At 40.6% G+C, this 57,671-nt stretch carries 45 protein-coding genes (2 of these 45 cut by a window edge); 6 read left to right on the top strand and 39 right to left on the bottom strand.

Annotation, left to right across the window (positions count from 1 at the left end; translation table 11 throughout):
* The 4 genes in view from uvsE to AC1D7X_RS18190 are tightly spaced (at most 43 nt apart) and all read right to left on the bottom strand, a layout consistent with a single transcriptional unit that may run on beyond the window.
* A protein-coding gene (gene uvsE / locus AC1D7X_RS18205) for a UV DNA damage repair endonuclease UvsE (protein WP_495458085.1) crosses the window boundary here: on the bottom strand, positions 1-460 show its start. It extends 542 nt beyond the left edge of the window; the window shows 460 of its 1,002 coding nt (coding positions 1-460); it begins with the start codon at positions 458-460; its stop codon lies beyond the left edge, outside the window.
* Complete coding sequence (locus AC1D7X_RS18200) at positions 457-777, bottom strand: hypothetical protein (RefSeq protein WP_495458086.1); 321 nt, start codon at positions 775-777, stop codon at positions 457-459. Before AC1D7X_RS18200 ends, uvsE begins: the two co-directional genes overlap by 4 nt.
* Positions 778-819: 42 nt before the next feature.
* Positions 820-1,917 (bottom strand): D-alanine--D-alanine ligase, encoded by a 1,098-nt coding sequence (locus tag AC1D7X_RS18195; protein WP_495458087.1) that lies wholly within the window; start codon positions 1,915-1,917, stop codon positions 820-822.
* A gap of 43 nt (positions 1,918-1,960) precedes the next feature.
* Positions 1,961-2,965: an amidase domain-containing protein gene (locus tag AC1D7X_RS18190; protein ID WP_495458088.1), complete on the bottom strand. Its 1,005-nt coding sequence runs from the start codon at positions 2,963-2,965 to the stop codon at positions 1,961-1,963.
* A 318-nt stretch (positions 2,966-3,283) separates the two neighbouring features.
* On the opposite strand from AC1D7X_RS18190, the gene acnA reads away from it, so the two are divergent.
* The 5 genes from acnA to AC1D7X_RS18165 all read left to right on the top strand — a co-directional run bounded on the left by acnA (position 3,284) and on the right by AC1D7X_RS18165 (position 9,644).
* Entirely contained in the window at positions 3,284-5,998 is a 2,715-nt protein-coding gene (gene acnA / locus AC1D7X_RS18185) for an aconitate hydratase AcnA (RefSeq protein WP_495475843.1), read from the top strand.
* Between the two features lie 183 nt (positions 5,999-6,181).
* Entirely contained in the window at positions 6,182-6,328 is a 147-nt protein-coding gene (locus tag AC1D7X_RS18180; RefSeq protein ID WP_495458090.1) for a hypothetical protein, read from the top strand.
* A 163-nt stretch (positions 6,329-6,491) separates the two neighbouring features.
* Positions 6,492-6,887 (top strand): GntR family transcriptional regulator, encoded by a 396-nt coding sequence (locus tag AC1D7X_RS18175; RefSeq protein ID WP_495475842.1) that lies wholly within the window; start codon positions 6,492-6,494, stop codon positions 6,885-6,887.
* A complete protein-coding gene (locus tag AC1D7X_RS18170; RefSeq protein WP_495458092.1) occupies positions 6,887-7,987 on the top strand; it encodes a DUF1648 domain-containing protein in 1,101 nt (366 codons plus the stop codon). The genes AC1D7X_RS18175 and AC1D7X_RS18170 overlap by 1 nt, the downstream gene beginning before the upstream one ends.
* 34 nt (positions 7,988-8,021) lie before the next feature.
* Positions 8,022-9,644 (top strand): alpha/beta hydrolase family protein, encoded by a 1,623-nt coding sequence (locus tag AC1D7X_RS18165; protein ID WP_495458093.1) that lies wholly within the window; start codon positions 8,022-8,024, stop codon positions 9,642-9,644.
* Positions 9,645-9,730: 86 nt separating this feature from the next.
* Here the strand turns inward: AC1D7X_RS18165 and AC1D7X_RS18160 are convergent, their stop codons facing one another.
* From AC1D7X_RS18160 to xylA, 3 genes are all read right to left on the bottom strand, one after another.
* Entirely contained in the window at positions 9,731-10,870 is a 1,140-nt protein-coding gene (locus AC1D7X_RS18160) for a transglutaminase domain-containing protein (protein ID WP_495458094.1), read from the bottom strand.
* Between the two features lie 254 nt (positions 10,871-11,124).
* Positions 11,125-12,618 carry a xylulokinase gene (xylB, locus tag AC1D7X_RS18155; protein WP_495458095.1) on the bottom strand — a complete coding sequence of 498 codons (1,494 nt, stop codon included), beginning with the start codon at positions 12,616-12,618 and terminating at the stop codon, positions 11,125-11,127.
* Between the two features lie 98 nt (positions 12,619-12,716).
* Complete coding sequence (xylA, locus tag AC1D7X_RS18150) at positions 12,717-14,030, bottom strand: xylose isomerase (protein ID WP_495475841.1); 1,314 nt, start codon at positions 14,028-14,030, stop codon at positions 12,717-12,719.
* A 132-nt stretch (positions 14,031-14,162) separates the two neighbouring features.
* On the opposite strand from xylA, the gene AC1D7X_RS18145 reads away from it, so the two are divergent.
* Positions 14,163-15,323, top strand: a complete 1,161-nt coding sequence (locus AC1D7X_RS18145; RefSeq protein WP_495458097.1) for an ROK family protein — start codon at positions 14,163-14,165, stop codon at positions 15,321-15,323.
* Between the two features lie 556 nt (positions 15,324-15,879).
* Here the strand turns inward: AC1D7X_RS18145 and AC1D7X_RS18140 are convergent.
* From AC1D7X_RS18140 to AC1D7X_RS17985, 32 genes are all read right to left on the bottom strand, one after another.
* Positions 15,880-17,073 (bottom strand): transposase, encoded by a 1,194-nt coding sequence (locus AC1D7X_RS18140; RefSeq protein ID WP_495475840.1) that lies wholly within the window; start codon positions 17,071-17,073, stop codon positions 15,880-15,882.
* Positions 17,074-17,264: 191 nt separating this feature from the next.
* Positions 17,265-18,206, bottom strand: coding sequence for a thioredoxin-disulfide reductase (gene trxB / locus AC1D7X_RS18135; RefSeq protein ID WP_495458154.1), 942 nt, complete (start codon positions 18,204-18,206; stop codon positions 17,265-17,267).
* Between the two features lie 123 nt (positions 18,207-18,329).
* Positions 18,330-20,285 carry a heavy metal translocating P-type ATPase gene (locus tag AC1D7X_RS18130; protein ID WP_495458098.1) on the bottom strand — a complete coding sequence of 652 codons (1,956 nt, stop codon included), beginning with the start codon at positions 20,283-20,285 and terminating at the stop codon, positions 18,330-18,332.
* Between the two features lie 274 nt (positions 20,286-20,559).
* Positions 20,560-21,765 (bottom strand): aldolase/citrate lyase/malate synthase family protein, encoded by a 1,206-nt coding sequence (locus AC1D7X_RS18125; protein WP_495458099.1) that lies wholly within the window; start codon positions 21,763-21,765, stop codon positions 20,560-20,562.
* Between the two features lie 199 nt (positions 21,766-21,964).
* Complete coding sequence (locus AC1D7X_RS18120; RefSeq protein WP_495458100.1) at positions 21,965-23,257, bottom strand: homocysteine synthase; 1,293 nt, start codon at positions 23,255-23,257, stop codon at positions 21,965-21,967.
* A 229-nt stretch (positions 23,258-23,486) separates the two neighbouring features.
* Positions 23,487-24,239, bottom strand: coding sequence for a 2-dehydro-3-deoxy-D-gluconate 5-dehydrogenase KduD (gene kduD / locus AC1D7X_RS18115; RefSeq protein WP_495458101.1), 753 nt, complete (start codon positions 24,237-24,239; stop codon positions 23,487-23,489).
* A 6-nt stretch (positions 24,240-24,245) separates the two neighbouring features.
* Positions 24,246-25,013, bottom strand: coding sequence for a DeoR/GlpR family DNA-binding transcription regulator (locus AC1D7X_RS18110; RefSeq protein WP_495475839.1), 768 nt, complete (start codon positions 25,011-25,013; stop codon positions 24,246-24,248).
* Between the two features lie 26 nt (positions 25,014-25,039).
* Positions 25,040-25,876, bottom strand: coding sequence for a 5-dehydro-4-deoxy-D-glucuronate isomerase (gene kduI / locus AC1D7X_RS18105; protein WP_495458155.1), 837 nt, complete (start codon positions 25,874-25,876; stop codon positions 25,040-25,042).
* Positions 25,877-26,081: 205 nt separating this feature from the next.
* Positions 26,082-26,735, bottom strand: a complete 654-nt coding sequence (gene deoC / locus AC1D7X_RS18100) for a deoxyribose-phosphate aldolase (RefSeq protein ID WP_495475856.1) — start codon at positions 26,733-26,735, stop codon at positions 26,082-26,084.
* Between the two features lie 168 nt (positions 26,736-26,903).
* Positions 26,904-29,282 (bottom strand): glycoside hydrolase family 95 protein, encoded by a 2,379-nt coding sequence (locus AC1D7X_RS18095; RefSeq protein ID WP_495475838.1) that lies wholly within the window; start codon positions 29,280-29,282, stop codon positions 26,904-26,906.
* 256 nt (positions 29,283-29,538) lie between these two features.
* The gene (locus AC1D7X_RS18090; RefSeq protein WP_495458104.1) at positions 29,539-31,272 is read right to left on the bottom strand and encodes an ABC transporter substrate-binding protein; all 1,734 of its coding nucleotides are present in this window, start codon (positions 31,270-31,272) and stop codon (positions 29,539-29,541) included.
* A gap of 339 nt (positions 31,273-31,611) precedes the next feature.
* The gene (locus AC1D7X_RS18085; RefSeq protein WP_495458105.1) at positions 31,612-33,330 is read right to left on the bottom strand and encodes an ABC transporter substrate-binding protein; all 1,719 of its coding nucleotides are present in this window, start codon (positions 33,328-33,330) and stop codon (positions 31,612-31,614) included.
* Positions 33,331-33,602: 272 nt separating this feature from the next.
* Entirely contained in the window at positions 33,603-35,186 is a 1,584-nt protein-coding gene (locus AC1D7X_RS18080) for a response regulator (protein WP_495458106.1), read from the bottom strand.
* Positions 35,187-35,205: 19 nt separating this feature from the next.
* On the bottom strand, positions 35,206-36,555 hold the full coding sequence (locus AC1D7X_RS18075; RefSeq protein WP_495475837.1) for an ABC transporter substrate-binding protein: 1,350 nt from the start codon (positions 36,553-36,555) through the stop codon (positions 35,206-35,208).
* A gap of 29 nt (positions 36,556-36,584) precedes the next feature.
* Positions 36,585-38,315, bottom strand: coding sequence for a sensor histidine kinase (locus AC1D7X_RS18070; RefSeq protein ID WP_495458108.1), 1,731 nt, complete (start codon positions 38,313-38,315; stop codon positions 36,585-36,587).
* Between the two features lie 84 nt (positions 38,316-38,399).
* On the bottom strand, positions 38,400-39,263 hold the full coding sequence (locus AC1D7X_RS18065) for a carbohydrate ABC transporter permease (RefSeq protein ID WP_495458109.1): 864 nt from the start codon (positions 39,261-39,263) through the stop codon (positions 38,400-38,402).
* The gene (locus AC1D7X_RS18060; protein WP_495458110.1) at positions 39,260-40,210 is read right to left on the bottom strand and encodes a carbohydrate ABC transporter permease; all 951 of its coding nucleotides are present in this window, start codon (positions 40,208-40,210) and stop codon (positions 39,260-39,262) included. The genes AC1D7X_RS18065 and AC1D7X_RS18060 overlap by 4 nt, the downstream gene beginning before the upstream one ends.
* Before the next feature lie 115 nt (positions 40,211-40,325).
* On the bottom strand, positions 40,326-41,678 hold the full coding sequence (locus tag AC1D7X_RS18055; protein ID WP_495475836.1) for an ABC transporter substrate-binding protein: 1,353 nt from the start codon (positions 41,676-41,678) through the stop codon (positions 40,326-40,328).
* A gap of 228 nt (positions 41,679-41,906) precedes the next feature.
* Positions 41,907-43,586, bottom strand: coding sequence for an ABC transporter substrate-binding protein (locus tag AC1D7X_RS18050; RefSeq protein WP_495458112.1), 1,680 nt, complete (start codon positions 43,584-43,586; stop codon positions 41,907-41,909).
* A gap of 175 nt (positions 43,587-43,761) precedes the next feature.
* Positions 43,762-44,658 (bottom strand): carbohydrate ABC transporter permease, encoded by an 897-nt coding sequence (locus AC1D7X_RS18045; RefSeq protein ID WP_495458113.1) that lies wholly within the window; start codon positions 44,656-44,658, stop codon positions 43,762-43,764.
* 15 nt (positions 44,659-44,673) lie between these two features.
* Positions 44,674-45,654 (bottom strand): ABC transporter permease, encoded by a 981-nt coding sequence (locus AC1D7X_RS18040; protein ID WP_495458114.1) that lies wholly within the window; start codon positions 45,652-45,654, stop codon positions 44,674-44,676.
* A gap of 217 nt (positions 45,655-45,871) precedes the next feature.
* On the bottom strand, positions 45,872-47,416 hold the full coding sequence (locus tag AC1D7X_RS18035; protein WP_495458157.1) for a response regulator: 1,545 nt from the start codon (positions 47,414-47,416) through the stop codon (positions 45,872-45,874).
* 1 nt (position 47,417) lies between these two features.
* The gene (locus AC1D7X_RS18030) at positions 47,418-49,205 is read right to left on the bottom strand and encodes a cache domain-containing sensor histidine kinase (protein ID WP_495458158.1); all 1,788 of its coding nucleotides are present in this window, start codon (positions 49,203-49,205) and stop codon (positions 47,418-47,420) included.
* A gap of 118 nt (positions 49,206-49,323) precedes the next feature.
* A complete protein-coding gene (locus tag AC1D7X_RS18025; protein ID WP_495458115.1) occupies positions 49,324-49,641 on the bottom strand; it encodes a thioredoxin family protein in 318 nt (105 codons plus the stop codon).
* A 240-nt stretch (positions 49,642-49,881) separates the two neighbouring features.
* The gene (locus tag AC1D7X_RS18020) at positions 49,882-50,814 is read right to left on the bottom strand and encodes a manganese-dependent inorganic pyrophosphatase (RefSeq protein WP_495475835.1); all 933 of its coding nucleotides are present in this window, start codon (positions 50,812-50,814) and stop codon (positions 49,882-49,884) included.
* 121 nt (positions 50,815-50,935) lie between these two features.
* The gene (locus AC1D7X_RS18015; RefSeq protein ID WP_495475834.1) at positions 50,936-52,153 is read right to left on the bottom strand and encodes an SLC45 family MFS transporter; all 1,218 of its coding nucleotides are present in this window, start codon (positions 52,151-52,153) and stop codon (positions 50,936-50,938) included.
* Between the two features lie 4 nt (positions 52,154-52,157).
* Entirely contained in the window at positions 52,158-52,895 is a 738-nt protein-coding gene (locus AC1D7X_RS18010) for a glycerophosphodiester phosphodiesterase (protein ID WP_495475833.1), read from the bottom strand.
* A 231-nt stretch (positions 52,896-53,126) separates the two neighbouring features.
* Positions 53,127-54,284, bottom strand: a complete 1,158-nt coding sequence (locus AC1D7X_RS18005; protein WP_495458119.1) for a cation:proton antiporter — start codon at positions 54,282-54,284, stop codon at positions 53,127-53,129.
* 271 nt (positions 54,285-54,555) lie between these two features.
* Entirely contained in the window at positions 54,556-54,984 is a 429-nt protein-coding gene (locus AC1D7X_RS18000; protein ID WP_495458120.1) for an RbsD/FucU family protein, read from the bottom strand.
* Positions 54,985-55,009: 25 nt separating this feature from the next.
* A complete protein-coding gene (locus AC1D7X_RS17995; RefSeq protein ID WP_495475832.1) occupies positions 55,010-56,509 on the bottom strand; it encodes a rhamnulokinase in 1,500 nt (499 codons plus the stop codon).
* 37 nt (positions 56,510-56,546) lie between these two features.
* Positions 56,547-57,206 carry a class II aldolase/adducin family protein gene (locus AC1D7X_RS17990; protein ID WP_495458122.1) on the bottom strand — a complete coding sequence of 220 codons (660 nt, stop codon included), beginning with the start codon at positions 57,204-57,206 and terminating at the stop codon, positions 56,547-56,549.
* Between the two features lie 23 nt (positions 57,207-57,229).
* Positions 57,230-57,671 carry the 3' portion of an L-fucose isomerase gene (locus AC1D7X_RS17985; RefSeq protein WP_495475831.1) on the bottom strand. Its footprint extends 1,346 nt past the window's final position, so the window shows 442 of its 1,788 coding nt (coding positions 1,347-1,788); the start codon falls outside the window, past its right edge; the stop codon is at positions 57,230-57,232.

Raw genomic sequence — 57,671 nt, 5'->3', positions numbered from 1 at the left:
TATTGTTCTTAGCCGTAGCATTCAGACCCATCGCTGTAAGCATAGACACATGATGATGGAGATCACGAACCGAGCTGATTAACACCTCAGGACGAGGCGTACTTAACACGGTGAAATGATCAGGATGAAAGGAGACTCTCATTCCATGTTTGTTAATGTAGTCTCCTACTTCAAGAAATGAATCCTTCAGTGCGATCATAGGGTTCCAATCTGCAAGATCCCCATGTGTTGCTAATGGAATCAACTTTGAAGAGAATCGATATACCTTAATGTCATGTCCAATACAATGCTTCAGAAGCCGCAACGTATTGTGCAGATTCTCCTGAGCAATTCGCTCCAGCTTCCGAAGCGCCGCTTCCCGATCAGATATCTTATTGAAACTCGCCATCGTCATCGTCTTGGAAGGAGATGCATTCTGCACCACCTTAGACATCGCTACATAACCGAAACGAACAATCATGCCTCTTGTTCGCAGAAGAACATCTCATACGCTAAATTAGTCTGAATTCGAGATTCATCATCATTTAGTTTACGAATGAACTCCATCTCCACTTCTGTCACTTCGTCTCCCTGAAAGTTAATTTCAGCGATACATCCGACAATTTTGACGATTGCAATAGCCACATTATTCGGTGTGTACGCAATGACCTTCTGTCCTGTTGGATAGACGCGAAAGCCTTTCTTAACCATTTTTCCACGTCCATATTCTAACAATTCATAGAGTTCCTGTTCATTCTTGAACTTACATACTGAATTAAATTCCGTCTGAAAACCCATACCGAATTCCTCTTTTCTTCAACTCAAGATAAGAAGATTGGACTACAGATCGTTATTGTAATCCAACTCCTGCTTGCTGGCGTAACGTTCTAATGCCAATTCAATCATACGATCTAGCAACGCAGCATAACTTAAGCCTGTCTCGCGCCACAATAGTGGATACATACTGTAAGGAGTAAATCCAGGCATTGTATTTAATTCGTTAATGAATATAGCTTGATCTGATTTACGTACGAAGAAATCTGCACGGCTAATTCCACTGCCTTCAATCGCTTGGAATGCAATAATAGCAGCTTCACGAATGCGATCGGCCATTTCTGAATCTAATGGTGCAGGAATCAACATTTGTGACTGACCATCTGTATATTTTGCAGCATAGTCATAATACTCACTAGTGGATACGATCTCACCAGGAACGGAGGCCATAGGTTCATCATTCCCAAGTACGCTAACTTCCACTTCTCTAGCATCGACAAATTCTTCAACAATAACCTTAATATCATAACGGAAGGCATATTCCACGGCAGCTGTAAGCTCTTCACGGTCTTTCGCCTTCGAAATTCCTACGCTAGATCCTAGATTAGCTGGTTTAACAAAACATGGATAACCTAAATGATCCTCTACACCTAAGATCAGGTTATAGCTATCGCGCTTCCATTGACTACGTGTAAAATAACGATAACCACATTGTGGCAACCCTGCTTCCGCAAATAACTTCTTCATAACGACTTTATCCATCCCTGCAGCTGAAGCCAATACTCCAGCACCAACATAAGGCATGTTAGCCATTTCAAATAATCCCTGAATCGTACCATCTTCACCAAACGTACCATGAAGTAGTGGGAACATCAGATCCAATGTTGTAGAAGATTCATCACCAGCGTATAACCGACTGAACAGTACACTTAACGCTGCTTGTGTTCCTTCTGAATGATTCTCAAGTTTAAGATCTTCAATCCGTTCAAAAGGAGACCGTCGTACTTCCCCTTTCCGCCAATCACCTTGCTTCGTAATATACAATGGAACAATTTCATATTTATTGTAATCAAAGGCATTCATGACCGCGAATGCTGTTTGTAATGAAACTTCATGTTCTCCCGATTTACCGCCGTATACAAGACCTACTGTAGATTTACTCATGCCTAACCTCTTTCTTTCATATATAATTTAATTCTTTTGATCCCTAAAACACATCAGAGATGTGCAAAAACTGATACTTTGTATTCTCCTGCCATGCGTAGGAATCTTTATAATCCCAATAACGATGCCGACTACTTACCGTATTAGCATTGACTAACGGCATTCCACCCGCATCATAGGCTGTCACAATGGTACTATGCTCGTAGTTGCCATTACCATCCCAATCGTAAACAATCACATCACCTAGCATCAGTTGCTCGGGCCGGTCAACGACTTCCGCTCTCAAACCCCACGTACTAGTTCTAAGCATCTGTTCTAGGCTATTGGACACCGCCCAACTATAACTCCACCATTCCTTACCATTAATAAATCCTTTGTACCACCATCCTGTAGCTCTGTTACCAGTATAGTGGATTGGAGCCCCCCCTGCAAAGAGACATTGCGAGATATAGTTCGTGCAATTGACAGCAAAAGCTGTGAATTCTGGATTCTCCGTGTCCCACCATTGATTTGCATAAGCTACAGCCTCTTCTCGACGATACTTCGTCGAACGCCGTCCCGCTCCACCACCCAATACATGAGCATTTAGATAGGGACCTGTTCCTCCGCCATACATATCTTCTGTACTATTAGATGGCACAGCATGTTGTAGGGTGGGATGCCGTTCTACAGTCAGCTGTTCCACGGACACAATTACCCATTCCTCACCATCTCGAATAAAGGTAAGCCGTTGACGTTGAATCGTGTCTTCCCGATGAGTCATTCCACCCTTAGTATAAAAGAGTGAGGAATGCAATTGGATATCTACAACCACTTCTTGTGGTGTTTCTTGAATCGTTCGTAGTAGCGTGGCCCTTGTCTCGCTCCGTAACGGCTGAGCATCTCGTGACACATACCATTCATTAAGCCTTCTTGTGCGTTCCGATCTCTCCATTAAAAAGTGAAGATCCGTTACAATTTGATTCCTTGTCTCTCCGTGATCATCGATCTGACATTGATTATATTGGTTGACGTAAGTAAAAAGGACTTGCTTCCATTCCTGCTCCATAAGAACATTTCTCCCCTTCTGCAAATGGTATACACCTATATATTTCAATATATGAGCGTAATCCTTGCACTATCCATTTATTCTCATGGAATAGGGTCATGATGAATCTTCCTAAGGCTGAATTCATCTCCGGATACATGCTTGCCAAATACGTTATGAACGTGGTCGTGTGCTCCAAATTAGGACTCAAATAAAGTCAAAAACTTCTTTACTACCTTCAATGTAAACGGTATACTTAAATTAAACATTAAATTATGAAATTATGTTTCATCTAGTGAAACAATGGCAGTATTCTCAACAATAAGGAGGAAATTGTGTATGTCAGGAAAAGATCAATTCTCTACCGCTCGTAATCTAGAAGTTGGTGGTAAGAACTATCGTTACTACAGCCTACAATCTTTAGAAGATCAAGGTATTGGAAGTATTTCAACACTACCTTACTCCATTAAAGTACTTTTAGAGGCTGCTGTTCGTCAGTTCGATGGACGGGCAATAACAGAAGAACACATTAAACAACTAGCCGACTGGAATAAGGGTCGTGACGAGAACAAAGAAATTCCGTTTATTCCAGCACGGATCGTACTGCAAGACTTCACTGGTGTACCCGTAGTTGTTGATCTAGCCGCAATGCGTGATACCGTGAAAAAGGCCGGTGGTGATCCTAAGAAGATTAACCCCCTAGTGCCTGTCGATCTTGTCATAGACCACTCTGTAATGGTTGATGCATTCGGCACAGCGGATGCGCTTGAGTATAATATGGAAGTTGAATTTGAACGGAATGAAGAACGCTATCGCTTCTTACGTTGGGCTCAAACAGCATTCAATAACTTCCGTGCTGTTCCTCCTGCAACCGGAATCGTACACCAAGTCAATCTTGAGTACCTCGCCTCTGTTGCAGCAACGAAGACGATTGATGGAGAGACTGTTGTTTATCCTGACTCCTTAGTAGGAACGGATTCCCACACTACCATGATTAACGGACTTGGTGTTGTTGGTTGGGGCGTAGGTGGAATTGAAGCAGAAGCTGGAATGCTTGGACAACCGCTTTACTTCATCATGCCTGATGTTGTTGGATTCAAGCTCACAGGTAGCCTAACAGAAGGCGCAACCGCGACAGACTTAGCTCTAACCGTAACTCAAATTTTGCGTAAAAAGGGTGTTGTTGGTAAATTCGTCGAGTTCTACGGCCCAGGCTTAGCAAACATTAGCCTAGCTGATCGTGCTACTGTGGCTAATATGGCTCCTGAATATGGCGCTACTATTGGTTACTTCCCAGTAGATGATGAGACGTTGACATACCTACGTAATACAGGACGTTCTGATGAACAGGTTGCGCTAGTAGAAGCTTACTACAAGGCACAACATATGTTCCGCACGGTAGATACTGTCGATCCTGAATTTACAGATGTGATTGAACTCGATTTGGCTTCTATCGTACCTAGCTTAGCTGGTCCGAAACGTCCTCAGGATCGTATTGAATTGACTCATATGAAGGATGCCTTCAATGACATCATGCGGACACCTGTTGATAAAGGTGGTTATGGTCTTAGTGATAGCAAAATTGAGGAGACTGTAAAGATTCAACATTCCGACGGTTCAGTTAGTGAACTTGGAACAGGTGCTGTCGTTATTGCTGCTATTACTAGCTGTACGAACACTTCCAACCCAAGTGTAATGCTAGGGGCTGGGCTTCTTGCGAAGAAGGCAGTAGAACGCGGATTAAAAAAACCAGGTTATGTGAAGAGCAGTCTAACACCAGGTTCCCTTGTCGTAACCGAATATCTGAAGAAAGCAGGACTACTAGAATCACTTGAGGCTCTTGGGTTCTACCTTGCGGGATATGGATGTGCAACATGTATTGGTAACTCAGGTCCACTACCTGATGAAGTAAGCCAAGCGATTGCAGATAACGATCTGACGGTGGCTGCCGTATTATCAGGTAACCGTAACTTTGAGGGTCGTGTTCATGCTCAGGTTAAGGCTAACTATCTTGCTTCCCCACCATTAGTTGTAGCCTATGCTCTTGCAGGAACGGTTAATATTGACCTGAACAATGATCCGTTGGGTTATGATCAGAATAATCAACCTGTCTATCTGAAAGATATCTGGCCAACTTCTGCAGAGATTAAAGAAGCTATTGGCATGTCCCTTACACCAGAAATGTTCCGTCAGAAGTACGAGAATGTATTTACAGCGAATGAACGTTGGAATGCCATTCCTGTACCCGAAGGTGAACTCTATGAATGGGATGATAAATCCACTTACATTCAGAACCCACCATTCTTCGAGAATCTTGGAACGGATCTAACCGATATTGAAGATATTCGTTCTGCTCGTGTATTAGCCCTTCTCAGTGATTCGGTCACAACAGACCATATTTCACCAGCGGGTAGCATTTCACCTTCTAGCCCTGCAGGTCTTTATTTGAAAGAACACGGCGTGGAACGCAAAGATTTCAACTCCTACGGCTCCCGACGTGGTAACCACGAAGTTATGATGCGTGGAACCTTCGCCAACATTCGTATTCGTAACCAAGTCGCTCCAGGAACGGAAGGCGGCGTAACTACGAATCTATTAACTGACGAAGTGATGTCCATTTATGATGCTTCTATGGATTATCAAGACCATAAACAGAATCTGATCGTCATTGCAGGTAAAGAGTATGGAACAGGTAGCTCGCGTGACTGGGCTGCAAAAGGGACTACTCTTCTCGGTGTCAAAGCAGTCATTGCAGAGAGCTATGAACGTATCCACCGTAGTAACCTTGTTGGTATGGGCGTTCTGCCTTTACAATTCCAAGATGGTACTGGCTGGACTAGTCTCGGACTTAATGGTCGTGAAACATTTGATATCGTCGGTGTTAACAATGACATTAAACCAGGTCAAGAACTTACGGTCACTGCAACTCGTGAAGACGGTACACAATTTGACTTCACCGTTACAGCACGTTTAGACAGTATGGTTGATGTTGATTATTATCATAATGGTGGTATTCTACAGACGGTACTCCGCCAAATGATTAAGAACGGGTAAAGCATGAAATAATACGTCATTTATAAAATATTCAGAAGTCCCATGAAGATATTCTTTCTGCATGGGGCTTTTTTCTAACTTTATTTAAAATAATAAATAGTTGTTTAATCCATGTCTGGGTCGGGTATAAAAGGATATAGCGTGAATCACGCTTAATCATGAACACATAGGAGGTATCGTCTTATGCTGAACATTAATTACATTATCCCGTACCACTCTCAATATCATCGTCCACAAATCACAAGTCCTTCGAAGAAGGATAGCTCTGACGACTCCTCCAAAAAAACCTTTCAAGATATTCTTATCGAGAAAATGGGGAAAACCAAATAATTTTAACTCATCAACTACATAGAACTTACTTATAAAGAGCGCCACTGGACATATCCAGTGGCGCTCTTTTGCCTAATTCATAATTTCACTATTCACAAACTATGTTCCATCTGTTATATTTGTTGTATAACAGATATAAATATCAAACAAGGAGAGGAACTTATTGATTATTCAACTTGATATGCAATCCGATGTTCCAATCTATACGCAACTGATAAATCAAATTATCGAGGGAATTGCTAGCGGCGATCTTCAACTGGGTGAGGCCCTCCCTTCTGTTCGTGGTCTAGCATCCGATATTGGAGTCAACCTGCATACGGTTAACAAGGCATATACGTTACTGAAACAGGAAGGATTCATTCAAATCCATCGGCAAAAAGGTGTCGTTGTGCAACCCGATGGCATGCCTGGGGTGACTCCCAAGTATGAATTCAAACAACATGACCAATTAAAACCCATCATTGCCGAAGCCATATGTCGCGGAATGACAAAGGAACAACTCCTCCACATTACCGAACATATTCACGATGAAATTCTGAACATAAAGGAGAATGACTAATGGATTGGCTCTCTACCCTTATTCTGATACTTATGTTTGTGCCCGTCTCGCTACTGCTCATTTGTACGCCATATCTCACTCGTGACACCGTTAGCTTTGGTGTATCTGTCAGCGAAGAGATGTACTATAGTGAGCCCCTACGATCGTTACGTAAAAAGTATGTCTGGATGAATTCTCTCATCTATACGGTGGTACTCTTATTATGTATCATCACCTCAGCCATAAGTGATGCTGTGCATCAAGAGGATATCATCGGAATCTGCGTCGGAATCATTGTCGTTAGTTCCCTAATTATTAATTATTTGTTTTACTTAAAGATGAAGAAATACAAATCCGAACACCCGATTACCCCATCACCTAGATCCTCCATCCTCGCTGTGGATACAGGATTTAGACGCAATAAACTAATCTTCTCAAACAAGTGGTTCATCATTCATTTCATAATAACCATTGTTAGTGCATTTCTAGCGTTAAAATACTATGATCAATTCCCTGACACCATAGCTATGAAGTTCGATTTTCAAGGTCATGTGACAAATAGTGTAGCTAAATCCTACTCAAGCGTACTCGGCCTTAACTTAATGCAATTTGTGATGACATGCTTATTCATGTTCTTGAACTGGGCAATTCTTAAGAGCAAACAACAGATCAGCTCTAGTAATCCAGAGAAGTCGATTAAGCAGAACACACTATTCCGTCGCAGATCATCATTGTTAATGCTGATTATAGGACTGCTTATAGTACTGTTATTTTCATTCATCCAGTTGAACATGCTATTCGAGTTAAATACAGAAATGGTCGGGCTTGTCAGTACCATCCTAATAGCTATCATTATTATAGGAACCATGGTTTTTGCATTCACCACGGGTCAGGGCGGTAGCCGTATCGGTAGAACACCAACAAGTTCACATACAGCACCCATCAATGATGATTCTCACTGGAAACTCGGTGGCATTTATTTCAACCCTCAAGATCCATCCATCTGGATTGAGAAACGGATGGGGATTGGTTGGACTGTCAATTTTGCTAGACCCATGGCTTGGGTGTTCTTGCTCGCTATTCCAGCTGTTAGCATCATTGTCTCTCTTTTCGTTAGCTAGGTTTAGCTTGAAATTTATACAAAGGAGAATGATTATGAAGAAATTCAAAGTCGTACGAACCGTAACAGCTGCTTCTATCGCCTTAAGTCTCGCTATACCTATGACAGTCGCCTCAGCTATGTCCGAACCAATTGATACAACCGCACCTGTTCGTGAGACAGCAAAATCCCTTGGCGCCATGGTGAAATGGGATCAAGTATCCCACAAGGTAACCATCACGAAGGGAACTACAACGTTGGTTCTTGCTATAGGTGATTCACAGGCTACCGTAAATGGGAAATCTGTCGCCTTAGCTGAGCCCGTCCAAATAGTTTCGAACCAAGCCATGATACCCGTGGAATTCATGAATCTCATCTTTGCCGGAACAGAATCCACTCCCCATGAATCAGTATCGATGGATACCGCAGATCTGTTCTTGGATCAGTTACAAGTCGGAAATGGAGCCAAAGCATACGAATATATGAGCCCTGCATTGAAACAAGTCTTACCTTCTCAGATTCTAGATGTTCTATGGGGCAATTACGAACAAGTCTATGGCAAATCTGTTGGCGGAGAACCTATTAAGACAGAGAAAACGAATGCCATTCATCGAAATGTGACTTATAGCATCAAGACAAACACAATTCCCTTCAATATTACATTACGCCTGAATCAAGAAGGACAGATCGACGATATGAATATAGCCGTAACGTCGGCTTCAACTTATCAGAAGCCATCCTATGACAATCCGGCAACTTACACCGAACAAGAAGTCGTCGTGGGAAAGGGTACACTTGCGCTACCTGGTACCCTCACTATGCCAGTTGGTGAAGGACCATTCCCGGCAGTTGTATTAGTACACGGCTCTGGACCCAACGATCGTGATTCCTCTATAGGTGGTGCTAAGCCTCTACATGATCTTGCCGTCGGCCTCGCCGCAAAGGGCATTGCTGTTCTTCGATACGATAAGGTGACATATGAACATACCTTTAAAGTAGCCACCAATTCGAAGTTCACATTGAAGAATGAGACTGTTGATGATGCTATCTCAGCTGTAGAACTATTGCATTCAAATCCTAAAATATCCTCTTCTCACATTTATGTCGCGGGTCATAGCCAAGGTGGATACGCTATGCCACTCATTGTCGCAGCTGATATAGATGGCGATATCGCTGGCACTATTCTTTTATCCGGACCAAGTTCCAAATTTGTTGATGTACTAGAGGAACAACTGAAAGAAGTGATTCATCGAATCAAGGAATTAGGTCAAGATCCTGCACCTTATGAAGCGCAAGCTGCACAGTGGTCAGCCATTACGGCCATCGTGAAAGACCCTCAATATTCAGTTGACCATCTTCCAGAGGCATTTCCAATTCAACCGGCTTATTGGTGGTTCGAACAAAGAGATTACAAGCCAACCGACCTTGCCAAGAAGCAAACGGGTCCCATGCTTGTACTACAAGGAGTGAATGACTGGCAAGTACCTATCGCTGAATTTAATGCTTGGAAGAGCGAGTTGAAGCACAGGCAGGATGTGGAATACAAATCATATCCTAACGTGACACACCTTCTAAATGAATATAGTGGAATTTCTACTGGCGAGGAGTATGCTCAACCTTCTAACGTCGCTCCGATTATTATTGAAGATATCGCCACTTGGATTCACAAACATAAATAAACATCTCAATATATATATATATAATATAAAAAAATAGAGAAGGGCAGCATCCTGCCCTTCTCTATTCGTGTCCAGATAACTTTCAACTACTTCCAAGTAACAAACACTTTCAAATCTCCCGTCTCTTCAAAAGGACTATGATTATATGAGATTCCCTTGATATTTAACGTATATAAATATTGAAGAGCCTCCATCAACGTGGCTTCATCGCCATGGAACCTGAATATAATTGATCGATTACCTTGTGCAATGGTTTCCTTAACTTTTGCTTTTAATTGAGTAGAAGATGCTACAATTTCACCTTTATCATACAGTTGATACTGAAGATCCTTCACTAACTTCTTATAAAAGCTTGTCTTGCTTCCACCTTGCTGAACAAGTGTAGATAATGTGTTGCGATATAACGTCACCGCTGCTGGATACGGCTTGGTCCATGTATGATCTTTACGCATCTGTTTATCATTTCTTAAATAATATTCTATGCCTACTCCATTTTTCTGATCAGGAACCGGATCGTCCCATGTAGTATCCAAGTGATACCACGCACCTGATATAAGAACTAAGTTCCATGCATGAAGTTGACTTACTCGACTTCCCGCAGGTGTAGCAGTACCCTCTACAATTTTATTCTGTATTCCGGCTTCCTTCAGCATCTTGTAAGTCAACAGGGAGTATCCCTGACATACAGCACTTCCCGTACTGAGACCTTCATATGCCGTATATTTCTGTAGCGTTGTGTCATATTGCAGATGAATGACGATCCAGTCATGGATCGCTTTGACCTTCTCGTGATCATTCATTCCCGGAGTGATAATTTCATTCAGCACAGTCTTTACACGTTTCTCTACATATGCCGTTTGTTGGGCACTCTCGCGATAACTAAGTTTAACTGTTACATCCGCTGCACTCGGGCTACCTTTATAAGAATATCCATAACTTGCAATCGTATAATTGATATATGGATCGCTCTCCATTGCTTGGTCCAAAGCTTGTTTTAATTGTGTTTTGAGCGATTTAGTCTTGCCCTTATATACAAACGTTACATTCACTTGATGACTATTCATAGCTGACAGTAATACTTGTTGGATGTCACTCACGGATTTCACAACCACAGTAGCCTTTGAAGCAGCAAAAGCATGCTCAAAATCCACAGTAGGTGGAACTGCAACCGCCATTAAAGTTCCGATCAACAGTACTTTTACAAATTGATAGCGGTTTTTTCTCATGATTACCCTGCCCTTCTCTAGCTAATTCCCACAAATATTGTATCACATCCTTATTGTATAAGTGCAATGTGCGTGCGGTGCTAACCATTCGACTACCCAACAGTAACAGAATCCCTAACCCTCAATAACCAAATATATGCTTAGAATATATAAAAATACCTCTAAGCCTCTTCCTTATCTCATTACAAAAAAATCCGTTACTCTCTCCTATATGAAGAGAACAACGGATCATTTAGCATGACTATTTAAATTTATTAACGGAAAGCAACAAGTTTATCATTCAAATCACGTGTTTGTCCGTATACTTCCTGGTATAGACTGAACAATTTCTCATATACTGCTACCGCTTCTGGATTCGGTTCATACGATTTAGCTGTACGTAAGAAATGTGATGCACATGCTTGTAGGGATGGGAACCATCCACTTCCGTATGCTGCAAGCATTGCTGCTCCCATTGCAGGTCCCTGCTCACTTTCCAACTTCAGAATCGTGGCATTGAAGATATCCGCTTGCATCTGCAACCAATTCTCATTCTTCGTTCCTCCACCAATGGAGATGACCTCAGATATCGTCTTACCTGATTCCCGTAGGATTTCAATCGATTCCTTCAGCGAGAACGTAATACCTTCCATAACAGAACGAGCGAAATGCGCACGACCATGTCCTGCATCGATTCCAATAAAGCTACCACGAATGTTAGCATCTGGATGCGGAGTACGTTCACCAACAATATATGGCGTAAAGAGTAGACCACCGCTACCTACAGGAATCTGATCGATTCCTTCAAGCATTTGATCGAACGAGAGGTCTGCAGCGAACTTTTCTTTGAACCACTGTAGACTGTATCCTCCTGCTAGCGTAACACCCATAATGTAGAAAGCATCCTTCTCACCATGATTGAAGAAATGCACTTTTCCTTCGAAGTCTAGATTCTTACGTTCTTCATAAGAAAGAATAACACCTGAAGTACCAATACTGCACATTGTTTGTCCTTCACTTAGAATACCCGCACCGATCGCGCCGCAGGCATTATCTGCACCACCTGCAAATACCTTCGTAGAAGGAAGTAAGCCAGATTTCGCTGCGATATCAGGAAGTAATGTTCCCACTTCGTCGAAAGATTCAACTAATTTTGGACATAGAGATACTGGCAAGTCGAATGCGCTCGCAATCTTTTCACTCCAATTCTTACCCGCTACATCAAGTAGTAGTGTTCCTGCTGCATCTGAATAATCCATGGCATAATCGCCAGTTAAACGATAACGCACATAATCCTTAGGCAGTAAGAATAATGCTGCTTGCTTAAGCAGTTCAGGTTCATTCTCTTGTACCCATAGGATTTTAGGTAATGTGAATCCTTCTAACGCACGATTACGTGCGATTTGTAGAAGATCTGCACCTAACGTCTTCTCAATCTTACGACACTGTGGCGTCGTACGTGTATCATTCCATAGGATCGCATTGCGAAGTACTTTCCCGGCTTGATCCACTAACACTAACCCATGCATTTGTCCGGAGAAGCTTAGTCCTTCGACTTCCGAAGGCTTAACACCGGAATCTTTCATCATTTTGTGTAAAGCAATCAACGTTTTCTCTACCCATTCTTCAGGATCCTGTTCACTATACCCTGGTTTCGGTTGAAGCAGTGGATACGCTTCCGTTGCTTCGAACACTACGCGACCTTCTTTGTCTACTAGCACCGTCTTTACTGCACTAGTACCTAAGTCCACCCCAATAACGTAACTCATCATAATCCTCCTAGTTAAAAATAATAAAAAAAAGAAGACCGCCGCCTTCCCGTGGGAAAGGAGCGGCGGCCCTTAAACCTTTATAAATAGATTACTATTTATGCATAGATGTATTGATTCAATGTTGCTTTAAGTTGCTCTTGACGACCTGAGATGTTCTTACGTGGATTCTCATTGTTAAGGGCGTAGTCAGCAAGTGATGATAATGTAGCTTTACCATTCACAACATCTGCTCCGATACCTTCGCTGAAACTGCTATAACGAGTTTCGATGAAGCTATCAAATACGCGATCTTCGATCAATTTAGCAGCAACTCTCAAACCTTTAGCATAAGTATCCATTCCTGCAATGTGTGCCAAGAACAAATCTTCAGGCTCGAAGGAAGCACGACGTACTTTAGCATCAAAGTTTACGCCACCACGGCCAATTCCGCCATTCTTAAGAACTTCATACATTGTAAGTGTTGCATCGTAGATATCTGTAGGGAATTCATCCGTATCCCATCCAAGAAGCATATCTCCTTGGTTAGCATCCAATGAACCAAGCATACCGTTAATACGAGCTACACGAATCTCATGATCAAATGTATGTCCAGCTAGTGTAGCATGGTTAGCTTCAAGGTTAAGTTTGAAGTGTTTGTCCAAACCGTATTTTTGCAAGAATGCAATAGAAGTAGCTGCATCATAGTCATATTGATGTTTAGTAGGTTCTTTTGGTTTAGGCTCGATCAAGAATTGCGCATCGAAGCCAATTTCCTTAGCATAATCTACAGCCATGTGGAACATGCGACCTAAGTTGTCTTGTTCCAATTGTAGATCTGTATTAAGAAGAGTTTCGTAACCTTCACGACCGCCCCAGAACACATAGTTCTCAGCGCCAAGACGTTTACCAACTTCAAGACCCTTCTTGATTTGTGCTGCAGCGTGAGCATATACATCAGCATTGTTTGTTGATGCTGCACCATGCATGAAGCGTGGGTTAGTGAACATGTTCGCTGTGTTCCACAACAATTTCTTACCTGTTGCTTTCATTTGATCTTCAATCAATCCAACGATAACATCAATGTTAGTTTGGAATTCACGAAGGTTGTTACCTTCAGGAGCAATATCAATATCATGGAAGCAGAAGAACGGTAAGTTCATTTTTTCCATAAATTCAAAGCCAGCTTCAACGCGAGCTTTCGCTAGATCCATACCTGTATATTTATCCCAAGGACGAACAGCAGTGTTAGCACCAAATGGGTCTGAACCGCCAGCAGTCAATGTATGCCAATAAGCCATACCGAAACGGAAATGTTCTTCCATTGTTTTACCTGCAATTACTTCTTCTGGGTTATAATTTTTAAATGCAAAAGGGTTAGTCGATCCGTTGCCTTCATAAGCAATTTTTCCAACTTGTTCAAAATAGGCCATGATAAAATGTCCTCCTCATATTTGTAAAGTAATCGCTATCACCGTTATCCTATCACATATGTTATACTTTGTCTATTGGATAAACAAAGTTTAAAATCCTATACTGTTTTAGAAGGGATGTGTACATTTCACATGAAAATCACCGGTGATCAAGCGCTGGTTAAAAAAATAAATAAGTCGATAGTACTCGATACCATTCGTCGTCATAATCCACTGTCTCGTATACAGATCTCTGAAAAAACAGGTCTTAATAAAGCGACGGTGTCGAACCTTGTGCTTGAATTGTTAGAGAGTCATTTGGTTCAAGAAATAGGTCCTGGAGAATCTAGCGGTGGACGTAAACCACTTATGTTACTTTTCCATCGGAATGCAGGCCATGCCATAGGTATGGAACTAAGTGTCACCCATTTGAAAGGGGTATTAACGGATCTCGAAGATCACGTGCTCGCCGAATATAGTGTTGAATTGAAGCATCACGATATTCCTTTTGTATTCGATGAAATGAAGACAGCCATTCAGACTCTTATGCAACAAGCCCCCTCTTCTCCTCATGGTATTGTCGGCATAGGCCTAGGTGTGCCAGGAATGGTCGATGAAGCAGGAACGATCCTATTTGCACCCAATCTTGGTTGGGAGAAGGTTCCGTTGAAAGACATGCTGGAGGAAACTTTCGGTATTCCTGTAACTGTCGATAATGAAGCGAATGCGGGAGCAGAAGGTGAACTCCACTACGGTACCTCTGTTGGCGTCCGTCATCTCATCTACATCAGTGCAGGCATGGGGATCGGTTCTGGTATTATTGTTGATGGCGAACTATATAAAGGAGCTTGGGGTTACGCTGGTGAGACAGGGCACATGACCATTGAAGCCAACGGTCGCAAATGTTCTTGTGGAAACCAAGGTTGCTGGGAGTTATATGCATCAGAGAAAACTTATGCAGAACTAGACAGACAGTTACCTGCACATTCAACTCATGATTTGCTTCGATATGCTCAGCAAGAGGATCCTGACACGTTAGATTTATTCAAGGAAATTGGACGTTATCTAGGCATCGGTATCACCAATATCGTCAATAGCTTTAATCCTGAGCTTATTATCATCGGTGGCCCACTCACGGAAGCTAAAGAATGGATCGAATCTTCCCTACAAGCCGTTGTTGCTGAGAGAACATTGCCTTATCATCGACGTCAATTACAGATCCAGTTCTCGGCACTTGGCAGTCGTTCTGCCATGCTTGGCGCATCCTATGCAGCGGTTTCACTGTTCCTAGGTCGTATTCGAGTTTCAGTATAATCAGGTAAAGGAATGATCTTACATAATTCTCATTTTCGCCTTCTTTTATAACGCCATGAGCTTGAAATTTCGTTATAATAGAATTGAAGATTGTGATTTTAGTCATATCATTTATGAAATGGAGAGAGGTTCCTTGACCTACGTTGATACTTCTAACATCTCGGCACAAATGTTCATTACTGTCTTGTTATTTTTGGTCGTGATAGCTCCGTTGTTCAGCCTAGCCATCTTGCGATTTTTTCAATCCAAGCGTAGGTCCGGCTTTAGGCTCATTCTAGCAGGGGCACTTGCTTATGTTGTGTTCCAAGCCAGTATGCTGATATTTTTTTGACGTTACATCCTACATATTTACGACTTCATTGCACATTCATGAATGGAGTTAAAGTCAATCATAGTGAGGATTCTCCTTCGTTCAATCAACAACGATATGTAAACGAGCATTTTGCATAATTCATTTTTCAAGGGAGAGACAAGGTTAGACCTCATACTAATTGAGTTTTTGAGAGAGTGCAGGCGTAAATGGACAGACGGGCAGAATTTTCGGAAGGTTGAAAATTTAAGCGGCGTTTGTGACTCGTTGTCTCGATACAGCCAGCGCAGAAGCAAGAAGCACAATCGCATTCAAATATTGGTGAGTCGTGACTTTTTGAATGCCCCAAACATGCAATTGGTCTGCGGTTAAATAGGTCTTCATTCGAGAGTTACAGCGTTCTACACTGGTTCGCTTGTTGTAGAGTTCCTTCCAGCCCCGACTTTCTCGGTGCGGAATCGCATAGCGGCGAAGGTCTTGCTGAGTGTCGACCTTGACCACCATCCCATAATTGGAAGTGGAACAAGCCGCCATACCCAAAGGGCACTCAACTTTACCCGTGGCATGCGGACAACGGAATTTCAAACGTTCGTTCTCCTGGCCCCAATACGTCATCGCAAACCCCATCGAACAGCAAGGTGTTCCTTTGGTTGTCATGCCAGCAGGCGGTTCTTTTTCATTCCGTGGATTCATTGGAATAATCGCTTGGGCCTTCACATTTCGAGCAGCCTCGTAGTTCTTCACTTGATCATAACCCGCATCCAACATGAAAAATCGGGTCTTGAATCGGTCGACGGTTTGCTTCATGAGTGGGGGTCCCTCGTCCCCATCGTTCACATGTGCGGGTGTAACTTTTAGGGCAATCGGAAGTTCACTCTTGGTATCGACGGCCAGATGCAACTTGTAGCCAAACCACTTCACTTTATTTCCAAAGGTGTCGAGCTTCACTCCCCAGTTGGCATTGCCTGTAAGTTCGCTTTTACGTTTCGGTTCTTTTTTCTCATAGGCGTGGATGGCGGCGCTGTCGATGGCAACATGGGTCCCGTCAATGAGTTCAGCTTCCTGGCACTGAGAGACGAGATCCTCAAACAACCGCTGTGCTATACCTTTTTGGGTCAAATCGGCAAACACACGACTCAAGGTTGCAATGGAGGGCGCGGATCGATCCAGTCGTAACCCACACTGGTAACGGAAACGAAGGTCAAATTCGAGTCTGCGTTGCAAACCGGTGAACGTGTCGATGTTCTCCAAAGGGGCAGCGAGCAACGCGCGGAGAATTCCTTCGCGGCAGTGGCCATCCGCTCCTCGGGGTGAAGGATTTCTCAATTTTTTCGCGTAAGGACGAAGGTCGAGTGCACTGAAAAAGATAGGTAGTCGTTCTTTAGAATCGATTTTTTGCAGTTCCTCAAAGGAAAATAGACTTTCTTGGAGAATATACATAGTGACTTCACTCCCTTGGGTTTTCTTGTTTGGTCACTTGAAAACTTCTCCAAGTTGGGGTGAAGTCCTTTTTTGTGCTCAAAAATCCTTTGTGCACCAAGGGCTTAGATTAATGCAAAATGCTCAAACAAAAAGGCTTCACCCTCCTCTTAACGGAAGGTGAAGCTTTTTGATGGTTACAGATCGTTATATTAAATTTTAACCTCGCTAAATTCAAGGCTCTCAATATACTTTTCACAATCCATCGCTGCCATACAGCCACTACCCGCAGCCGTAATCGCTTGTCTATATCGGGTATCTTGTACGTCACCACAAGCGAATACCCCAGGGATGTTCGTCTCCGATGTTCCTGGTGTCACCACAATATATCCATTCGAATCTGTCGTAATTTTTCCACCAAGGAATGCTGTGTTCGGATGATGACCAATCGCTACAAACACACCACTTGCTTCAATCAGTTCTTCTTCACCTGTCTGATTGTTCAACACTTTAAGACCATTAACGCCTCTGTCATTCGCAGTTACCTCAATAGGAGTACGATTCAAATTCCACTCCACTTTATCGTTCGCACGAACACGATCCTGCATAATTTTTGATGCACGTAATTCCTCACGACGGTTAACAAGAGTCACTTTGGAAGCAAATCTAGTAAGGAAGTTGGCTTCCTCAAGTGCAGAATCGCCGCCACCGATCACAATGATCTCTTTACCACGGAAAAAGAATCCGTCACATGTGGCACATGTACTTACACCACGTCCGATATTATCTTGTTCACCAGGAATGCCCAAGTATTTCGCTGTTGCTCCTGTAGAAAGAATTAGCGTTTCAGTAACCAATTCTCCCATTCCTTCTACATTCAGCTTAAATGGGCGTCCTTCTAGTTCTACACTATTAACCCAACCAGTTTTGAACTCTGCACCGAAACGTTCGGCTTGTTTACGCATATTATCCATCAATTCAGGCCCCATAATTCCATCAGGGAATCCTGGGAAGTTCTCAATTTCAGTCGTTGTTGTTAATTGTCCACCTGGTTGTGGCCCTTCAATCACAAGTGGTTTCATATTGGCACGAGCCAAGTAAATCGCTGCTGTTAATCCTGCTGGACCTGTTCCAACAATAATAGATTTGTACATCATAAGTTCCCCCAATTTCAATTATAATGTGGAATATATTTCATATCATACTAATTATAATTATTATCATCTAGTAACTATTATGGTTGGACCCAAGCAATTTGTCAACATATTTGTTACAGATCATCTCAGAAGCCGTAATCCATTTAAAATGACTAATATCGTGCTTCCTTCATGTCCAACTACGCCAAACGGTAGAGCGATGTCCCCTACGAAGTTACTGGTAATAAGAAGTAAGATGACACTGATTGCGAACACCATATTTTGTTTAATGACTCTTTGCGCTCGCCGTGCAAGCTTAATCGTACTTGCGATCTCCTCGATATTATCGTTCATAAGAACAACATCCGCTACCTCTAGCGCCGTACCACTTCCGTTCATCCCCATCCCGATACCCACCGTTGCAGTAGCCAATGCTGGAGCATCATTCACTCCGTCACCCACCATAACTACATGCCCATATTTCTCTCTTAATTCTTTAACATGAGCTACTTTCTCTTCGGGCTGAAGATCTGAATAGATCCAATCCACACCAATCTGTTCACCAATGACCTGCGCTGTATCATGATGATCACCTGTAAGCATAGCAACTCGAATCCCAAGTGCTTGTAAAGACTTTACGGCAAGTACCGCCTGTGGTCGTATCGTATCCTGCAATGCTATTAGCCCTACCACTTGATCGCCTTTCATCATAACGGACACCGTTTTCCCTTGAGAAATGAGACGACTTCTCTGATCCAGCCAAATTGGGTTCGATGCATCCATCGAATGATCTAGAATATCACTTTTACCGATTTTCCATAACGTACCTTCGACCATTGCTGACATTCCCCAACCTGTCAAAGATTGAACATCATCCACAGGTTTCAAGATGAGTCCCTCTGCCTTACGTACAATAGCTTTAGCTAATGGATGTTCTGATAACTGCTCAACAGAGGCACATATGCTAAGTAATTCATCACGGTCATAACGATCATCTATGATGAAATCTGTCACCTGCGGTGTTCCCATCGTAAGTGTTCCCGTCTTATCAAAAGCCACAACGGATGTTAATGCCATGTTCTCCACATGAGCGCCACCTTTAAAAAGTACCCCTTTACGTGCACGATTCGATATAGCTGATAACATAGCCGGCATAATAGATGAGACTAATGCACACGGCGAAGCTACGACAAGGAAAACCATCGCCTTGTAAAAAGCACTACCCCACGTCCATCCAAATAGAAGAGGTAATACGGTAATGACAGCTAACGTTACGGTGACAACAATACGCGCATAGATCGATTCGAATCGTTTAATGAAGCGCTGTGACTGGGGTACTTCACTTTCTGCTTCCTCGACGAGTCGGATGATCTTGGCAAATACCGTAGATTCAGCAGATTGTGTAACTTCAACATATAATACCCCTTCCCCATTAAGCGTACCGGCGTACACGATATCCCCCGTTGTTCGATCTACAGGAATAGCTTCTCCTGTAATAGAGGCTTGATTAACCGAAGAAGATCCACGTTGCACACAACCATCAGCTGGAATTAATTCCCCTGGCTTAACGAGAAATAAATCCCCAATCTGAAGTTGGTCAATCGTAACCTTAATCATCTCACCATTCTCAATACGTAGAGCAGTCTCAGGCTTCAGAGCCATCAGTGACGAAATATCTTTCTTGCTTCGTTCCATAGTATAGGTCTCTAATGCACCACTTAGAGCAAATATGAAGATTAGCAGTGCACCCTCATTCCAGTATCCAATACTAGCCGCACCCATCGCTGCGACGATCATAAGTAGGTTAACATCAAGGTCACGTTCTTGAACCAACGTGTGAACACCTTCCCGTGCTTTAGTCCATCCTCCTAATGTATAGGCCGTAACATACAGTAGAATCGATAGGTATTCAGCCCAATGTCCAACAGACCAAGCGATTAACGTAAGAACTCCACTTCCTAATGCAGCAAGCATCTCCTCATTGCGAAGCATACTACGCAGATCAAATTTCCCCCTCTTATGAGGATTCGGCTGATTAGCCGTTTTTTTGATAGCAGGCGTTGATATTTTCACTAAAGCTTTCTGAGTATTTTCCATTGTAATCACCTTCCACTTGAGAATGAATTGCATTATTACTTCCCTAAAAATGACACATGCTGCTCCGGGTATCCGGAGCAGCATGGTAAATGATAATGATAATCATTTCTTGCACTTGTACAATTATTTTTCCTATAGGCAACTTTATGCTTTTATTATATTCCTTTGTTAGTACCAAGTAAATGGGCAATGTACCCCTTACACGAAAAAAAACCTGAAGATGATCAGTGTGTCTCAGACACTACTCTCATCTTCAGGTTCTTACTCATGCTATCTATAAATGAAAGCCTACCGATGCTTTCTCCATCAATTCCAATTGTGCTGCAGCAATACGAATAGTAGGTACCTCCTGAGGCGCACAGCTTATCTCATCGATCCCTAAAGTATAAATAACAGGGAGATCCGTACTCGTTACATGCCCTACAGCTCTAATATGAATACTTGGATGGATTTGTCGAATATGATGAAACACACCCATATTCACTACATCCCCAGATGATGTCACATCACTTTCATCCCATTCCACAACCAACAAGTGTGTACATCTAGCAAGGTCACCCGCAACGGACGATTGTATATTACGAGGAACTAAAGCTCCCACTCGATATTTAATCGAACGGCTCATATGTCCTAGTGTCTGTTCCGCGACCTGTTCAATCCAATGAACAGTATCTGCAAATTGCTCTGCACTTGCTGGACGATTCACTAATAGATCGACAGTACACTCCGTTCCTTGTTCCACACAACCTCGCATTGCCCGAAATAAAGCTTCTAGCATAATATCTTGAATTCCATCAGGGGGATAAGAACAATGAACATTGCTGGAGGATGGCATCAAGCTCACCGTAGCAGGTGCACCCTGAAGTCCATAAAAGATCGATTCCCACAGTTCTTGAAGTAGACAGAGTAATCGCCGTTGCAAGGTGACCGAGATTTCCTCAGCCCCAATCAGGTCACTAGGAATAATATCCTTTAGATATTCTACCTTCAACAACTCTTCACAACGAACTAATCCTAAACCATAAGCTCCCATAAGCTTTCCGATCCACACATCTTCAGGAGTCGTTCCTCCTGCGAATATCCGCATGCTTCTCACTTGGTCACTCCATAAAAGTAACTTCTTGGGGGGAGTCAATTCATGATTCATCCGATTCGAATATAAGCTATCTCCAACCACATCACGAATACATTCTGCATTTATGCTCAATAGCGCCTCTTCACGAGAAAATGTCCCCATTTCAACAAGTTCAACAAGTGACAACATTTCTGATAATGAATTTGCTTTGATAGCCAGTTGATGTTCACTACAGACACTGTACAGGTCCTTTTCACTTTGGAATACATTTTCTTGTGAAGAACTCTGTTCATCCATATCCACGGCTTGCTCGAGACCACTAAATGAGTATAACGCTTTCATACAGATGGTACCTGAACAACCCTTAGTCCCACTGCAAGGATAGTGATCCTCTTTCTGGTTCATAAATGCTTGCCACCCTCTTTTCTCAACGAAATAACGATCATACATAAGCGTATTAAGCTACCCGAAGAAATATACAGTTATCTCCATTTATTGTATAAAAAAAGTGCTCCTTTCCCCCATTAAGGAAAAAGAAGCACCTCTATCGAAATAATCTAATCTATATTTAAATAGGATGAACTAAAGAGCGCACTCGGCCCACTTATATTTGACTAGCTTGAATGGCTTGTTCCAAATCACTTAGAATGTCATTAATATGTTCCGTTCCAATAGAAACTCGAATCATCTCTGGTCTAACCCCAGCTGCCACTTGTTCCTTCTCCGACAGTTGTTGATGTGTTGTACTAGCTGGGTGTATGATCAGTGACTTAGAATCTCCCACATTAGCTAGATGTGAGAATAACTTCACACTCTCAATCAACTTCCGACCCGCTTCTGTACCACCCTGAATCCCAAATGTAAGAATTGCACCTTGGCCTTTAGGTAAGTATTTCTTGGATAGCTCATATGTCGGATGAGTTGGGAGTCCCGCGTAGCTGACCCATTCTACATCAGCATGATTCTCTAAATATTGAGCCACTTTAAGCGCATTCTCACTATGTCGTTCCATACGTAGATGTAACGTTTCTAATCCTTGTAAGAGCAACCATGAGTTAAATGGAGAAATAGCGGACCCCATATCTCTCAATAATTGAACACGAGCTTTTATAATATACGCTAAAGGACCTACAGCCTCGGTATACACAACACCATTATAACTTGGATCTGGTTCCGTAAGTCCAGGGAATCTACCACTAGCTTTCCAATCGAATTTACCAGCATCAACAATGACACCACCAATAGATGTACCATGTCCACCGATGAATTTCGTTGCAGAATGGACAACAATATCTGCTCCATACTCAATAGGCCGAAGTAAGTACGGACTTGGGAACGTATTATCTACAATAAGAGGAAGGCCATGTTCATGAGCTATGTGCGCAACCGCTTCTACATCCAAGATATTTCCTTGCGGATTACCAATGGTCTCGGCATAAAGCGCTTTGGTCTTATCCGTAATCGCTGCACGGAAATTCTCTGGATGGTTAGAATCTACAAAATGAACCTTAATCCCTAATTTCGCTAACGTATTAGCAAAAAGATTATAAGTTCCACCATATAGACTAGACGAAGCTACAATTTCATCACCAGCACCTGCGATGTTAAGAATCGAGAATGTGATGGCTGCTTGACCTGAAGCCGTAGCTAACGCCCCTGCTCCTCCTTCTAGGGCAGTCATACGCTGCTCGAACACGTCCGAAGTGGGGTTCATAATACGACTATAAATATTGCCGAACTCTTTAAGCGCGAATAGATTAGCAGCGTGTTCGCTGTCACGGAACCCATAAGAGGTTGTCTGATACAGCGGAACTGCGCGCGATAATGTCGTAGGGTCAATCTCTTGGCCTGCATGAACAGCCAAAGTCTCAAACGATAATCGTTGTTCTTCGGACATGGTGAATCCTCCCTTATAATAAATAGATATGATGATACCATTCATATAGAATACTTCCACATTTTCTCATAAATAAATAGATTTGAAAAGACTAATTCATACTTAACACATCTGAAAAGTAAATTACCTATCCACTAAAAAAATCCCTCACGAACCTAAAGGTTGTAAAGGATTTTACACATTATGATTGTATCCAAGTAGTACACCCTAACAATAAGTATTTAGGGAATTAGCGAGCCATCCATCCGCCATCCACACAAATAACATGACCATTCATGTAATCAGATGCTTGAGAAGCGAGGAATACAGCAGGCCCCTTAAGATCTGCTGGCGTACCCCAACGTGATGCTGGAATACGTGCAAGAATGTCATTTGAACGTCCTTCGTCGGCACGTAAGGCAGCTGTATTATCTGTAGCCATATAACCAGGAGCAATTGCATTAATCTGAATACCTTTGGAAGCCCATTCGTTTGCGAAAGATTTAGTTATACCTGTCACCGCATGTTTACTCGCCGTATATCCGGGAACATTAATTCCACCTTGATAAGACAACATTGAAGCTACGTTAATGATTTTACCACTACCTCGTTCAATCATATGGCGTCCAGCCATCTGACATAGAAAGAATACGGTATTCAAGTTGAGGCTTATCACATCATGCCAATCTTTAGCTGGATGATCCACTGCGGGTACACGTCGAATAATCCCTGCATTGTTTACCAGAATATCTACTCTTCCAAAGAAGCCTAATGCCTCATTAAATACATTCTCTAATATAGATTCATCACTGAGATCAGCCTTAATTTGAAAAGCTTTACGACCCAACGCTTCAACCGCCTTCACGGTCTCATCACTTCCAGAATACGAAATCGAGACGATATCCGCCCCTGCTTCTGCCAACCCTAGGGCTATCCCCTGACCAAGACCAGAAGAACCTCCAGTAACTACTGCTACTTTTCCACTCAGATCGAATAATTCCATTGTGGTCTATTCCTCCACCGATTTATAGTCTAATATAATGTTAGATTTCTTAAATAATTCAGCCATCTCTTCTGAGAGACCCGCATCCGTAATAATGACATCCATTTCTGCACATGTGGCAAAAGTCCGCAAAGCGAATTGTCCAAATTTGTGATGATCTATCACACCGAATACTTGTTGAGCCGTTTGAATTATCGCTTTCTTCACAGGAACTAAATCCCCCGTAAAAATGGATAATCCAAACTCCGGATGCACAGCTGTTGCCGAGATAAATGCCTTATGAATATTCAATTCTGATATTATTCTCGGAGCATCATCGCTAACTAAGACATTGCGTACGCGTGACCCGCCAGGTACGACAAGTAAGATCTTATCTTTCTTCGTTAATTCATTAATAATGAACAAATCATTCGTAATAACAGTCATCGGCTGATTATCCAGGCGTTTAGCTATTTCCAGTGTTGTACTACCACCATCAAGAGCAATGATATCACCTGGCATAATATGTTCGATTGCACGCTTGGCAATTTGGACTTTCTCTAGACTATGCTTATCTGTCACACCTTTACTTGTTAGAATGCCGTATTGATCATCTTGGGCTAATCTTGCTCCCCCATGGATTCTTACCAACAGACCCATGCTTTCTAACTTATCAAGATCTTCACGTACTGTTTTACCGGTCACTTGTAATAACTCACTAAGTTCGATTACTGTCACTTCTTGACCCGAAATTAGGGCCTCCATAATTTTCTCATGCCGTTTCAAGGGACTCATATAACTTCATCGCTTTCTACAATAGATTAACGTAGGTCTTGCATGGCGATCGCATCCATATCACTGAACGTCTGGTTTTCTCCAGCCATTCCCCATATAAATGTATAATTACACGTACCCACCCCACTATGAATGGACCAACTTGGAGAGATAATCGCCTGCTCATTACGTACAACGAGATGACGTGTTTCATCCGCTTGACCCATCATATGGAACACTACGCCATCCTCTGGTAGATTGAAATATAAATATATTTCAGAACGACGATTGTGTGTGTGACTTGGCATGGTATTCCACATGTTGCCTGGATCTAGTTCCGTTAATCCCATGACAAGTTGACAGCTATGAATACCATCCTGATGAATATATTTATAGATCGTACGTTCATTTGACGACGTGATACTTCCCAAATGGGCTGGCGTGGCTTCTGCTTGAGTTAATTTCTTCGTTGGGTATGACTTATGTGCAGGGGCAGAATTGAAATAGAAGCGAGCTGATGGCGCTCCTCCCCCATTATTTTTAAATACTACTTTTTTCACACCTAGTCCAATATATAGACATTCCTTCGTATCTACTTCATAATCCGTGCCATCTACCGATATCGTCCCCTTACTTCCCACGTTGATAATCCCAATCTCTCGACGCTCTAAGAAATAATCTGTTCCAATATCCTTAAGATTGACCGCAAGCTCAATGTCCTTTGTTTCAGGTACAGCTGAACCTACAATAAAACGATCCACATGCGTGTAAACGGTAACAAGTTCATCTACTGCAAAAAGAGTATCCATTAGAAATTCCTCACGCAAACGAGCTGTATTAAATCCTTTTACATCGTTGGGATGAGATACATAGCGATTTTCCATCATTATTACTTCCTCTCGATTTGTAGTCATGAACAATATTTTTTCTGCATTTACGTTCATATATGTTCATATTAGTTCATTTCGTACCATTTGTGTAGCGTTATTTTAAAAAAGATCTTTTAACTAGCAAAAAAAGACTGATTTCCTTCTCCTTTAGAGAATCGAAAATCAGTCATTGCATCATTTTATCTCAATTCAGTTATCATTAATAACTTCCTTGAGATTGTTGTCCTTGAGCTATGGCGACGCCACCGCTTGTACCGATACGCGTTGCACCTGCAACGATCATAACTTGTGCATCTTCGGCACTTCGTACTCCACCTGAAGCTTTAACCCCAAGATCAGGTCCTACCGTAGCACGCATTAACGCGATATCTTCTTTTGTCGCTCCACCGGTTGAGAATCCAGTTGATGTTTTGACATAATCAGCTCCCGCTTCAACAGCCAGCTTACATGCACGTACCTTCTCTTCGTCAGACAGCAGGCATGTTTCAATGATGACCTTCGTCAGTGCTTTTCCTTTTGCCGCTTGAACAACGGCAGCAATATCACGTGACACCAAGGCATCATCATGACTTTTCAAAGCACCTATGTTAATCACCATATCCACTTCACCTGCGCCATTGGCGATCGCATTTGTCACTTCGAACGCCTTAACTTCAGGTGTTGAAGCTCCTAGTGGAAAACCAATAACGGTACATACTTTTACTTCTGGAGTATCCTTCAATACTTCATGCGCTACTGCCACCCATGTTGGATTCACGCACACTGAAGCGAAGCCATGTGTTTTAGCTTCTTCAGCTAGCTTTTGAATTTCTTCCTTCTTAGCATCCGCTTTGAGTAACGTATGATCAATCATTCTTGATATCGACTGTTGGTTCAAAATGTTTCCTCCTATGATGTACAAATAGTGATGTCTTCAAGTTCTCTTCACATTATCGTATCATTCTTTAAAAAAACGCAAAACATACATATAAGTTAAAAAAAGGTCATCCACGACATTGAAGAATGGATAACCTTTTTTATATTAACCTATCTTTGCTGTTATCTTATACTTCTGTTGTTTAACTGTGTCGAATTGTAACGTAAACTGTTCTGTTTGAGATTCTCTTACTCCAATAACACTACCATCCTCTAGCATCAATGGTATAGTGCTCCGAAGTGTACAAGTTCCTCCAAGATTAGAAGTAACAATAACACTTACTACTTCGGCATCTTTCCACTCCATATCAATAGAGAACCCACCACGAGCTTTTATTCCCTTAACATAACCGGTAGTACTCCATTCGTTTGGAAGGGCAGGGAGAAGGTGAATCTCACCCAATTGGCTCTGAAGTAACATTTCAACGATACCCGCAGCCCCACCAAAGTTACCATCAATCTGGAATGGAGGATGATCGTCGAACAGATTAGGATGCGTTGATCGTGCAAGTAACGTATGAACAAATTGATAGGCAGATTTGCCATCCAGTAACCGTGCATAGAGATTAATCAACCAAGCGCAACTCCAACCCGTATGTCCACCACCATTACTTATACGGCGTTCTAAAGAAGTCGTTGCTGCTTGTACTAACTCAGGAGTCTCGTACCGATTGATTTCGTGACCTGGGTAGACACCATACAAATGGGAGACGTGACGGTGACCTGGTTCGCTCTCTTCAAAGTCATGAATCCATTCTTGAAGTTGCCCATGCTGACCAATCTTAAACGGATACAGTCGTTCATAAGCGCTGGCAATCTCCTTGCCTAGGTCATCATCCACACCTAGATGAGAAATCGCCTCCAGACAGTGAGAGAATAGTTCGCGAATTAACGTCATATCCATCGTACTCGCCATAGACACACTACAAGGCTCGCCTTCGGATGTCAGAAATTTATTCTCAGGTGATGTCGATGGATTGGTTACCAAATAACCATCATGACCTTCAACCAACCAATCTAAGCAGAATAAGGCAGCACCTTTCATCACTGGGTAAGCCTTGCTTCTCAGAAAATCCTCATCCCCTGTAAACAGATAATGTTCCCACAAATGAGAAGTTAACCATACGCCTCCCATCGGCCAGAATGCCCAACTCGCATCTCCACCTGTTGGGGCAGATTGTCTCCAAATATCTAAATTATGATGAGCAGTCCAACCTCTCGCCTGATAGTGAATATTGGCAGTACGACGACCTGAATAGGATAAATCCTCGATCAGATCAAACAAAGGCTCATGACATTCACTAAGATTACCTATCTCAGCCAACCAGTAATTCATTTCCGTGTTGATATTCGTAGTGTATTCACTGCCCCAAGGTGGCTCCATCTGGTTATTCCATATGCCTTGCAGATTAGCTGGTTGTGTACCCGGGCGTGAGCTAGCCATTAATAAATATCGTCCATATTGGAAGTACAATGCCTCAAGTTCGGGGTCCTTCGCTCCATCCTGATAAGACTTCAGACGAACGTCCGTAGGGAGGGTGCTATTATCGCTTGTCCCTAAATATAGATCAACACGTCCGAACATAGCCGTGTGATCCTTAATATGCCGATCTCTTAGAACGTCATACCCTGCTTGAACCGCACGATCTAACCAGTCAGCACAGATACTTGTCATATCTTTATTCGTAGAGCCTGGCATCACATCATACTTCTCGAAGTCACTAACAGCTGCCAAATAGAACGTCACAGCCTCTGCATCGTGAATATGTAGTGCGTTATTCTCGTAACTAATCGTTCCACCGTGTGGAACAGCACGAATGTGCATTTCGAAACGTATCCCCAGATCTTCTTCAAATAGAATCGATTGAGGATGATCTCGTAAGTAGTTGGATTCAATATGGCTTGGGCAACGCCCTGCAAGCATAACATCATGATTGTCATTCACACTGATCTTAGGCTGCTGAGGACTTTCTAGTAGAGCGCTTGCATGAATCTTCCCAGTTCCCTCAACCTTCAAAGTTACAGCCATAACCTGATCCACTGCGCTTATAAAGGTCTCCCTTGTATACGTAGTATTTCCACTACGGAAGGATGTTACCGAGATCCCTGTATTGAGATCTAACTGACGTGAGTAATTCTGAACATCCGACAGATTCTCTTGCTCAATAAATAAGTAACCCATTGGCTGATAGGCTTCAGTATCCTTACCAAGCATATTCGTATTAATCAATTGTTCTGCTTCCTTGTACTTTCCCTCATGTACTAATTCACGTGCCTTCTTCAAATAGCGGACACTATTATATTGCACATTGTCTCGTGGGAAACCAGACCAAAGTGTATCTTCATTTAATTGATACTCTTCTCGTTCAATTCCTCCATGTACCATGGCACCCATTCGTCCGTTACCAAGCGGCAAAGCTTCTTCCCACTTTGAAGCAGGAGCTAGATAAGACATGAGCCATCTTTTCTCATTACGTTTTGTCATAGAATTATACTCCTATCTATCTATCTTTCTTTCTTTCTTATAATCACGTATTAAGTTTATCATAAGGCATCTAGAAGAACGGATAATTATTTCATACAAGTATACACGGCCTTACCTTCCTTTATCTACGAAGAAACGTTTAGCATTGAAATATAAGCCTATCTATAAAAAGAAATGCTTATTATATTAAAAAAATCAAAAGAATGACCCCTGAAGAAATATCAGGAGTCATTCTTTTGATCAATTTGATCTTATCTTATTTACCAGTCCACAATTTCACTCTGTCTTGTACATAACCAGTGTACTCTTCTTCCATCTTAGACAATCCTACCTTTTCAAGCTCAACTAACATATTGTCAAATACTTGATCGAACTTCTCAGGACTAGTAAGAATCGCTTCTGGAATACGTTTACGAACGATATCTTGCGCTTTCTGAGCTATAACACTATATTGTGTATCCGAAGGAACGGTCATGTTATAAGCTGCTCCCCACTCTTTAACTGGGAATTCATCTTCCTTAGGGAATAAATCTTTCCAAGTAGTCGCGTTATATCCCTTCAATGATTCCTTCTCAACATCAGAGTAATTCGCAACAATCTGTTCAGGGTAGTTAAGTGTGTAATAGTTGCCAGTTGAATCCTTTACTCCATCTCCATAGTGACCACTGAAGACCCAATACAAGCCAATGCCTTCTTCTTTCGAAAATGCTGCATTGTCATTCGTCATTCGATCTCTAATTTCTGCTGGCATCACACGAACGCCATTCTCAACATTATAATGCTTACCTTCTACTCCCCAGTATCTGAGAACCTGTCCTTCTTCTGAAGCCATCCAATCTAGGAATTTAATAGCACGAACGGGATCTTTACATGCAGTTGTGATTCCAATACCGTAACCATCAAACCCTGTAGATTGGAATGAATGATCTAGAATATCCTTTGACATTGTCACTGGGAAGTGTCCATAGGTATACTCATCTTTACCTGCTGCTTTAAGCGCGTTCTCAGCGTTTCCATATTCCCACTCTTGGCTAATTAGACCAAGAACACGGCCACTAGCAATTTTGGCTTGATACTGATCATCTTTCTGAACAAATGTATCTTTGTCTAATAGACCTTCAGCGTACATATGGTTTAACCAACGGAAATACTCTTTCTCTTCCGGACGAGTATAGTGGAATTTAGCTTCGTGTGTCTCTGGGTTAATGTAGAACTCACCATCATCGGCTAATCCTGTTGCACTAACAGCTGGATTAGTAACCGTTATCTGAATTTTCCAATCATCAGCATTAAGTAATAATGGAATAGTCGAAGCTCCATCCGTTTCAGGATGTTTCGCTACATACGCTTTTAGAGCGTTTTCATAATCTTGAATCGTTCTGATCTCAGGATAACCTAACTCTTTCAACACTCTGTGTTGAATTTCAAATCCACCTGTTGCATCAAAGCTTGTCTGATCTACAGATCCATTTGTAGGTATCGCGTAAATAGCAGGATCAGATGTACTATATTTAAGTCTGTTCATATTTTGGCTATATAACTTTTTCAAGTTAGGTGCGTGTTCTTCTATTAGATCCGTCATATCAATCATAGCCCCAGCATCAACCAGCTTAGATAAGTTATCTTTAGGGAATACAAGATCCGGATATTCTCCACTTGCCGCCATCAAGGAAACCTTATCATCGCCACCGTTTCCTGCCATATCGTATTGGGCATTAATCGTGACTCCAGTTTTCTTCGTAATTTCTTGACCCACAGTATCTTTCATGTTGTTCCAGTTCGGACTACCATCTGCTCCGAAAAATGTAAATGTAATCGGGGACGTATCCATGGTTTCCTCTGTAGTTGCAGTCGTGTTCGTAGATGTTGAACTTTTTGTAGGTTCTGCGTTCTTGGTGGCGTTCGTGTTGTTACCGTTGCCGCAAGCAGATAACATGAGAGCGCTTGCGATAAGTAGCATTGCAAATGTCTTTGGACTCTTTCTCTTCATAAAATAACCCTCCCAATACGAATAGAAACATAAATAGTGCAACAACAAACAAATTACAAAAAATAGAAATCGTTTTCTTTAAGCACCCATGTAAGTGCTTACAACACTAAATATATATCATTTTCAGCATTTTGTATACCATTATTTAGGACTATTATGAGTCTTTTTTAGGTTATTTTTAGGTTGATATTAGGTTATCATTAGGTTTTCATTAGGTTTTTTAGGTTTTAGTTAGGAATTTTTAGGTTATATTAGGTTATTATCAGGTATTTTAGGTCTTATATTATTAAAAGGAGGCCCACCCTAAGGTGGACCTCCTACAATATTTATAGTAGTTAATTACTTACCAGACCATAGATCAACTCTAGCTTTTACATAAGTAGTATACTCTGCTTCCATCTTCTCAGCGCCAGCTTTGTTCAACTCTGCTATCATGCCATCATACACAGCGTCGAACTTCTCAGGTGCAGTTAGAATAGCTTCTGGAATACGTTTACGAATAATGTCTTGTGTCTTCTGGAACGTTACATCATAACTTGACCCTGCTTCAACAGAAATATTCCAAGCAGCACCCCAAGGTTTAACTGGCATTTCCTTTTCAGAAGGCCATAGATCTTTCCAAGTCGTCGCATTGTATGCTTTCAAACTTTCCTTCTCTGCTTCAGAGTAAGTAGCTACGATCTGTTCAGGGAAGTTAGTAGTATAGTAGTTACCTGTTGGATCTAATACACCATCACCATAGTGACCAGACATAGAAGCATATAATCCAATACCTGTAGTCTTAGAGAAGTTACTAGCATCATTAACTTTCTTATCTAATACATCTGCTGGAATGACACGTTTGCCATCAACAACATTATAATGTTTACCTTCAACTCCCCAGTTAAGAAGAACTTGACCTTCATCAGAAGCTAAGTAATCTAAGAATTGAATCGCACGAACTGGATCTTTACAAGTCTTAGTAATACCTATGCCTAATCCTGCCATGAATCCAGTATCCTGAAAGCCATGATCTAGGTAATCAGCAGATAAAGTTACAGGAAAGTGAGCATATGTTTTACCATCTTTGCCTGCAGCCTTCAAAGCGTTCTCTGCATCAGCGTATCCCCACTCTTGGTCAATCAGACCCACGACACGGCCACTAGCAATTTTAGCTTTATATTGATCACTCTTTTGGACAAATGTATCTTTATCAAGTAAACCTACATTGTACATATGGTTCAACCAACGGAAATATTCTTTCTCTTCAGGACGTTTGTAGTGAAGTTGCGCTTCAAACGTTTCTGGATTAATGTAATATTCCCCATCGTCCGGTGCTCCAGTAGTATAGAATGCCGGATTGGTCACAGTGATCATAATTCTCCAATCATCCGCATCCAATGTCAGTGGAATTGTTGGTTGACCATCGGTCGTAGGATGTTTGTCAACGTGAGTTTGTAGTACTTTCTCGAAATCTTGAAGTGTCTTCACTTCAGGATATCCTTGTTCTTTCAACACATCATGTTGAATTTCAAACCCTGAAGTCGAATCAAAATACTGTTGACCCACAGCAGCATTACTTGGGACAACATAGATTGCTTTATCTTCATTACTATATGGTAGACGTTTCATGTCCTCTCCATATACCTTCTTAAGGTTAGGGCCATATTTGTCAATCAAGTCTGTTAAGTCTAACATGGCACCTGCGTCTATCATCTTACCAACATCGTTTTTTGCAAAAATCAAATCAGGATATTCACCACTAGCTGCCATTAAGGCAATCTTGTCGGAACCATCACCTGTAACGTTATATTCTGCATTTAGTGTCACGCCTGTTTTCTCAGTAATAACCTTACCAACATCATCTTTCATTTTATTCCAGTTAGGGCTTGCATCTGCTCCGAAGAAACTGAACGTAATTGGACTCGTATCTACTTCTTTCTCTGTATTAGTAGCGTTTGTAGCCGTTTCAGTCTTACCTGCATTCGTAGCTGCATTGTTGTTACTACATCCAGCAGACACAAGAAGTGCACTAGCTAATAGTAACATTGCAAACGTTTTCGGTGTTCTCCCCTTCATACCGTAAATCCCCCTTTTAAATGACTAACCATAAATATGTATAAACAGGAAACCCTGAAGATACCTCGCTGAATCTTGTTTTTTTCTCTCTTTATTAAATAAATGAAACGTTTTCGGAAAAGGCTTACAAACATTGTTACATGAATGAAAGTGCTTTCATATATGCATTGTATAAGATGTGGAGAAAGCTGTCAACAATTAATTAATAAAACTAAAATAAAGATAAATTCAGCGCAAATCCACCCCAGTTCCGTTCTACTTTTTCCTATAATTCACTTTTCATCGCGAAATTCAGAAGGAGTCTTACCTGTCGCCTTCTTGAAAACTTGTGTAAAATATTTTGGATCTTGGTACCCTACTAGCGGAGCAATTTGATACACTTTCACACTCGTATTTTTCAAGATATACTTCGCCTTATCCATTCGACACTTGGTTAGGTATTCCAAAAAGGTATACCCTGATACTTGTTTAAATATCATACAAAAATGGCTGATACTTAAATCTACTACCTCCGCGATCTCTTCAATACTTAGATCTTTGTGATAATGATTTTCTATATACTTTTGAGCCTTTTCAACGATCGTCTGAACGTCCTCTTTGGACTGACTATACCTATTTTCATTCACTTTTTTCTCAAAAGTTGCCTTAACCTCGTTAATCATTTCACTTAATGTACCCATATCATGAAGTCTTTGAATAAGTTCACCTAGAGATCCATCTACATGTAAATTCGAGTATTCAAACTGTCTATACAAAACCACTGTCATTTCAACGATCATTCGTTCAGCAATATCTTTTGTTAAAGAATAACCCTCAATATAAGCCTTGGTGTCATCAAACAAAGGTAACATACGTTCTAAGTCTAGTGTACGAATACATTGAAGAATAGCAGTTTCGAGATGTTTAGGATACTTAACTTCTTGAATTGGAGCATGTTCAATACTATCGTCAGAGTCAATAAATACCCCTTCTTGCTCAGTATAAAAACGCTGATATAAGGCTCTGGTGGCACTTTGGTATGCAGAGTTTAACTGATCAATGCCCTTGCTACGTTTACTAATACCTACAAAACAAGTAAGCTTAGAGTATTTTTTGATTTGATGAATGATATCTTTACCCAGCATCATTGTATCGTCGTTCATGTGACTTGGAAATATGACAATCCATTCTCCACTATGAAAAGGGAAAACCGTCATGCCACTATTCTGCTCAGACCATTCTTCTAATATATTTCGTATGGCAAATAACCACAGTCGTTTCTCTTGCATCGTCCAGTGTCCATTTAAATATTGATCCAGCTGAACAACAGCCATGAAATAGTCCTGTTCTAATTCATCGCTCTCCATCCAATTCATATGCTGAAGCGTTCTCTGATTGCCCTCTATAAGTTCTAAGAACATTCGCTCACGTGCCATCAGAGACAGAACCTGAACAGAATGTATTAACTTATCATTCTCAATTTGAGTATCTAGCCTTTTGTTGGCTCTTACAAGCATCTCTGTCAGTTCTTCATGGTCAATAGGCTTCAATAAGTAATCAAAAGCTCCTTGTCGAAGTGCCTCACGCGCATATTCAAACTCACCATATCCACTAATGATAATAAAAATAAGCTTAGCATTGTCCGCCAGAACTTCTTTCATCAGAGAAATGCCATCCATACCTGGCATACGGATATCACTAACAACCATATGTGGAGACTTCTCTTTAATTAACTGTAATGCCCCTTCCCCATTTCTCGCTTCTCCCACAATCTCAAGATTTAGTTCCTCCCAGGGAATGGCTACTTTTAGACTACGTAAAATCATTGGTTCATCATCTACTAGAATAACCTTGTATTTATTTCCTAATGTAACCACTACTCCCAACCCCCTTTTTTTATTTTCCTAAAGAGTTACGCCTTAAATTCCAATATTGAATCGAAGACAGATCAAGTTCATCTAAAGCTTCCTTCGCACTCACTTTATTATCTATTAGTTCCTCTATTACTTTTAAGAAGGATTTACTAACTTCAGGAGACAACAAGTTATCATAAGGCACAAAGGTACTCTTACTCTGCTCCATAACTGTAATCATCTGTGTAAAGATGGGGCCTGTCTTTGAAGAGTCAAATTTAATCTTCATGGATGGAATTCGTAATCCTTCGTATACAATCCGTTTCTGGACTTCTTCAGTATAAAAAGCCTTCATTAATCCGAGTGCCGCTTCTTTCTTAGCGTCTGTTAAGTTAGAAGATAATCCAATGCCAATGGTATATCCTCCAGCCATCGCTTGTGGCCCTCCTTGATATAACGAGGGAAAAGGAATTACGCTGACTTCATTTTGGAAATCTGGAGGAGCATCCTCATTGTGAAACAAGGTGATATCCCAGTTTCCGTTTAAATACATTGCAGCTTTTCCATGAGTAAATAAATGCGCCGCTTCTTCCGTGGAAAGTTCGTTAGACGTAGGACCAAATATATCCTCGTCTACCCATGACTTTAACTGATCAAAAGCGCGTAAATAATTTTCATTCTGAAAACTGGTCCCTTCATCTCCTTGTACCAGTGAGTTAATAACCTCCGGATTAGAGTAACGATCCATAAGATAATGAGCAAAAATACCAGCGGGCCAGCGTTCTTCATTTCCCAATGCAAAAGGGATATAGCCATTCTCTTTCAATACAACAATCGCTTCATTCAATTGACTAAGGGTCTTAGGCAATGGAAGGCCAAGTTTTTCGAAAATGGTTGAATTCACGTAAAGAGGTTCAGCATTCCCTTCCAGCGGTAAACCATAGATATGACTATTTGACGTCCACAAATGAAGATCCTTAAACTGATCCTTCAGTTGATTATCTGTTACAAAATCTGATAGATCCATAAGCCTATTTGAACGAATATAGGGTTCGATCTCAGCCCCTCCGAACAAAACAAACATATCTGGAGGTGTACCAATCACCATTTCACTCTTTAGCTTCTGTTCTCTATGGACAGTTTGATCCATTCCATCAAAATTGACCTTCACATTTGGGTGAGTCTCTTGATAGGTGCGTACAACTTCTTCAAAAATATTAATGATGGGTCGATCATGTTCCTTAATCCAGAAATGGCGGAATGTAAGCGTAATCTTATCTGTCGGAACTTCTTCTAATGGACTATCTTCATCCCTCACCATAATCAGCATAACCGTTCCAGTCAACACAATGACATAAAGTACGATCCAGCCCCAATTCAGAAATCGTCTCATATTCGTTGCTCCTCTTCTTCGCTATAATCTCATGATATGATCTTAGGTAAACGGATTCGAATGGTTGAACCGTACCCTGGAGAAGAACAGATGAGAATACCATATGGGCTGCCGAATCGGATAACTAAACGGTCATGGACATTTTTAAGCCCTACCCCGCTATTACGATATTTCTTTTGATCTGCTGTATCCGTTTTCCATAAATTTAATAACGTTGCTTCATCGAAACCTAGTCCATTATCAATAACATCAATTAGAATATCATGGTCTGATTCATGGGCCTTAATCGTGATATATCCTTTGTGTTCCATAGGCTCAATTGCGTGATATAATGCATTCTCAACGATCGGCTGTACGATTAATTTTTGTGTCATATAATATTTCAAAGATTCTGCAAACTCAATTTCATACTCAAACTTATCCTCGAATCGAAACTTCTGAATATTTAAATAGTGACGAACGTGCTCGATTTCCATATGTATTGGAATTAATTCTTGATTCTCATTTATGCTAATTCTTAATAACTTCCCTAAGGAAATGACCATCTTGCTAATATTTTTATTTCCTTCTAACACTGCCATAGAATTAATCGATTCCAAAGAATTATAAATAAAATGGGGATTGATCTGAGCAACTAGTGCCTGTAATTCTGCCTTTTTCTTACGAGCTTGTTCCGTTTCCACCTGTAAAATGAGTTCATTGATTTGGGAGCTCATTCGGTTGAAACCATCAATCAATATATCTGTTTCATCATCACTTTTCGTGTGTGAAGTAATAGGTGTAAATACACCTTGTTGAACACGTTTCATCCCATTAGAGGCGCTAATAATACTTCGAACTAATTTACTTACGAAGAACTGGTCGAACCAAAATGCAGTCAACAATGAGAATAATCCCAATATAATCGCAATGTTGCGAATAGAATCAGATTCTGAACGAATTAACTTCATAGGGGTGATAGCCACTAAATACCAATCCTCATTATGGGACGGTAAAAAGGTAATCAGCGATTTCTCATTCCGATAGTTATCAATATAGTAATCCTTATCTTGAAAGCTTGTATCCGATATAAATGGAAATTGCACTTGTTCACCTATATGTTCGCCTGATTTGGTAAAAACGATGGATCCCTCTTTATTTACAAGCAAAATATCCCCGCTCTTCAGCGTGGCAGCTTCCCAGAAAACCTGATCTAATATATCCGGTTTAATATAAATCACAAGAGAACCTATATTTTCTAACGAATAATAATCTTTGATCACTCTAGCTTGAATAAGTATAGGATTACCTTCGGCGGATGATCCATTCTCACCTGGTCCAACCCATACCGGTCGCCCTTCAGCTTCCTTCATAGGTTCATACCAGTCTTTCCTCTTCAATTCATCAAATGGCATCGCTTCATTATATTGATAAATTAAGCTATCGTTGGTATAAAGGCTAAATGATGAAATCATGGGATGATCGATCAGTAGATTATTAATATTCTGTTTACGATCATACGTTAAGATGGTATCTGATTGCTTCAGTGATTGCTGAATCTCAGACCCCGGCTTTGATATGGCTGAATTTGAAATGGCTGTGATTTCATTTAGGGCAAATTTAAGCTTGCGATCTGTCTCTAATAAAGAAATCGAATAGAAGTTACTAGATTTCTTCTCCATAGCGCTTGAAAAGTTATAGTACGTTATGGCACCCATTACGATCACAGGAATAAACACAAGAAGAATAATAGCTAGCAAAATTTTACGACGGAGTTTCATATACGCACTTCCTCCAGCTGTCTTTACTTCATATTATTCTTCATTGTGCTCTGTAATCCCTTGTTTTGATAAGCATAAGTAAAATTAACTTTTAATCGCACCCGACGTCAGCCCTGCAATAAAGTAACGGCTGAAGAAAAGGAAGACAATTAATAGTGGTAATGTAGCCGTAAAGGTAGCTGACATGATCATACCATAATCAAGTCCATCACGGTTCGTGAATAACTGTTGCAATGCAATCTGAATAGTATAATGCTCTTTATTCTTCAGAACGACCAATGGCCAGAAGAAATCATTCCATACATTCATAAAGTTCAGAATGGCTAGCGTTGCCATGGCAGGAGTAATGACAGGAATAGCAATATTCCAGAATATACGGAAATGTCCACCACCATCAATTCTTCCTGCTTCAATGAGCTCTGTATGCACAGAAGTGGAAATATATTGTCTCATCCAGAATATACCGAACGCATTGACCATAGCAGGTACAATGAGTGCTTTGTAAGAATCAATCCAGTGAAGCTTAGCCATGATAATGTATGTCGGTAGAACACTTAGTTGTGTAGGAACAAACAATGTCCCAATGACGCATACAAACAGAATCTTTTTAAACGGAAATTCATATTTGGCAAAGGCATAACCAGCGAGTGTACAGAAGAACACCACGGATACAGTAACCATCGTAGAAACAAATAGTGAATTACCTAAAGCTCTAAAAAAGTCTGATTTCTCAAGTACGCGTTCAAAGTTGTTAAAAAATTGATCGCCTATCGTTAGTAACGGTGGAATGTGGAATACAGCTCCACGGTCATTTGTTGCAATAACAAACATCCAATAGAATGGAAAGATAGATATAAGAGCTCCAACGATAAGTAACAAATGATAGAGCAACTTGCTTGCTTTACCAGGATTACCGAGCTTACCTTTTGTAGTATTTAATGAACTCATGCTTTACCTCCTGTATCTCCGCCCATGCGGCTGGTTACTACCATATTAAGAACGGAGAAGACAATCGTGAATAGGAATAGCATAACTGCTGTTGCTGCCGCTGTACCAAAGAACCCATTACGGAAAGCCTCACTGTATAAATATGTAACCATCGTAACACCTTCCTCACGTGTCGATCCTGAGCCCGTTTGCCCAAGGAATACATAAGGTTCAGTAAATAATTGAAGTGCTCCAATTGTTGATAACAATGTAACGAATACGATAAACGGTTTAAGTAAGGGTAGTGTAATAAACGCTAACTGTTGTCTACTATTCGCCCCATCGATTCTAGCTGCCTCATATAAATCTGTTGGAATACTTTGAAGACCTGATAGGAAAATAATCGTGTTATATCCTACCCAACGCCACATAACCATGGTTGAAATTGCGATCTTAACTCCCCAAAATCCAGAGTTAAAAGCCACATTCTCCAACCCAAGTGAATTTAAAATCCAGTTAATCATCCCATTATTACCAAACATGGTACTGAATACTAGAGTAACTGCAACAATTGACGTGATATTAGGCATAAAATAAAGAATACGGAATGTCTTCTTAAACTTGGTTAATGCTGAATTTAGAAGAATCGCTAATAACAGCGCTACGATTAACTGAGGAACAGTCCCCATTACACCCATAATGAGTGTATTTGTGAAAGAGATCCAGAATGTAGGATCACTTGTTATGAGTTCATAATTCTTAAGTCCAACATATTTCATTGGACCTAATGCATCCCACTTGAAGAAGGATAGATAAATAGTAAATAAAATCGGATATAATCCGAAAATACCAAAAATGATAAAGAATGGTGATATGAATGTATAAGCTGTAATACGACTTCTTCGTTGTTCTGTCAGAAAGGGCTTCTTGATACTGACAGGTGGAATAACAGTGACCGGCTCTGCCATGGTTTACCTCCAGGAATTAATTTATAAATCCAAATTCGCAAGGCATTGTTCCTCCCTGCGAATTTGGATCATTTCTATCTTGCATTTTATTAAAATGTTGATTAAGTTATAATATCTAGCTACGTTCTGCTAATGTTTTAGCCTTTTTAACTGCTGAATCCCACTCTTTTGCAGGGTCCGATTTCTTCTCTAACACATTTTTAAGTGCATCTTTGAAGAATGTATCTGTTTGGTCATGTAATGGACCGTAGTAAACTGGTTTAACGCGTTCTGCCGCTTTACCAAACTCAACTGCTGTAGCTTGGCCGCCGAAGAATTCATCTTGGAAACCTGTGAAAGCTGCATCTGTATACAATGCTGGAATAGATGGCATCAAACCACTTGCTTTGAAAGATTCAAGTTGGCTAGATTGGCTATCCAACCAAGCGATGAATTCATAAGCTTCTTTCGAATGCTTACCTTCTTTAGGTAATGTTAGGAATGATCCACCCCAGTTACCAGCACCTTCTGGTAATTGTGCGATTTTCCATTTACCTGTTGAATCAGGAGCGTTACTCTTAATGTTACCTGCCATCCAAGCTGGACCTAGAACAACTCCGAATCCACCATCGTTCATTGCTTGACCCCACTCAGGAGACCAAAGTAATGTGTTACCAATCCATCCTTCTTGAATACCTTTCACCGTAAAGTCATATGCTTTCTTAACTTGTGGGTTAGTGTCTCCAATAAAGGAACCATCTTCTTTATTAAAGTAGATCTGATCAGCAGATTGATCACGAAGACCGTTGTACACAAGGTCTGTCAAATCTGCAAATGGTTTACCTGTTTTTTCTTTAAATTGTTTAGCTACTGTACCGAATTTATCCCAAGTATCGATTGCTGCTCCGAATCCTTCTGGATCAACTGGTAAACCAGCTTTTTCAGCAAGATCCGTACGATAATAAACAACTGTAGGACCAATATCCGTTGGAAGACCAATTTGGAAACTTCCATCTACAGATGAAGCCTGTTTCCATTTCCAGTCTAAATAGTTACCTGCGATATCCTTCGCACCAAGGTCGTTCAAGTTATAAAATTTATCTTGAGCGTTGATGAAACGTTCCATGAAACCGATTTCAAGCATGAAGATGTCAGGTGCTCCTGAATCTGCAGACAATGCTGTTGTCAGATTGTTATGGTGAGCCGTTTGATCTGATGTATTTTGAAATTTAACCGTAATGTTTGGATGTTCTTTGGTGTATTCCTTAGCAAGATCTTCATAGTTGGTCGTTCCAAGTGACCAGAATGAAAGTTCGATCTTCTCTGCAGGCTCCTCTTTCGTTGCCTCTGGTGTTGTTGTAGTCTCTGTGGCATCCTTAGTAGCAGCATTGTTTTTGGAAGTATTGTTATTATTACCTCCACAAGCTGTTAAAGCAGAGACTAACATGATCACAAGCAAAAGAGCTGTAAAATGTTTAGCTTTTTTCATTTTCTTACCCCTCTCGAGAATGTTTCTGTTTACATTTTTTATTCTACAAGATTCATTCCCATTTTTTGAGGAGGTAATATTGCGATTTATGGTTGAAAATATTACGACACATTTTTCTTTGATATGTAAATTATGGATTTATGCTATTAATTATTAAGAGATTAACACTAAAAAGGGACCTGCTTATTAGCAGGTCCTTAGTTGTTACCTATTTAGTAGTACCGTAGCTTATTTACCGCTCCACAATTCTACACGTTCTTTCACAAGTTCTGTATATTCCTTCTCCATATCTTCTGCCCCTGCTTTATTAAGCTCTGTAATCATACCATCATATACAGCGTCGAACTTCTCAGGAGTAGATAGGATTGCTTCTGGAATACGTTTACGGATAATATCTTGAGTCTTTTGGAACTTCACAGCATAACTCGAACCTTCTTCAACTGTGATGTTGAATGCCGCTCCGTACGCTTTAACTGGGAAATCCTTCTCTGTTGGGAATAGATCTTTCCATGTTGTTGCGTTATATGCTTTTAAACTTTCCTTCTCTGCATCAGAGTAACTATTTACAATCTGATCAGGGTAGTTCGTTGTGTAATAGTTACCGGATGGATCAAGTACACCGTCACCATAGTGTGCAGACATCGCGGTATATAGACCAATACCAGTTTTCTTCGCGAAATTAGAACCATCATTATTTTTCTTATCTAGAACGTCTGCAGGAATGACACGTTTGCCATCTACAACGTTATAATGTACACCTTCTATGCCCCAGTTCTGAAGAACTTGTCCTTCATCGGAAGCCAAGTAATCTAGGAATTTAATAGCACGTACAGGATCTTTCGTTGCTGTTGTAATCCCTATACCCCAACCAGACAAGAATCCAGTATCTACAAAGGTATGATCTTTATATTCTTCAGAAAGTGTTACAGGGAAATGCGCATATGTTCTTTCATCTTTACCAGAAGCCTTCAAAGAGTTCTCTGCGTCAGCATATCCCCATTCTTGGTCAATCAGACCAAGGACACGACCACTAGAAATCTTAGATTTATATTGGTCACTCTTCTGTACGAACGTATCCTTGTCAAGTAAACCTACATTGTACATATGGTTCAACCAACGGAAGTATTCTTTCTCTTCTGGACGTTTGTAGTGAAGTTGAGCTTCAAATGTTTCTGGATTGATGTAATATTCACCATCATCTGGTGCTCCAGTAGTATAGAAAGCTGGGTTCGTTACAGTGATCATGATTCTCCAATCATCTGCATCAAGCGTCAAAGGAATCGTAGGTTGACCATCGATTGTAGGATGTTTGTCTTTATAAGCTTTAAGGACATTTTCGAAATCCTGAAGTGTCTTCACTTCAGGATAACCTAGTTCTTTTAGAACCGCATGTTGAATTTCGAATCCACCTGTTGCGTCGAAATAGGACTGACTCACTGCGGCATTCGTTGGAATAACATAGATTCCTTTATCTTCAGAGCTATAAGGAAGACGATTCATGTATTCCCCATATACCTTTTTTAGATTTGGAGCATATTGTTCAATCAAATCTGTCAAATCAAGCATCGCACCAGCATCTACAAGTTTGTTAATATCACTCTTCGCATACACGAAGTCTGGATATTCACCACTAGCTGCCATTAAGGCAATCTTGTCTTGGCCTCCACCTGAAATAGCATATTCTGCATTAAGGGTTACACCTGTTTTTTCAGTAATAACTTTACCAACTTCATCCTGCATTTTATTCCAGTTAGGACTTGCATCTGCACCGAAGAATGAGAATGTAATCGGACTTGTAGTATCTCCCGTGTCGGTAGGTTCTGCATTCCCATTATTACCGCATCCTGCAATTGCTAGTGAAGCTACAATCAGCGGAACAAATGCATATTTACTTTTATTCATTGCCATTCAAAACACTCCCCTATCATATGTCTAATCTTGTTGTACCCACAGGTTTTCTGTTGTACAAATTGTCTTAGTCTAAACTAATCTGTTTATAAATCTATCTCTATATCTATCTTTATATTGGACGGATGAATAAACACATAGCGCTTATTCATCCGTCATCACTAAGACCATTATATTAAGATTTCACAGCACCAAGTGTCATTCCGCCAACAAAGTACTTCTGAAGGAAAGGATATACAACTAGAATTGGAACTGTAACGACGATCGTGATCGCCATTTTGATCGATTCTGGTGAAATTTGTGCCATTTGTTTTGCCATATCATTGGCATTCACATTAGATCCGCCTTGCTGAGTACTTTGTAGTACTTTCATCAATTCGTACTGTAATGTCGTCCAAGTAGCATTACTTCCGTTATACAAGTATGTGTCAAACCATGCATTCCATTGTCCTACAGCAATGAACAAGGCGATGGTTGCTAGAACCGGTTTACACAATGGAAGAATGATTCTCCAATAAATCGTGAAGTCATTTGCTCCATCAAGCTTAGCTGATTCTTGTAATGCGTAAGGCAGTCCATCAATAAATGATCTTACAATGAACACGTTAAACGCACTTACTAATCCAGGTAAAACATATACCCAGAACGTTCCAATCAAGTTCAAATCACGCATTAGGATGTATACAGGAATCATTCCGCCTGAGAAATACATCGTCATTGCAAGAAATGTTGAAACAAATTTACGTGCACGGAAATCTGGTCGGCTAAGTGTGTATGCGATCATTGAAGCACTTAGTAATCCGAATACCGTACCCACTACAGTACGTAGTAAAGATACCTTTAACCCTTGAAGTAAAGTATCATAACCGAAAATCGTTTTATAATTCTCTAATGTGAATTGACGAGGGAATATCGAGATCCCACCTCGTACCGTATCAATAGAATCATTAAAAGAGATGGCTAGTACATTTAAGAAGGGATATACCGTAGCAATCAGTATGATTGCCATGAAAATTATATTAAGTACATCAAATATTTTTTCGGATTTAGTTGCATTGAAGGCTTTATTCATATCTACCCCCTCCTTCTACATTATGCTTTCTTTAGTAACTTTCTTGAAAATACCATTCGCAGTGAAGAGTAAGATTACACTCACAACGGAGTTAAACATCCCTATGGCAGTACCGTATGAGAACCTACCCATATTGAGTCCATAATTTAGTGCGTATAAATCAAGTACTTCGGCATAGTCCGTTGTTAAGCTATTCCCTAGTAGGAATTGTTTCTCAAATCCGTTACTGATCAAGTGACCAATAGACATAATCAGAAGCACGGATATTGTGGACCGAATTCCTGGTATCGTGATGTGCCACATTTGTTTGAATCGATTCGCACCATCAACACGTGATGCTTCATAAAGTTCCAAGTCAATCCCTGTAATCGCTGCCAAATAAATAATGGTGTTCCAACCTGTTTCTTTCCATACATCTGAAGCAGTTACAATGTACCAGAACAAGTTCCCTTTGGCCATGAATTGAATCGGCTCATCAATGATATGTAGAAGCATTAACAACTGATTCACTGCTCCGCCTTCTGTAGACAATAACTTTGTAATAATTCCAGCTACAACTACCCATGATACAAAGTGAGGTAAATAAGAAACGGTCTGAATTACCTTTTTATACATCATTCCACGAAGTTCATTTAATAGTAGTGCGAATATAACAGGAATAACGAATCCCACAACTAGTCCCATTAAACTCATCGCTAATGTATTTCTTAACACTAGATAAAAACGTTCATCTGAGAATAACTCAACGAACTGATCGAATCCTACCCATTTCTGTTCACCGAATGAACGGGCAGGTTTATAATTTTGAAAAGCCATTGTCCATCCCCACAAGGGAAGATAATTAAATACAACGACCCATATTACAAAAGGCATAGACATTAAATATAGATACTTTTGATTTACAATCGCATCCCATATCCCACGCTTTTTCTTAGGAGCTTGCGATGCACCACCGTTGCTGTCGGGGGAATTACCGCTGGTTGTTAGCGTTTCCATCTTAAGGACCCCTCCTCTATTTGATATACTTTATTTTACTTGAAACATATTTAGCATAATACCCAATCATTTTTATATAAATTCATATAAAAATTAGATATACCCCCTATTTCACACTTGAAAATCATGTAAATATTATACTTTTAGATGAAAACAAATCATATGCGCTTTCATGCATATGATTTGAATATAGACCATATTTTGTAATCGCTATCATTTATTCCTTTTCTCTACCTTTATACGAGGAAGGTGAAACCCCAACATACTTCTTAAATTTACTATGAAAATAATCTACATTGGCATATCCTACGCGGGTTGCAACTTGATGAACTTTAAGCCCTTCCGTTAACAACTCTTTAGCTTTGTCTATCCTGACTTTATCCAGGAACATATTGAAATGTTCACCTGTATAGTTCTTAAATAGTTTCCCTAAATAAGCACTGTTATAATTAAATACTTCTGCCAAAAGTTCTAGCTTTAAATTTTCACTCGAGTTTCTTTGAATGAAATCTATAACTTGCTTGACTACGGTATCCTTGCTTATGCCGCCTAATTTTTCAATCAAATTATTTAGATGGTTAATCGTTAATTGTCTTAATTCTTTAAGTGTCACTTGTTGATATACTTCTGATATGAATGATGTATAATCTTGCAGAATAGAATACATTTCCGGATTATTACTAGAAAGTTTATTCATCACAATAGAGAATATTTGGGTATATTGTGATTTCATCGTATGCTCTGATCTTCTAGTGCTCATAATACATTGTTCTATTTCTTCCATCACTCGCCAGACCGCTTCCTTACTCCGAATATCCAATGCATAATAAAGTTTGTCCGATAATTCGATCTCATCACTATGGCTTAATACAAGCTCGTTATCGAATTTATCGATCATCACCTGTTGATCATCACTAATCATGACTCGCTTATGCTCAAAAAGGAACCGATGATGGAGTAGCTCAGCAGCACTCGTATATGAGCTTCCGATCTCTCTTATGTCATCTACCATTTGACCTGCAGCCGCATATATAATCCATCCCCATTCTTCTGTGATCATGGATAATTCCTTATACAAGACCTCGGCTTGATCATCTCGAATAATAGCATGTCTCATCAAAATACCAATGTTAGGTCCTGCTGAAAAAACAATTCCACTATCTGATTGATCAAACCAATCCGCTAGTTTCCCTTTGAGCGTCGTTAAGTGTAATGAATCCCCAGAAGGTTGACCATGTACTTCAACCAATAACATTTGATAACTGTTCCAAGAAAGTCCTAAATTCATAATACTCTCTAAATTCCCTTGTTCGTTCCCATCAAACAGGAAGGACTCCACCATATGCTCCCGTAGGTAGTGATCCCCTTCAGCATTGCGTAGTTGAAGTTGAATCTCTTTGGATAACGATGCTCTAATGCGTTGTAATTCTTCAATCATCTCATCTTCATCTACGGGTTTCAGTAAATATCCATCTACTCTATTCGTGATTGCTTTCCTCGCGTAATCGAAATCGGCATAACCACTTAGAATTAAGAATCGCCCTCCACTATTCTCTTGGCGAATTTGCTCAATGACTTCAAGTCCGGTCATTCCGGGCATACGAATATCGATAATTGTTAGATCTGGTCGTAGTTGATTAAATTTCATTAATGCTTCGCGCCCGTTTGACGCAGTATCTATCACCCTGTAACCATGTTCTTCCCAATCTATTATCGTCTTTAGTCCCTCGCGAATGCTGGGCTCATCATCTACAATTAGCACATTAAACAAAGGTGTCTCCTCCCATCGGGATATCAAAATGTATTGTAGTACCCTTTCCTAACTCGCTAGAAATGTTTAATCCATATTGGGCACCATAAAACAATTTAAGTCTCTGATGTACGTTACGTAGACCGATCCTTGCACCCTCTATCTCATCTAATTCTAAAGAAGATACAACTTCTTGCATACGCTCACATGACATCCCAATACCGTTATCCATGACTTCAATATGTAATTCATTATTACTCACCCAACTTCTTACAATTAGAATCCCATTCACTTCCTTGCCTTCAAGTCCATGTATAATTGCATTCTCAACAAGAGGTTGAATGATAAGAGGTAGAATATTAATCTCTTTAGATTCGGGTTCCATCATTAACTCAAAGTTCAAGCGGTCCTCATACCTGAATTTCTGTATCCCCAGATACGATCGAACCATTTCCATCTCTTCCCTCAGAGTCGTTATTCCACCACCAATTTCGAGGTTTTTACGCATTAATTTGCCTAGTAATTGAACAATATTAGCAATTTCTTTTTCTCCGTGAATATGCGCCTTCATACGAATGGATTCTAACACATTAAATAAAAAATGAGGATTAATTTGACTAGCCATCATTTTTAATTTAATTTCTCTCTGGGCGATTTCAAGCTTATTATTCTTCTCACTCGTTTCGTAGACTTGATTCATTAAATCATTAATACTATTGACCATATAATTAAATTGCCGTGACAATTGACCAATCTCATCATTCCCATCAATACCCGAGTTAACTGTGAAGTCACCTCTTGCTACCTTATTAAGTTGTCTGCTGAGATGTAGAAGTCGATTCGATATTAACTGGGATACAACATATATGAGAACAAGCGCAAGGGCCAAGACGACCAATATTAATGCTAATCCAATCCAACTGACCCGCTTCGAATCTTTGACGATACTTTCCGTAGAAAAGGCAGAAACGATAGTAAGACTATTTCGACTTGCTTCCGGTGTTAATTCACTAATCACTATATTTGAAGGTACCCCATTAATTTCGGCCGTAAATGTACTTTTGGTAGACTCTTCAAGGCTGAACTTAAGGTCAAGCTTGGCTAACGTTGTTCCCACCAATGCTGGATTCTTTGCGGCTACAATATATCCATCTTCGTCAGCTATCATCGTCTCAAAAGGTTCGTTGATTAGAATCGAGTTCAGCCGGTTCTGATTCACGGGGATAACTAGAACACCTCTTGATCTATATTCACTAAATTGAATGGGACGAACTAAACTTAGTCTCTTCTCATCATCTGCATTCTGATCCTTTAAGTAGAACCAATTAATACCAATATTTGATGTGGCTGACTTAAACCAAGGCGTTTGACTTGTTTCCAGATTAATACGAGTAAATTCTAAATTATCACTCATACTCTCATTATAATGATAGAATCGAATGCCGCTAATCTCACTGTAGAGATCACTCATTTTCTGAAATTCGTCATAATCCTTATAGGCATTAAACACTTCAAGATTGCTTCTATAACGTGTGTTCACAATCGTTTGTAAATCCTCGTCAAGATAAATTTTGTTGGAAATATCAACGGGGACTTTTAACAAGTTCACCATTTGAGAACGGATCTTATCCACGTTATTAGACATTTGAGCAACTGCATTATCTAGTGCCATTTGACGAAAGTATCCTGTTAGCGTAACACCGATAATAATAACTGGAATCATTACGACTCCAATGTATGAATAGATTAATTTGGTCTTGATCTTCATATTGTTTGTCTTCCGGATAAAGAAGCCCCACATCTTGTTCACCTCCCCTCCATTCTAGCATAGCTAACATTCAATTCAATTTCTTCTGAGAATTAGACACAAAAAATACCCTCTATCATGAGGATAGGGGTATCATTTATTTGCAAAAAATTTATTTAATTGATTCTAGATACTCTGTAATTTGAGCTGGAGTTTTGGCAAATTTACTATGTAGATGAGCTACCTTTTCTCCATTTCGATACACTAATAAGCTAGGAATTCCACGTACATCATTCTCATCTGAGATATTTGGAAACTGTTCAACATCCAATGCATAAAATTGTTTGTCTGAATTGTTATCAATGATTCCACCCATGAATTTATCCAGTGTTTTACAATCGGGACACCAGGTTGCATCATACTTAATGACAGTCCATTCATCACTTTGTGTTAATTGACGGTACTGTTCTTCTGTTTGAATTCTCTCCATCTTGTTGTTCCTCCTAAGGATGATCTAGATCAGACCATTATTGTTGATTGCAATGACAAACATCACACTCATTACTTATCTTATTTCTTATTTTAACGATTATTTATCCTTTTGCAAATTCAGTATGCTCTACACTATTAAATTCATACCCCTCCTCATTGCCACTCTAATTATTTGTACACACAAAAAAAACGCAATCGCGCCAAGAATCGGCTATGATTACGTTCTTCTATTCGAGAATTACAATTTATTTAATGTTTCAGTTAATACAGGGACAATTTGTGATTTACGTGACACAACGCCCTTTAATATCGTCTTGTTATCAACCAATTGTACGTCATAAGCTTGTTCTACTGCGTTAGTTACTTTACCAAGTGCCAATGCTACGGAATCATTATTAAGAATATCCGTAACGACAAATACAAATAAATCTAAACCCTTCTCCGCAATTACAGTGGATAGGGCAGCTTCCAATTCAGATTGGCGAGCTAATACATCATTCGTATCCACTGCATTCACTTGAGCAATCTCCACTTTGTAGTTGCCCATTTGGAATTCTTTAGCATCAAGAGAGATCAATTCTTGAATAGTCTTATCACTAAGATCCGCACCCGCTTTAAGCATTTCTAGGCCATAGCTTTCTAAGTTTACACCTGCAATCTCAGCTAATTCCTTCGCCGCAGCCACATCCTCAGCTGTACATGTTGGAGACTTCAAGAGTAGCGAGTCTGAAATGATAGCGGATAACATTAATCCAGCAATCTCCTTACGAACCGCGACTCCCTTTTCTTTATACATTTTATTTAGAATAGTTGCTGTACAACCTACTGGCTCTGCACGGTAATACAACGGATGGCTGGTCTCAAAATTCGCAATTCGATGATGATCAATAACTTCCACAACGCGTACCTTATCAATATCACTAGCACTCTGTTGACGTTCATTATGATCGACGAGAATAACTTCCTCTACTTCATTAGAGACCGTCTCTACAAGACGAGGGCCACTCACATTGAAATGATCTAATGCATATTGTGTTTCTCCGTTAATCGAGCCCAATCGAACGGGTTCTGCATCTACACCTAAAGCTATCTTTAGTTCAGCATAAGCAATAGCCGAGCAGATTGTATCTGTGTCTGGATTTTTGTGTCCAAAAATAAGTACCTTCGTCATAATAATAATTCTCTCCTTCTTATGGCCAATAAAAGTATGCGCCTAAATGATTGTTCTGTCTTAATTATAACGTCAAATTCTCCTTAATCCAATTCCTTTACAGAGAATAATTGACAATATATTAGATACTCTCTGTCGGAAGCCCACTCTTTGGCATATTCAAAGACTCTTTTTCTTGTCTGACCATCAATATAAACGCTAATGCTACCAGCATGCTTGCCGATGCACAGTAGAATAATATAGAGTAACCGAAACTATCGATCATCATTCCTAATAATGGCGGAGAGGATATGGCTGCTAAAGAAGACACTAAGTAATATAACCCTGTTCGTGTACCGATGCTCTCTTCTTTGCCTGTAGATATAATAAATGGATATGAATTGATATTAATACATGCCCAGAACATCCCTCCAACTAATAAGAGAAGGCGGAGAATCAATAAATCGTTCACAAAGATTACAAGGGAAAAGACAATAAACAGACCACATATACCTGCAATGATCATTTTTTTCTTACCAAATCGGTTACCTAGAAAGCCACTTGGGATCGCAAACAGAACAAATGCTAATGAGAAAAAAGTTAAGGAGAATGACGCGGCTTTCTCACTTAGTCCTAAGTGATTTTTCCCATACAACGTAAATAACGTTTCAACCCCTTGATAAGAGACGAACCAGAAGAAGATTGCAGCTAGTAAAAATACTGTTGTGCGGTCTAGTTGTTTTTTTAACGATATACGAGGTTTCGTTCCCGATCCAAGTTGCTCCGAAGGTGTGATTACAGAATCTCTAGATTCCTTTATCGTGCGTGAGACAACTAATAGACATAATAAGGTTAACAACCCTGCTACAATAAAAGGTAACGAACGATGGTAGTCATACAATATGGAACCTACTCCAAAAGCAAGAATGGAGCCTACTCCACCCATAAAGTTAATAATCCCATTGGCTTTCGTACGCTTATTCTCTACCGTAATATCAGGCATCAATGCCACCGTAGGAGAGCGATATAAGCTCATGGATAGATTCATCAGTATCATAAATAGTAAGAGAGTGAATAATCCCGTATGAAACGGTATGATTGCCGTAAAGATCGCTGCTAGCGGCATTCCAAATAACAAATAAGGGATTCTTCTACCATGCCGAGTTGCCGTGCGATCACTTCTATTGCCTATCCATGGTTGTAGAAAAAGGGCAAAGTAATTATCGATGGTCATCAAGAAGCCGACAACAGCGATGCTTTGTACATAGTTTTCGAGAAAAAAGGGTACAAATGCATTATATAATGCCCAAGTAATACTAATACTGAAGAACCCAAAACCCAGAAGCCATGTCTTCCTCACTCGGTCACTCTCCTCTAATGGCTAATAGTTCAACTAGTCTGTCAGGATAATCGGTTATAATCCCCGAGACACCCGCTTCAATTAAATATGTCATTCGCTCAGGATCATTAACTGTAAAGGGACAATATTCCTTTCCATGTGCTGTCGCACCCTTCACAAATTCGGGCAACACAGCATAATGGTTCGCATGAAGTGCATCAGCACCTAATGTTGCAGCATACTCCCAAGGTTGGTACAGCCCCTCCATGTAAAGGATTCCAGTCCGAATCTCAGGGGCAATACTTTTACAAAATGCTAAAGAATAATGATTAAAACTTGAGAATACCACTCGATCCGCCATGTTATATTGACGAACAAGTTGGATTACCTTCTCCTCCATACCTGGATACATAAAAATACCATTTTTTAGTTCAATATTTAACATTGTGTCACGTTGACAAAGAAGCTTCAGTAAATCTTCTAGCAAAGGTATACGCTCACCTTCGAAAGAATCTCCGAACCAAGAACCTGCATCTTCCAAAGATAACTGTTCCAAGGTCATATCCTTCACATAACCCGACCCATTCGTAGTACGATTGATAGCTTCATCATGGATCAGTACCAAATGGCCATCCTTGGTCATCTGGACATCTGTTTCGATCCCTGTTGCTCCTAGTTCAAGACCCTTAACAAAAGCCGCCATCGTGTTCTCAGGGCATGCTGCTGATGCACCTCGATGCGCATAGTTGATTAACTTCTTCATCCTTCGTACCCCCATATCCTAAATAGCCCTCATTCATACATTTACATCCCAATATCTTAAGAGAATGAGATTGTAGGCTTCGTTAATAGTATAGTTTCAATTGGTAAAAAATACATCATCCGAATGTAAAAAATGACACGTTCATGGAAGCAACTGATCCTATAACAGACGAAGAGCCTCAACCCATTATTGGATTGAAGCTCTTCATAAAAATAAGAAGCTATGCGTAGTCTAGTTGTCCTTAACTGTTACGGGCTCACGGAACAAGTATTTTAACAAAGGAGGCGTAACTAACGTCGTGAGAATAACCATAATGATGACGGAAGTGAAATATTGCGGTTGAAGTAGACCTGCTTCTAATCCTGTCGCCGCAATGATTAAAGCTACTTCTCCTCTTGATATCATTCCTGCTCCAATGGCAATCGACGACCGTGTATTAAATCCGGTTAGTCTTGCTCCAAGTCCTCCACCTATCCATTTGCTCAATATAGCTACTAACGAGAGTAGAATGAGGAATCCAATTTGTTGTCCCACACCTTCAAAGGAAACATTAAGTCCAACGCTCACAAAAAAGACAGGTACAAATATAGAATACGCAATGGGTTCTACCTTCTTTTCCACAATGTGCTTAAAGGAAGTCTGTGAAATCGCAATCCCTGCTGCAAACGAACCTATAATTCCGGCCATACCCATCAGATCTGCAAAATAAGCAAAACCAAAACATATAACTAGAGCAGCTGTTATGGTCGCTTCCGTCACCTGTAACTTGGAGAGCACCTTCATCACCTTAGGTACAAGGAACGCCCCTACGGCAATAATAATGACAAAGAATAATACCTTCTTGCCGATGAGTAAACCTAAGTTCACGTCCTCCCCAGTACCAAGTAAACTCATCATTACGGCTAATAGAATAACTACGAGGACATCATCTACTACCGCGGCTCCCAGGATCGTCGTACCTTCACGGGAATTCAGTTTATTCATATCTTTTAGCACTTGAGCTGAAATACTAACGGACGTAGCACTAAAAATAACCCCCATAAAAAGTGCATAACTATTAGGGAATCCAAATAATTCAGCGACAGCGAATCCTCCGACAAAAGGAAGAATTATCCCTCCTACGGCAACCGCAAGTGCGGACTTCCAATTCCTCTTAAGTTGATCCACATCTGTTTCTAGACCGGCTATAAACATGAGCAATAATACACCGATTTCTGACATGTAATGAATAAAATCACTATCGTTTGGAATCCAACCTAGTACAGCTGGCCCTAAGACAACCCCTATGATCAACTTCCCTAATACTGCTGGCTGTCCGAGTCGAACCGATAGATCCCCTGCTACTTTAGTAAAAAATAGAATAAGGACAAGATAAAAAATAAATGCCATACGTCATCTCCCTCTCTTACGATTAAAATACCCTCTAATATTGTTTAATATGAGGAAGTTGCAACAAAAAAAAAAGAGGATTCCTATATTCGGAATCCCCAAAAATAAACAGGAGGAGCCCTTGGTGACAGGCTCCTCCGTAAATCAACAGGTGCATATAATAAATCTTATATTACAATTATAAAGAAATCTTATAGTTTTGTAAACCACATTACACCTCAACTGTACTTCGCTAGTCCCCTTATTTCAACTTAATTCCAGCTACAGTCCATTAGGTAATTACACCTTTCTTTAAAATTATATTTGCATACAAGGCCTTCTCCCCTGTTGCAACTACGGCGTAAGCCCTTTTCGTGCGCTCATAGAATTCGAACCGTTCGATCTTCTCTAGAGGTTGAGATAATCCTGTTCGTTGTTCGATAATCGTCTTATACTTTTCCCAAATGGGTGTCTCCACTAAGTCCCCTGGAACAATTTGCATAAGTACCACCGGTCTCTCAACGTATTTATCTAAAGGAAACATGTGCAGAATAGCATCTAGCAATAATGGAATGGCATGCCCATCGCAACGAATGAGTCTCGATGTGTGACTTGCTGCAGGAAAATTAGCATCCGCTAGTACAATCTCATCGCCGTGGCCCATCTCCATCATTATTTTCAAAAGATCGGGTGTTATGATTCCAGGAACACCATATAACATATGAGCCATCCTTTCCTAATCTACATTAAATAGAGTGTGAGATCTGATCATATTGATAATAAGCATCTGACCAATCCTCTGTTGTGAATGGCTCGTAAGTTACTACAGGAAAAGATCTCTTAATGATATATGCAGCTTCTTTAACATCGTTAATCTCCCCATTGGCATGGAACTGTACGATTATATTTCCGATTGCACTCGCTTCGACGGGACCTGCCCATACCGGACGAGCAATGGCATTAGCAGTGAACTGACACAATAACTCGTTCTGAATCCCACCACCAATCATGTGTAATCCTGCATAGGCATGACCTGTCAACTTCTCGACTTGTTCCAACACTTTACGATAACGAAGCGCTAAACTTTCTAGAATACAACGTACCACTTCCCCTCGTTGATGAGGTACAGGTTGTTCCGATTCTTCACAGAACTTCTGGATTTCCTTCTCCATATCGGACGGGTTAAGAAACCTAAGATCATCCGGATCAATGAGACTCCGAAAAGGAGTAACCTCTGCCGCTTCCCTGACTATTTCCGTAAAGGTCACTTCTGTATCAATCCTATCCCATTTACGCTTACATTCTTGTAAAAGCCATAACCCCATAATATTCTTCAATAGCTGATATGTATGGCCCACTCCGCCCTCATTAGAGAATTGGAGTTGCCTCACTTCCATAGTCAATAAAGCCTCTTCAAGTTCTGTGCCAAGGAGTGACCATGTCCCACATACCAGATATACGAAATTAGAAGTGTTTGCTGGGACCGCAACGATAGCGGATTCCGTGTCATGCGAGCCAACTGCAATCGCTTTTAGATCAGGTATACCAAGCTCCTTACGCACTTCATCGGTGAGGTTCCCTATGATCGCACCCGGCTGTATAGGTTCGATAAACAAGGAGGATGGAATGCCTAATTCCTTCATAAGCGGCTCATTCCATACACCTTGGTTAGGTAAGAATAATTGCGTCGTTGTAGCCATAGTAAACTCACAGGTCTTCTCTCCAGTGAGGAAATAATTCAATAAATCAGGCGTTAGTAACAATGTCTTCGCATGGGTTAACTTAGGACAATTCGCCTTCTTCATAGCATACAACTGATAGATGGTGTTAAAAGGCATCAATTGTAGTCCACCTTCTATGAAAAGCCTCTCTTCACCGACCCTCTCACAGATTTCATTAATTAATCCATTCGTCTGAGGATCTCGATAGTGATATGGATTACCAAGCAATTCTCCGTTGTGGTCCAGGAGTCCGAAATCAACACCCCAAGTATCAATCCCATAACTAACAGGTAGGAATCCTTGTTGAAATGCTTTACGAATCCCTCTCTTGATCTCTTGTACAATCATCAAGATATCCCAATAGTAATGCTTACCTACTTGGATATGTCCATTCGTGAATCGATGAATTTCTGTCATTCGCAGACTTTTCTCTCCATCGGTTCCAGAGATCATTTCACCAATCAAAGCTCTTCCGCTACTTGCTCCGAGATCAAAGGCAAGAACTGTTGGAGACTTTAAGCTCATTGTCCTGCACCGCCCTTACTATACTGGTGGCTATAGGTTACTTCATTTGTTGAAGAAGCTTGATGCGATAATCTTCACTTTCTAGAGAAGCAATTTCTGCAAATTCCTCGTCACTCAAAGCTTTGGGTGTACCAATAACCTTTGCAGACATATAGATTGCGGCACTCTCTGCTACAACTTGTGTACGGTAATAGGCTTCTCGTAAATTTCTTCCTACCGTAACGAGACCATGGTTACCGAGTAGGATGGAGCTTGCTTCATTGACTTTGTTTGCTACAGCTTCCGCAAGAACAATCGTTGTGGGAAGGACGTATGGAACAAAAGCTGTCTTTCCTACTAGTGCAGCTTGATCTGGGAACATAATCGGAAGTTCCGTTTTGACAAGTGTGAAAGCAATGCATGATGAAGGATGTGTATGAACAATCGCCCCAATCGTTGAGTTGTTCCGGTAACAAAATAAATGCATAAGGACTTCCGAGGACGGTCGTAGTCCAATGTCCGTTATCTCCCCTGTCGGGATATCTACTTCAACCCATTGCTCTTGGGTTATATCCTCCATCGCGAACCCACTTGGTGACACATACATCGTATCTCCAATACGGGCACTGATATTACCACCGGGTCCAACAACAAGCCCATTCTCAACGGTTTTCTTGGCATATTTACATAGTTCAAGACGAATATTCATATCGCTCATTGAGATCCTCCATTCCTATGAGTCTATTTATAAAGTGGTCCGAAATTGGTACAAGCTCTGAAATCTGAACCTTCTACATGTTCTGTTCCAAACATTCCCCATACTCTTGGTCTAAATATTCGCTCTTCCGATACATTATGCATTGCAACGGGAATGCGAAGCATGGAGGCTAACGTAATCAGGTCGTCACCAATATGCCCGAATGAAATAGAACCATGGTTGGCACCCCAATGATCCATAACGGAGTAGACACTTGTGAAGGCACCTTTACCTGTTAAAATCGGGGTGAACCACGTTGTTGGCCAAGTCGGGTCTGTTCTCTCATCTAGTATTTCATGGACATGTTCAGGTAAATCAATTGAATATCCTTCAGCAATCTGAAGAACAGGTCCTATTCCCTTGACTAGATTCAACCGAGACATCGTCATGGGCATTCCGCCTTTTGTCAAGAAATCCGATGAGAAT

It is taken from the genome of Paenibacillus sp. Y568 (genome assembly GCF_059445545.1).
The sequence above is the reverse complement of the archived record's forward strand: the minus strand, read 5'-3'. Positions and strand labels throughout refer to the sequence as shown.

Bases quoted from the DNA above. Each gene is read 5' to 3' on its own strand.
- AC1D7X_RS18130 (WP_495458098.1), bottom strand. From the start codon at position 20,285: ATGGAAAATACTCAGAAAGCTTTAGTGAAAATATCAACGCCTGCTATC.
- AC1D7X_RS18200 (WP_495458086.1), bottom strand. From the start codon at position 777: ATGGGTTTTCAGACGGAATTTAATTCAGTATGTAAGTTCAAGAATGAA.
- deoC (WP_495475856.1), bottom strand. From the start codon at position 26,735: ATGATTGATCATACGTTACTCAAAGCGGATGCTAAGAAGGAAGAAATT.
- AC1D7X_RS18165 (WP_495458093.1), top strand. From the start codon at position 8,022: ATGAAGAAATTCAAAGTCGTACGAACCGTAACAGCTGCTTCTATCGCC.
- AC1D7X_RS18070 (WP_495458108.1), bottom strand. From the start codon at position 38,315: ATGAAACTCCGTCGTAAAATTTTGCTAGCTATTATTCTTCTTGTGTTT.
- AC1D7X_RS18075 (WP_495475837.1), bottom strand. From the start codon at position 36,555: ATGAGACGATTTCTGAATTGGGGCTGGATCGTACTTTATGTCATTGTG.
- AC1D7X_RS18110 (WP_495475839.1), bottom strand. From the start codon at position 25,013: ATGAGTCCCTTGAAACGGCATGAGAAAATTATGGAGGCCCTAATTTCG.
- AC1D7X_RS18190 (WP_495458088.1), bottom strand. From the start codon at position 2,965: ATGGAGCAGGAATGGAAGCAAGTCCTTTTTACTTACGTCAACCAATAT.
- AC1D7X_RS18170 (WP_495458092.1), top strand. From the start codon at position 6,887: ATGGATTGGCTCTCTACCCTTATTCTGATACTTATGTTTGTGCCCGTC.
- AC1D7X_RS18145 (WP_495458097.1), top strand. From the start codon at position 14,163: ATGAAAATCACCGGTGATCAAGCGCTGGTTAAAAAAATAAATAAGTCG.
- kduD (WP_495458101.1), bottom strand. From the start codon at position 24,239: ATGGAATTATTCGATCTGAGTGGAAAAGTAGCAGTAGTTACTGGAGGT.
- AC1D7X_RS18085 (WP_495458105.1), bottom strand. From the start codon at position 33,330: ATGAAGGGGAGAACACCGAAAACGTTTGCAATGTTACTATTAGCTAGT.
- AC1D7X_RS18030 (WP_495458158.1), bottom strand. From the start codon at position 49,205: ATGTGGGGCTTCTTTATCCGGAAGACAAACAATATGAAGATCAAGACC.
- AC1D7X_RS18060 (WP_495458110.1), bottom strand. From the start codon at position 40,210: ATGGCAGAGCCGGTCACTGTTATTCCACCTGTCAGTATCAAGAAGCCC.
- kduI (WP_495458155.1), bottom strand. From the start codon at position 25,876: ATGGAAAATCGCTATGTATCTCATCCCAACGATGTAAAAGGATTTAAT.
- AC1D7X_RS17990 (WP_495458122.1), bottom strand. From the start codon at position 57,206: ATGAGCGATATGAATATTCGTCTTGAACTATGTAAATATGCCAAGAAA.
- AC1D7X_RS18040 (WP_495458114.1), bottom strand. From the start codon at position 45,654: ATGGAAACGCTAACAACCAGCGGTAATTCCCCCGACAGCAACGGTGGT.
- xylB (WP_495458095.1), bottom strand. From the start codon at position 12,618: ATGAGTTACGTTATTGGGGTGGACTTAGGTACTAGTGCAGTAAAGACG.
- AC1D7X_RS18000 (WP_495458120.1), bottom strand. From the start codon at position 54,984: ATGTTATATGGTGTTCCTGGAATCATAACACCCGATCTTTTGAAAATA.
- AC1D7X_RS18180 (WP_495458090.1), top strand. From the start codon at position 6,182: ATGCTGAACATTAATTACATTATCCCGTACCACTCTCAATATCATCGT.
- AC1D7X_RS18120 (WP_495458100.1), bottom strand. From the start codon at position 23,257: ATGTCCGAAGAACAACGATTATCGTTTGAGACTTTGGCTGTTCATGCA.
- xylA (WP_495475841.1), bottom strand. From the start codon at position 14,030: ATGGCCTATTTTGAACAAGTTGGAAAAATTGCTTATGAAGGCAACGGA.
- AC1D7X_RS18045 (WP_495458113.1), bottom strand. From the start codon at position 44,658: ATGAATAAAGCCTTCAATGCAACTAAATCCGAAAAAATATTTGATGTA.
- AC1D7X_RS18065 (WP_495458109.1), bottom strand. From the start codon at position 39,263: ATGAGTTCATTAAATACTACAAAAGGTAAGCTCGGTAATCCTGGTAAA.
- AC1D7X_RS18160 (WP_495458094.1), bottom strand. From the start codon at position 10,870: ATGAGAAAAAACCGCTATCAATTTGTAAAAGTACTGTTGATCGGAACT.
- AC1D7X_RS18140 (WP_495475840.1), bottom strand. From the start codon at position 17,073: ATGTATATTCTCCAAGAAAGTCTATTTTCCTTTGAGGAACTGCAAAAA.
- AC1D7X_RS18055 (WP_495475836.1), bottom strand. From the start codon at position 41,678: ATGAAAAAAGCTAAACATTTTACAGCTCTTTTGCTTGTGATCATGTTA.
- AC1D7X_RS18005 (WP_495458119.1), bottom strand. From the start codon at position 54,284: ATGGCATTTATTTTTTATCTTGTCCTTATTCTATTTTTTACTAAAGTA.
- AC1D7X_RS18020 (WP_495475835.1), bottom strand. From the start codon at position 50,814: ATGACGAAGGTACTTATTTTTGGACACAAAAATCCAGACACAGATACA.
- AC1D7X_RS18025 (WP_495458115.1), bottom strand. From the start codon at position 49,641: ATGGAGAGAATTCAAACAGAAGAACAGTACCGTCAATTAACACAAAGT.
- AC1D7X_RS17995 (WP_495475832.1), bottom strand. From the start codon at position 56,509: ATGAGCTTAAAGTCTCCAACAGTTCTTGCCTTTGATCTCGGAGCAAGT.
- trxB (WP_495458154.1), bottom strand. From the start codon at position 18,206: ATGTACAAATCTATTATTGTTGGAACAGGTCCAGCAGGATTAACAGCA.
- AC1D7X_RS18050 (WP_495458112.1), bottom strand. From the start codon at position 43,586: ATGGCAATGAATAAAAGTAAATATGCATTTGTTCCGCTGATTGTAGCT.
- acnA (WP_495475843.1), top strand. From the start codon at position 3,284: ATGTCAGGAAAAGATCAATTCTCTACCGCTCGTAATCTAGAAGTTGGT.
- AC1D7X_RS18125 (WP_495458099.1), bottom strand. From the start codon at position 21,765: ATGAACCAGAAAGAGGATCACTATCCTTGCAGTGGGACTAAGGGTTGT.
- AC1D7X_RS18095 (WP_495475838.1), bottom strand. From the start codon at position 29,282: ATGACAAAACGTAATGAGAAAAGATGGCTCATGTCTTATCTAGCTCCT.
- AC1D7X_RS18195 (WP_495458087.1), bottom strand. From the start codon at position 1,917: ATGAGTAAATCTACAGTAGGTCTTGTATACGGCGGTAAATCGGGAGAA.
- AC1D7X_RS18010 (WP_495475833.1), bottom strand. From the start codon at position 52,895: ATGAAGAAGTTAATCAACTATGCGCATCGAGGTGCATCAGCAGCATGC.
- AC1D7X_RS18090 (WP_495458104.1), bottom strand. From the start codon at position 31,272: ATGAAGAGAAAGAGTCCAAAGACATTTGCAATGCTACTTATCGCAAGC.